At 67.4% G+C, this 45376-nt stretch carries 47 protein-coding genes, 6 tRNA genes, 1 pseudogene and 1 riboswitch (1 of these 55 running past the window's edge); of the genes and pseudogenes, 22 read left to right on the forward strand and 32 right to left on the reverse strand.

Annotation, left to right across the window (positions count from 1 at the left end; translation table 11 throughout):
- From secD to ruvC, 5 genes are all read right to left on the reverse strand, one after another.
- Positions 1-815 carry the 5' portion of a protein translocase subunit SecD gene (gene secD, locus ABLE94_RS10185; RefSeq protein ID WP_425476179.1) on the reverse strand. The gene continues 847 nt to the left of window position 1, outside the view, so 815 of the gene's 1662 nt are visible here — the first part of the coding sequence; it begins with the start codon at positions 813-815; its stop codon lies off the left edge, out of view.
- Positions 816-1185: 370 nt separating this feature from the next.
- Entirely contained in the window at positions 1186-1602 is a 417-nt protein-coding gene (yajC, locus tag ABLE94_RS10190) for a preprotein translocase subunit YajC (RefSeq protein WP_348803652.1), read from the reverse strand.
- A 184-nt stretch (positions 1603-1786) separates the two neighbouring features.
- The gene (gene ruvB, locus ABLE94_RS10195) at positions 1787-2887 is read right to left on the reverse strand and encodes a Holliday junction branch migration DNA helicase RuvB (RefSeq protein ID WP_348803651.1); all 1101 of its coding nucleotides are present in this window, start codon (positions 2885-2887) and stop codon (positions 1787-1789) included.
- Positions 2884-3483 carry a Holliday junction branch migration protein RuvA gene (gene ruvA / locus ABLE94_RS10200; RefSeq protein ID WP_348803650.1) on the reverse strand — a complete coding sequence of 200 codons (600 nt, stop codon included), beginning with the start codon at positions 3481-3483 and terminating at the stop codon, positions 2884-2886. Before ruvA ends, ruvB begins: the two co-directional genes overlap by 4 nt.
- On the reverse strand, positions 3480-4049 hold the full coding sequence (ruvC, locus tag ABLE94_RS10205) for a crossover junction endodeoxyribonuclease RuvC (RefSeq protein ID WP_348803924.1): 570 nt from the start codon (positions 4047-4049) through the stop codon (positions 3480-3482). Before ruvC ends, ruvA begins: the two co-directional genes overlap by 4 nt.
- Before the next feature lie 112 nt (positions 4050-4161).
- On the opposite strand from ruvC, the gene ABLE94_RS10210 reads away from it, so the two are divergent.
- Positions 4162-4770, forward strand: a complete 609-nt coding sequence (locus tag ABLE94_RS10210; RefSeq protein WP_348803649.1) for a nucleoside/nucleotide kinase family protein — start codon at positions 4162-4164, stop codon at positions 4768-4770.
- Between the two features lie 50 nt (positions 4771-4820).
- Here the strand turns inward: ABLE94_RS10210 and ABLE94_RS10215 are convergent, their stop codons facing one another.
- The 16 genes from ABLE94_RS10215 to ABLE94_RS10290 form a co-directional block, all read right to left on the reverse strand.
- Positions 4821-5573: a YebC/PmpR family DNA-binding transcriptional regulator gene (locus tag ABLE94_RS10215; protein ID WP_348803648.1), complete on the reverse strand. Its 753-nt coding sequence runs from the start codon at positions 5571-5573 to the stop codon at positions 4821-4823.
- A 111-nt stretch (positions 5574-5684) separates the two neighbouring features.
- Positions 5685-6287: a pyridoxal 5'-phosphate synthase glutaminase subunit PdxT gene (gene pdxT, locus ABLE94_RS10220; RefSeq protein ID WP_348803647.1), complete on the reverse strand. Its 603-nt coding sequence runs from the start codon at positions 6285-6287 to the stop codon at positions 5685-5687.
- The gene (locus ABLE94_RS10225; protein WP_348808682.1) at positions 6284-7138 is read right to left on the reverse strand and encodes an acyl-CoA thioesterase; all 855 of its coding nucleotides are present in this window, start codon (positions 7136-7138) and stop codon (positions 6284-6286) included. The genes pdxT and ABLE94_RS10225 overlap by 4 nt, the downstream gene beginning before the upstream one ends.
- A gap of 71 nt (positions 7139-7209) precedes the next feature.
- Positions 7210-7650, reverse strand: coding sequence for a response regulator transcription factor (locus tag ABLE94_RS10230; RefSeq protein ID WP_348803645.1), 441 nt, complete (start codon positions 7648-7650; stop codon positions 7210-7212).
- Positions 7651-8046: 396 nt separating this feature from the next.
- The gene (locus ABLE94_RS10235; protein ID WP_348808683.1) at positions 8047-8820 is read right to left on the reverse strand and encodes an FHA domain-containing protein; all 774 of its coding nucleotides are present in this window, start codon (positions 8818-8820) and stop codon (positions 8047-8049) included.
- A 14-nt stretch (positions 8821-8834) separates the two neighbouring features.
- On the reverse strand, positions 8835-9848 hold the full coding sequence (locus ABLE94_RS10240) for a PP2C family protein-serine/threonine phosphatase (RefSeq protein WP_425476177.1): 1014 nt from the start codon (positions 9846-9848) through the stop codon (positions 8835-8837).
- An 81-nt stretch (positions 9849-9929) separates the two neighbouring features.
- Positions 9930-10778 (reverse strand): pyridoxal 5'-phosphate synthase lyase subunit PdxS, encoded by an 849-nt coding sequence (gene pdxS, locus ABLE94_RS10245; RefSeq protein ID WP_425476180.1) that lies wholly within the window; start codon positions 10776-10778, stop codon positions 9930-9932.
- Positions 10779-10998: 220 nt separating this feature from the next.
- The gene (locus ABLE94_RS10250) at positions 10999-11520 is read right to left on the reverse strand and encodes a LemA family protein (protein ID WP_348808684.1); all 522 of its coding nucleotides are present in this window, start codon (positions 11518-11520) and stop codon (positions 10999-11001) included.
- Positions 11521-11597: 77 nt separating this feature from the next.
- A complete protein-coding gene (locus ABLE94_RS10255) occupies positions 11598-12722 on the reverse strand; it encodes a glycosyltransferase family 4 protein (RefSeq protein WP_348803640.1) in 1125 nt (374 codons plus the stop codon).
- Positions 12719-13636 (reverse strand): phosphatidylinositol mannoside acyltransferase, encoded by a 918-nt coding sequence (locus ABLE94_RS10260; RefSeq protein ID WP_348803639.1) that lies wholly within the window; start codon positions 13634-13636, stop codon positions 12719-12721. Before ABLE94_RS10260 ends, ABLE94_RS10255 begins: the two co-directional genes overlap by 4 nt.
- Entirely contained in the window at positions 13629-14342 is a 714-nt protein-coding gene (pgsA, locus tag ABLE94_RS10265) for a phosphatidylinositol phosphate synthase (protein ID WP_348803637.1), read from the reverse strand. Before pgsA ends, ABLE94_RS10260 begins: the two co-directional genes overlap by 8 nt.
- Before the next feature lie 34 nt (positions 14343-14376).
- Positions 14377-14964, reverse strand: coding sequence for an ATP adenylyltransferase (locus ABLE94_RS10270; RefSeq protein ID WP_348803636.1), 588 nt, complete (start codon positions 14962-14964; stop codon positions 14377-14379).
- The gene (gene thrS / locus ABLE94_RS10275) at positions 14957-17029 is read right to left on the reverse strand and encodes a threonine--tRNA ligase (protein ID WP_348808685.1); all 2073 of its coding nucleotides are present in this window, start codon (positions 17027-17029) and stop codon (positions 14957-14959) included. The genes ABLE94_RS10270 and thrS overlap by 8 nt, the downstream gene beginning before the upstream one ends.
- Before the next feature lie 169 nt (positions 17030-17198).
- Positions 17199-17612, reverse strand: coding sequence for a TIGR02611 family protein (locus ABLE94_RS10280; protein ID WP_348808686.1), 414 nt, complete (start codon positions 17610-17612; stop codon positions 17199-17201).
- Positions 17540-19066, reverse strand: coding sequence for a glycosyltransferase 87 family protein (locus ABLE94_RS10285; RefSeq protein WP_348808687.1), 1527 nt, complete (start codon positions 19064-19066; stop codon positions 17540-17542). Before ABLE94_RS10285 ends, ABLE94_RS10280 begins: the two co-directional genes overlap by 73 nt.
- Positions 19067-19203: 137 nt before the next feature.
- Positions 19204-20628, reverse strand: a complete 1425-nt coding sequence (locus ABLE94_RS10290) for a carboxylesterase/lipase family protein (protein WP_425476178.1) — start codon at positions 20626-20628, stop codon at positions 19204-19206.
- Between the two features lie 71 nt (positions 20629-20699).
- Here ABLE94_RS10290 and ABLE94_RS10295 point away from each other — a divergent pair, with 71 nt between their 5' ends.
- The 3 genes from ABLE94_RS10295 (at position 20700) to ABLE94_RS10305 (ending at position 22755) form a co-directional block, all read left to right on the forward strand.
- Positions 20700-21575: a D-hexose-6-phosphate mutarotase gene (locus ABLE94_RS10295; RefSeq protein ID WP_348808688.1), complete on the forward strand. Its 876-nt coding sequence runs from the start codon at positions 20700-20702 to the stop codon at positions 21573-21575.
- Between the two features lie 272 nt (positions 21576-21847).
- Positions 21848-22465, forward strand: a complete 618-nt coding sequence (locus tag ABLE94_RS10300; protein ID WP_348803630.1) for a recombinase family protein — start codon at positions 21848-21850, stop codon at positions 22463-22465.
- Positions 22462-22755: a hypothetical protein gene (locus ABLE94_RS10305; RefSeq protein ID WP_348803629.1), complete on the forward strand. Its 294-nt coding sequence runs from the start codon at positions 22462-22464 to the stop codon at positions 22753-22755. The genes ABLE94_RS10300 and ABLE94_RS10305 overlap by 4 nt, the downstream gene beginning before the upstream one ends.
- A gap of 685 nt (positions 22756-23440) precedes the next feature.
- On the opposite strand, the gene ABLE94_RS10310 is transcribed toward ABLE94_RS10305, so the two are convergent.
- Positions 23441-23512 (reverse strand) — tRNA-Val (locus ABLE94_RS10310).
- A 308-nt stretch (positions 23513-23820) separates the two neighbouring features.
- Here ABLE94_RS10310 and ABLE94_RS10315 point away from each other — a divergent pair.
- The 10 genes from ABLE94_RS10315 to ABLE94_RS10360 all read left to right on the forward strand — a co-directional run bounded on the left by ABLE94_RS10315 (position 23821) and on the right by ABLE94_RS10360 (position 27578).
- Positions 23821-23893, forward strand: a tRNA-Gly gene (locus ABLE94_RS10315).
- 22 nt (positions 23894-23915) lie between these two features.
- A tRNA-Cys gene (locus ABLE94_RS10320) sits at positions 23916-23989 on the forward strand.
- A 32-nt stretch (positions 23990-24021) separates the two neighbouring features.
- Positions 24022-24096: transfer RNA gene (locus tag ABLE94_RS10325), tRNA-Val, on the forward strand.
- A gap of 138 nt (positions 24097-24234) precedes the next feature.
- Positions 24235-24307 (forward strand) — tRNA-Gly (locus tag ABLE94_RS10330).
- 20 nt (positions 24308-24327) lie between these two features.
- Positions 24328-24399, forward strand: a tRNA-Val gene (locus ABLE94_RS10335).
- Positions 24400-24507: 108 nt separating this feature from the next.
- Positions 24508-24699 (forward strand): hypothetical protein, encoded by a 192-nt coding sequence (locus tag ABLE94_RS10340; protein WP_348808689.1) that lies wholly within the window; start codon positions 24508-24510, stop codon positions 24697-24699.
- A 101-nt stretch (positions 24700-24800) separates the two neighbouring features.
- Positions 24801-24897, forward strand: a riboswitch (TPP riboswitch).
- Complete coding sequence (locus ABLE94_RS10345; RefSeq protein ID WP_348808690.1) at positions 24891-25664, forward strand: 3-oxoacyl-ACP reductase; 774 nt, start codon at positions 24891-24893, stop codon at positions 25662-25664. (Overlaps the previous riboswitch by 7 nt.)
- Before the next feature lie 17 nt (positions 25665-25681).
- Positions 25682-26302, forward strand: a complete 621-nt coding sequence (locus ABLE94_RS10350) for a class I SAM-dependent methyltransferase (protein WP_348808691.1) — start codon at positions 25682-25684, stop codon at positions 26300-26302.
- A 43-nt stretch (positions 26303-26345) separates the two neighbouring features.
- Positions 26346-26810, forward strand: a complete 465-nt coding sequence (locus ABLE94_RS10355) for a DUF1622 domain-containing protein (protein WP_348803625.1) — start codon at positions 26346-26348, stop codon at positions 26808-26810.
- 207 nt (positions 26811-27017) lie between these two features.
- Positions 27018-27578 (forward strand): GNAT family N-acetyltransferase, encoded by a 561-nt coding sequence (locus tag ABLE94_RS10360; RefSeq protein WP_348803624.1) that lies wholly within the window; start codon positions 27018-27020, stop codon positions 27576-27578.
- Here ABLE94_RS10360 and ABLE94_RS10365 read toward each other — a convergent pair.
- Entirely contained in the window at positions 27551-28285 is a 735-nt protein-coding gene (locus tag ABLE94_RS10365) for a DUF2306 domain-containing protein (protein ID WP_348803623.1), read from the reverse strand. The two genes, ABLE94_RS10360 and ABLE94_RS10365, sit on opposite strands and share 28 nt — an antisense overlap.
- 175 nt (positions 28286-28460) lie before the next feature.
- Here ABLE94_RS10365 and ABLE94_RS10370 point away from each other — a divergent pair, with 175 nt between their 5' ends.
- The gene (locus ABLE94_RS10370; protein WP_348808692.1) at positions 28461-29465 is read left to right on the forward strand and encodes a phosphotransferase family protein; all 1005 of its coding nucleotides are present in this window, start codon (positions 28461-28463) and stop codon (positions 29463-29465) included.
- Between the two features lie 48 nt (positions 29466-29513).
- On the opposite strand, the gene ABLE94_RS10375 is transcribed toward ABLE94_RS10370, so the two are convergent.
- The 4 genes from ABLE94_RS10375 to zapE form a co-directional block, all read right to left on the reverse strand.
- Positions 29514-30704: an acyl-CoA dehydrogenase family protein gene (locus tag ABLE94_RS10375; protein WP_348808693.1), complete on the reverse strand. Its 1191-nt coding sequence runs from the start codon at positions 30702-30704 to the stop codon at positions 29514-29516.
- Positions 30705-30731: 27 nt separating this feature from the next.
- Positions 30732-31136, reverse strand: a complete 405-nt coding sequence (locus ABLE94_RS10380) for a DUF6285 domain-containing protein (RefSeq protein ID WP_348808694.1) — start codon at positions 31134-31136, stop codon at positions 30732-30734.
- Positions 31137-31241: 105 nt separating this feature from the next.
- On the reverse strand, positions 31242-32132 hold the full coding sequence (locus ABLE94_RS10385) for a hypothetical protein (protein WP_348808695.1): 891 nt from the start codon (positions 32130-32132) through the stop codon (positions 31242-31244).
- A 447-nt stretch (positions 32133-32579) separates the two neighbouring features.
- Complete coding sequence (gene zapE / locus ABLE94_RS10390) at positions 32580-33593, reverse strand: cell division protein ZapE (protein WP_348803617.1); 1014 nt, start codon at positions 33591-33593, stop codon at positions 32580-32582.
- Between the two features lie 37 nt (positions 33594-33630).
- Between zapE and ABLE94_RS10395 the strand changes: the two genes are divergently transcribed.
- The 3 genes from ABLE94_RS10395 (at position 33631) to ABLE94_RS10405 (ending at position 37440) form a co-directional block, all read left to right on the forward strand.
- Positions 33631-34398, forward strand: coding sequence for a pyrimidine reductase family protein (locus ABLE94_RS10395; RefSeq protein WP_348803616.1), 768 nt, complete (start codon positions 33631-33633; stop codon positions 34396-34398).
- A 115-nt stretch (positions 34399-34513) separates the two neighbouring features.
- Positions 34514-36079, forward strand: coding sequence for an alpha/beta hydrolase (locus ABLE94_RS10400; protein ID WP_348803922.1), 1566 nt, complete (start codon positions 34514-34516; stop codon positions 36077-36079).
- A 92-nt stretch (positions 36080-36171) separates the two neighbouring features.
- Positions 36172-37440 carry a glycosyltransferase family 87 protein gene (locus ABLE94_RS10405; protein ID WP_348803615.1) on the forward strand — a complete coding sequence of 423 codons (1269 nt, stop codon included), beginning with the start codon at positions 36172-36174 and terminating at the stop codon, positions 37438-37440.
- 8 nt (positions 37441-37448) lie between these two features.
- Here the strand turns inward: ABLE94_RS10405 and ABLE94_RS10410 are convergent, their stop codons facing one another.
- On the reverse strand, positions 37449-37988 hold the full coding sequence (locus ABLE94_RS10410) for a hypothetical protein (protein WP_348803614.1): 540 nt from the start codon (positions 37986-37988) through the stop codon (positions 37449-37451).
- Between the two features lie 136 nt (positions 37989-38124).
- Here ABLE94_RS10410 and msrB point away from each other — a divergent pair, with 136 nt between their 5' ends.
- Positions 38125-38556 carry a peptide-methionine (R)-S-oxide reductase MsrB gene (msrB, locus tag ABLE94_RS10415; RefSeq protein ID WP_348803613.1) on the forward strand — a complete coding sequence of 144 codons (432 nt, stop codon included), beginning with the start codon at positions 38125-38127 and terminating at the stop codon, positions 38554-38556.
- Between the two features lie 16 nt (positions 38557-38572).
- On the opposite strand, the gene ABLE94_RS10420 is transcribed toward msrB, so the two are convergent.
- The 4 genes from ABLE94_RS10420 to hemE are packed head-to-tail and all read right to left on the reverse strand — an operon-like array spanning position 38573 to position 42662.
- Positions 38573-39457 carry a peptidylprolyl isomerase gene (locus ABLE94_RS10420; protein ID WP_348803612.1) on the reverse strand — a complete coding sequence of 295 codons (885 nt, stop codon included), beginning with the start codon at positions 39455-39457 and terminating at the stop codon, positions 38573-38575.
- Positions 39454-40149, reverse strand: coding sequence for a hydrogen peroxide-dependent heme synthase (gene hemQ / locus ABLE94_RS10425; protein WP_348803611.1), 696 nt, complete (start codon positions 40147-40149; stop codon positions 39454-39456). The genes ABLE94_RS10420 and hemQ overlap by 4 nt, the downstream gene beginning before the upstream one ends.
- 48 nt (positions 40150-40197) lie before the next feature.
- The gene (hemG, locus tag ABLE94_RS10430) at positions 40198-41598 is read right to left on the reverse strand and encodes a protoporphyrinogen oxidase (protein ID WP_348803609.1); all 1401 of its coding nucleotides are present in this window, start codon (positions 41596-41598) and stop codon (positions 40198-40200) included.
- A gap of 2 nt (positions 41599-41600) precedes the next feature.
- The gene (gene hemE, locus ABLE94_RS10435) at positions 41601-42662 is read right to left on the reverse strand and encodes a uroporphyrinogen decarboxylase (RefSeq protein ID WP_348803608.1); all 1062 of its coding nucleotides are present in this window, start codon (positions 42660-42662) and stop codon (positions 41601-41603) included.
- Between the two features lie 128 nt (positions 42663-42790).
- On the opposite strand from hemE, the gene ABLE94_RS10440 reads away from it, so the two are divergent.
- The 3 genes and pseudogenes from ABLE94_RS10440 to ABLE94_RS10450 all read left to right on the forward strand — a co-directional run.
- Complete coding sequence (locus ABLE94_RS10440) at positions 42791-43420, forward strand: DUF3000 domain-containing protein (RefSeq protein WP_348803607.1); 630 nt, start codon at positions 42791-42793, stop codon at positions 43418-43420.
- Positions 43417-44703 carry a ribonuclease D gene (locus ABLE94_RS10445; protein ID WP_348808696.1) on the forward strand — a complete coding sequence of 429 codons (1287 nt, stop codon included), beginning with the start codon at positions 43417-43419 and terminating at the stop codon, positions 44701-44703. The genes ABLE94_RS10440 and ABLE94_RS10445 overlap by 4 nt, the downstream gene beginning before the upstream one ends.
- 376 nt (positions 44704-45079) lie before the next feature.
- Positions 45080-45376, forward strand: a pseudogene (locus tag ABLE94_RS10450) (HNH endonuclease); the annotation flags it as partial.

Here is a 45376-nt window from a genome sequence, read left to right on the forward strand (position 1 = left end):
GGGTTGCCGCTGATCTGGGTGGCCCCGGTGATCGCCTGGTTGATGACCGGCGCCGAGACGACCCGGGTGTCGAGGGTGAAGGCGGTCTGCTTGCCGACGTTCTGTGCGGTGTAGGTGGGCCAGAAACTCGCCGCGTCGCCCTTGTACTCCAGGCTCACGATCCACTCACCGGTCTGCGGTTCGGTACCGGCACTCGCCGACTTGATGTCACGGCCGTCGATGATCTCCGGTCCGAGGAGGTACACGGTGTTGCCGTCGGTGGAGCAGGCCACCAGGTACTGGGAGGGATCGTCGTTGCCGCGCAACGGATCGCTGGCGTTCGGCGAGCAGTCCATCTTGGCCATGTAGGCCGCGAGGGCCTCGGTGTTGGAGTTCGCGGGGGCCTGCCGGTTCTTCTTCGCCTCGGCGATCTGGGCGGCGACCTGATCGGCCGGCAGATCCTCGGAGTTCTCGGAATCCTGCTGCTGATCGGCGGGCTGCGGGGTGGCCGCGGTCTGCTGTTCGACCGGGCGCACGTACAGCCGCGCCGTCTGGCCCAGCGACTTGGCCTGCGCGCCGTCCTTGCCGGGCACGGTGATGATCAGGTTGTTGCCACTGACCACGACCTCCGAGCCGCTGACGCCGAGTCCGTTGACGCGCTGCTCGATGATCTGCTTGGCCTGGTTGAGCTGATCCCGGTTGGGCGCCTGACCGTTGTCGGTGCGGGCGGTCAGGGTGACGCGGGTGCCGCCCTGCAGGTCGATACCGAGTTTGGGTTCCGGCGAACCACCCCCGGTGAAGAAGATCAGCAGGTACACCAGGGCCAGCAACGCCACGAACGCGGTGAGCGGCTGCCACGGCGGGATCTCACGCGCCGACGACCGGGCCCGTTTGCGTGTGGTGGGCTTCGCCGAATCCGAGTCGGGACGTGGCCGCCGACGCGAGCCCTTCGGTCCGGTCGTCCGGGGATCGGGTCCGCTCGGTGTGGGACCGCTCGCACCGGTTCCGTCGGTGGAGGCTCCCTTCGATTCGGCCCCACGGGAAAAACTCACGTACTCGATCTCCTTTGATACGAACGTTGATCAGCGCGGTGTCGGCGGGAACGCGCGATCATCCCGGCCACTGTAGCGTCCCGCACACAGACACCCGCCCCCGGGAATCCCGGGGGCGGGGCAGGTGCGTCGCGGGTCACGCGACGCCGATGTCCTACTTCTCGGAATCGGCCGATTTGTCGTCGGAGGACTTGTTGAGGTTCGGGGTGTCCGAGGTGGTGTCGTCGGCAACCGCGTCGTCGAGGTCGTGATCATCGTCATCCTCGAGGGCGAACGGCGGGACATAGCCGGGGTAGGTGGCGGCGGCCTCGTCGGTCGGGACGACACGCATGACGGCCAGCCGGTTCCACCGTGTGACCAGGCCGGTGGCGATCTCCACGTCGACGTAGTCCGATGAGGTTGCGTCGATCACGGTGCCGAACAGTCCGCTGGAGAGCTGGATGCGGGTTCCGGTCTGCACCGAGTTCTGCATGTCCTGCATCTCGGCCGCACGCTTCTTCTGCTTGCGCATCGAGAAGACCATGAAACCGACCATCAAGACCAGCAGCAACGGGAGAAACAGAGATTCCATCAGGAAACAATCGTCCTTGTCGTATCGAGAATGTCACCCGCGACGCTGCGTGGGAACCACGGGTCGCGGGGGTGCCGACAAGTGTGTGTCGGCATGCACTCTGTCCAGTGTGCCATGGCCATCGCCGGTTTCCCTAGGGCCGCCGTGTCGAGGTGGCCGCCGTCGGGGTGCCGGATTTGCCCGATCACAGCTCGTCGAACAGTGACGCGGTTCCGCCGTCGCGGGGTCGAACGCCGAAGGTGGCGTTGAGCGCGCCGGCCGGCGGTGTCAGGCCGAGGTGATGCCAGGCGGCCGCGGTGGCCACCCGCCCGCGTGGGGTGCGGGCCACCATCCCGGCCCGGACCAGGAACGGTTCACAGACCTCCTCGACGGTTGCCGGTTCTTCGCCGACCGCGACGGCCAGCGTCGACACGCCGACGGGCCCACCGCCGAATCCCCTGATCAGGGCGTTGAGGACGGCTCGGTCGAGGCGGTCGAAGCCGAGTTCGTCGACGTCGTAGACGGCCAGGGCCGCGCGCGAGATGTCGACGGTGATGATCCCGTCGCCCCGTACCTCGGCGTAGTCGCGGACCCGGCGGAGCAGACGGTTGGCGATGCGCGGGGTGCCGCGTGACCGGCTCGCGATCTCCGACGACGCATCGGCCTGCAGGTCGAGACCGAGAATGCCGGCCGACCGCCGCAGCACCCGCACCAGCTCATCGGTCTCGTAGAACTCCATGTGCGCGGTGAACCCGAAGCGGTCACGCAGCGGCCCGGTCAGCGATCCCGATCGGGTCGTCGCGCCGACCAGTGTGAACGGTGCGACGTCGAGCGGAATCGAGGTCGCCCCCGGGCCCTTTCCGACCACGACGTCGACCCGGAAGTCCTCCATCGCCAGATACAACATCTCTTCGGCCGGCCGGGCGATGCGGTGGATCTCGTCGATGAACAGCACGTCACCCTCGACGAGGTTCGACAGCATCGCCGCGAGGTCACCGGCGCGTTCCAGCGCGGGCCCCGACGTCACCCGGATCGCCGATCCCATCTCCCCGGCGATGATCATCGCCAGCGAGGTCTTGCCGAGCCCGGGTGGCCCCGACAACAGGATGTGGTCGGGGGTGCTCCCCCGCTTCTTCGCCCCGTGCAGCACCAGTTCGAGTTGCTCGCACACCCGGGGCTGCCCGATGAAATCGGCCAGGGACCGCGGCCGCAACCCGGCGTCGAAGTCGCCGTCGGCGCGCACCGGCAGCGCGCTGACCTCGCGTTCGTCGTCGGTTCCCGCCTCCTCGGGGTACTCGCCGGTCATGCCGTCTTCCCCAGCAGGGCCAGCGATCGGCGCAGCGCCGCGGATGCGTCGGCGTCGGGTGACTCGGCCAGCACCGATGCGACGGCCTTCTCCGCGGGCGCCGCGGTGAATCCGAGCCCGATGAGTGCCTCGGTGACCTGCCCGGCGACCCCACCCGCGCCGGCCACACCCGACGCCGTCGCGGTGTCGGCGACCGGCCGGTCGACCTTGTCGCGCAGTTCCACGACGAGACGTTCGGCCACCCGCTTGCCGATTCCGGGGACCGAGGTGAGTGCCTTGGTGTCGGAGTCGGCCAACGCGCGGCGCAGCGCGTCGGGTTCGAGGACCGCGAGGGTCGCCATCGCGAGTCGGGGCCCGACCCCGGTGACGGTCTGCAGCAGCGCGAACAGGGCTCGGGCGTCGGGTTCGGTGAACCCGTACAGGGTCATCGAGTCCTCACGGACGATCATCGAGGTCAGCAGCGTCGCCTCGTCGCCTCGTCGCAGCCGTGACAACGTGTCGGGGGTGGCCAGGACGCGATAGCCGACTCCGGCGCAGTCGAGGACGACGTGATCGAGTGCCACCTCCAGCACCGGCCCGCGTACCGAGGCGATCATCGCTTCCTCCCTTGTTCGGCCGCCGCCACCCGGCGACGGTGCGTCCGGGCGATCTCGTCGGCGCGTTGTTGCGCCTGCGCCATGCGTTCGATCATCGGGCCACGCCAGCAGTGACAGATGGCGAGGGCCAGGGCATCGGCGGCATCGGCCGGACGCGGTTTGGTCTGCATCCCGAGGATGCGCGTCACCATCGAGGTGACCTGGGATTTGTCGGCGCGGCCGTTGCCGGTCACCGCGGCCTTCACCTCCGACGGCGTGTGAAATCGGACGGGCACATCACGTTGTCCGGCGGCGAGCGCGATCACCCCACCCGCCTGCGCCGTACCCATCGCGGTGGACACCTGGTTCTGCGCGAAGACCCGCTCGATCGCGACCACGTCGGGCTGATGGACGTCGAGCCAATGGCAGGCGGCGGAGTAGACCGCGAGCAGCCGTTGCGCCAGGTCCATGTCGGTGGGCGTGCGCACCACGTCGACGTCGAGGGCGGTCACCTGCCGACCACTCCCCGACTCGACCAGCGCGATGCCACACCGGGTCAAGCCCGGGTCGACGCCCATCACCCGCACGGTCACACACCTCTCTCCGCAAGACGAACAGCTGTTCGAGATGCTACCGGCGGCCACCGACAATGCAACGGATCGACACGACCCCGATTCGCGCCGGGGAGAATGTCCGGTGATGACGCATTACACCCCGATCGATCCCGATGGTCTCGTCGAGATGTGCGCGCAGACCTGCCTGGACCTCGACGGCGCGTCGATCGTCGGCGTCGACGGCGCGTCGCCGGCCCGGCCGGAATCGATCGCCGAGGCCATCGCGGCGACTCTGCGGGCGCGCGGCCGTGCCGCCGCGGTGATCCGGGTGATCGATTACCTCCGTCCCGCATCCCTCCGGCTGGAGTGGGGTGCCCACGACGTCGAGAGCTTCCGGACGTCGTGGTACGACTACCCGGCCCTGCGCCGCGAGGTGCTCGACGGTCTCCGACACCATCGACGGTGGCTGCCGCGACTCTGGGATGGCCACTCCGACAGATCTTTTCGCGATCAACGGCAGCACGCGACCGACGACCAGATACTTCTCGTCGCCGGCCCCATGGTGCTGCGCGAGGATCTCGACCTCGATCTGGGCATCGCACTGCGGATGAGCCCGCCCACGCTGCGTCGACGGTTGCCGCCGGACGAGCACTGGACGATCGCCGCGCTCATGGAGCAGCAGGAACTCGGGCCGCTGCCCGACATCGAGGTGCGCTACGACCATCCCGAACGACCGGCCATCGCCATCCGGTGACACCGGGAGTCCGGCATCGCCGGGTGCGGGTCGAGCGCGCGCCGGTCGGGTCAGGCGTCGAGTTCGGCGAGCACCTCGTCGCTCACGTCGACATTGCTGTAGACGTTCTGCACGTCGTCGGAGTCCTCGAGCGCGTCGATCAGCTTGAACACCTTGCGGGCACCCTCGGCGTCCACTGGGACCTCCACCGACGCCCGGAAATCGGCCTCGGCGGATTCGTAGTCGATGCCGGCGTCCTGCAGTGCGGTGCGTACGGCCACCAGATCGGTGGGCTCGCTGACCACCTCGAAGGTCTCACCGAGATCGTTGACCTCTTCGGCCCCGGCATCCAGGACGGCCATCAGCACGTCGTCCTCGGACTGCCCGGCCTTCTCGAGGGTGACCACACCCTTGCGGGTGAACAGGTACGCCACCGAACCCGGATCCGCCATGTTGCCGCCGTTGCGGGTCATCGCCGTGCGCACCTCGCCGGCCGCACGATTGCGGTTGTCGGTGAGGCACTCGATCAGGATCGCGACACCGTTGGGCCCGTAGCCCTCGTAGGTGATGGTCTGCCAGTCGGCGCCGCCGGCCTCCTCGCCGCCGCCGCGCTTGCGTGCGCGTTCGATGTTGTCGTTGGGTACCGAGCTCTTCTTGGCCTTCTGGATCGCGTCATAGAGCGTCGGATTACCCGCCGGATCGCCACCACCGGTCCGCGCCGCGACCTCGATGTTCTTGATCAACTTGGCGAACATCTTGCCGCGCTTGGCATCGATGACGGCCTTCTTGTGCTTGGTGGTGGCCCATTTGGAATGGCCGCTCATACGCTCTACCCGATCCTTCCGGCACTGACGTGCACAACTCTCGATCACTCAGTGCGCCACCCCACCCGTGACCCGAATCACGGTCGTGGGCGCACAACCTGACAGGTCAGTCTACCGGCGGACCATGTCGACGAAGTAGGCATGCACACGTCGGTCGCCGGTGACCTCCGGATGGAAGGACGTGGCGAGGACGTCACCTTGGCGTACCGCGACCACCCGGCCGGCCGCGGGACCGTCCGGAACACGGGCGAGGACCTCGACGCCGTCGCCGGTCGATTCGACCCAGGGTGCCCGGATGAACACCGCACGCATGGGGGTCGCGTCGGTGATCCCGGCGACCTCGAGATCGGTCTCGAAGGACTCCACCTGACGTCCGAATGCGTTGCGCCGCACCGTGATGTCGAGAGCGTCGAGGTGGCGCGCGTCGGCCCGGGTGTCCAGGATCGACGACGCCAGCATGATCATGCCGGCGCACGATCCATAGGCGGGCATGCCGTCGGCAAGACGCCGCCGGAGCGGATCGTAGAGGTCGAACACCCCGAGCAGTTTGCTCATCGTCGTCGACTCCCCGCCCGGGATGACCAGGCCGTCGACGGAGTCGAGTTCGGCGCGTCGGCGGACGGCGAGCGCGTCGGCACCTGCCTCGGTCAGCGCGGCCAGGTGCTCACGCACATCCCCCTGCAGAGCCAGAACACCGATGCGAGGCGCGCTCACCGCTCCTGCCGCGCGTGCTGGTCGGCGGGCATGGTGCGCCCGAGTCGGGTCAGCCCTTCTTGGGTGACCGCGGCGACCATCCGGCCGGCACGGTCGAAGATGCGTCCCTGCGTGAGGGCTCGCCCACCGCCGGCCGACGGCGAGGTCTGGTCGTAGAGCAGCCATTCATCGGCGCGGAAGGGGCGCAGAAACCACATGGCGTGATCGAGGGAGGCGACCTGCGGCGTCACGTCGGGATGGGGCACCCGTGACGATCCGAGCAGAGTCATGTCGCTCATGTAGGCCAGCGTGCACACGTGGATCGTCTGGTCGTCGGGCAAGGGATGGCGGTAGCGGAACCACACCCGCTGCTGCGCGGCGAAATACTCGTTGGTGATCATCTGCTCGGCCGGCACGACCCGGATGTCGAAGTTCGTCCACTCCCGCAGGACCGCCTGTTCCTCGACGCTCAGATCGTCTGCGCGATCCGGCAATTCGTCGGGATTCGGCGCCGGGGGCATCCGGTCCTGGTGTTCGATGCCGTGATCGCTGGTCACGTGGAAGGACGCGGACATGGTGAAGATGGCCTCGCCGTTCTGGATTCCGGTCACGCGCCTGGTGGCAAAGGACCGTCCGTCGCGGACGCGGTCGACGAGGAAGACCGCGGGGATGTCGGGATTGCCCGGGCGGAGGAAGTATCCGTGCAGCGAATGCACCGCGAACTCGTCGCCGACGGTGCGAGTGGCCGAGACCAACGATTGCCCGGCAACCTGTCCGCCGAAGGTCCGCTGGAGGTGGCTCTCGAACGCCCCACCCCGGTAGATGTCGGTCTCGATGCGCTCGACGCGCAGGATGTCCTCGATGTCTGCCACCGGACAAGTATCGCGCACCGTGCCCGGACCCTGCGACGCGGCGTCAACCAGGTTGCGACGCCGCGTCCCTGTCACAGCTCGTCGAGACGAACCAGTCCGTCCTGCACCGCGCGGGCCACCAGCGCCGCCTTGGTCGGCGCGGTGCGGCCGAGTTCGGCGTACTTGGCGCGGATGCGGGTCAGGTGGGTGTTCACGGTGCCCAGGGAGATGAACAGTTCCTGCGCGACCGCGGGCTTGGAGTCGACCATCAGCCAGGTGCGCAGCACCTCGACCTCACGGGTGGTCAGGTTCGGGCGCGGCAACTCCGGGACCTCGGGGGCCTGCGGCTCGCGGGCCTCGGGAACCAGGTGAATCCGGGGCTCGGCGACGGGAGCGGCCTGCTGACCGGGCAGCGGCATCCGCCGTGCGGCCAGACGGGCCAGAGCCTCGGTGCGACGCCGATCGGCCTCGGCGCGACGACGGGCGGCCTGGGCGAGGTTGCCGGCGGGGATGTGCGAAACAACTGCGGTCATCGTGTGCTCCTGTGCGTGTCGTGTGTCTTCTGGTTGGTGGGCTCGGTTACCCGATGCACAAGACGTTATGGGCGTTTCGCAAGAAGGTCGATGGGGAGAACTCCCCTGCCCATGGGTAGTTCTACCCATGGAATACGTGCAGTTCAGAGGGGGTGCACGGACGAGATTCCCGGACTCTACCCATGGTCCCCGTCGCGACTACCCACCGCACTCCCCTGTCATTCCCCCGACTCGGGGACACGGGACCGTCGCATCACTGACAGCGCTCACCAGGTCACTGACAGCGCCCACCGAGTCACTGACAGCGCTCACCCGGTCACTGACAGCGCCCAACCTCAGGAAGCCTGAGCGCTGTCAACGACGTGGCGAGCGCTGTCAGCGTGGTACAAAGCGCTGTCAACGTGGCTGAGAGCGCCGTGAGCTCGCGGCGTTGCGGGCCGCTTCCTCGTCGATCAACGGGAGATCGTCGCGGGTCACGATGCGCGAGGAGATGGCGTACTCGATCAGCCGTGCCCGACGATTGCTCGCGAGCTTTCCGCCACCGGCACGCATCCCGCTGACCCCGAGTTGATCGAGTTTGTCGCAGACGTTGTCGAGTTTGCGGTTGAACTTCGTCAGCGGCCAGCCCAGTCGGGCAGCGGCTTTCGCCGACGAGGGGATCGCGCTGGCACCGGTGCCCTCACGACGCAGGATCTCCTCGGCCAGCACCACGATGAGCAGCTTCTGACTCTCGGTGAGCATCGGCACGCCCTCGGTGGTGCGTCCGACGGCGAAGGACTGCTCGGTGACCGGACGCACCTGCGGCGCCGTCGCGTAGACGATCAGCTCGTAGGTGGTGGGCCCGGCGGTGAACACGACGGTGGTCTCCCCGAACACGAGCGGCATCCGCGCCCCCGGCCCGAGGGTCGCGGAGAATCCGACGTCGCCGGCGGACACACTCGCCGACAGGTGACTCCCGAGATTGGTGAGCCACCACAGCCCGTTTTCGTTGTGCAGCAACAGAAATCGACGATGGAGATACGGATTGTCGTCGACGGAGAGATCGGCCTCACGACCGATGGTGAATCGACGGTCCCCGGGCAGCGGAAACCGCTCGCCGCAGTAGTCGACGTACGTCATCCCCGGCGGTACCGATGTGCCGCTCCCGGTGGGTTCGTACTCAGGAACCATTCAACTCGACCCGATCATTTCTCCGTTGTCGGCGCGGTGTCCGGTGCGTCGTCGTCGGAATCATCCGTCCCGTCGGCAGCCGCCTCGGAATCCGGGGTGGCCGAATCGGTTTCGCCCGGCCCGGTGTCGTCCTGCTCGGTGTCGCCCGACCCGGCGTCGTCTGTGGTGGTCGGCGTGTCGGACGCATCCGACGCACCGGCCTCCGATTCCTCCCCGTCGACGATCGGTATCTGCAGCGTGGCCACCGACTCGTGGACCTCGACGACGATGACGGTCACGTTGTCGTGGGCGCCGAGTTCGAGGGCGGCCTCGACGAGGTCGTCGGCGGCACGTTCGGCCGTGTCGGCGTCACCGAGGATCCGCGCGATCTCGTCGTCGGGCAGTTCCCCGGTCAGCCCGTCCGAGCACATCAGCAGGATGTCACCGGGCAGGGCGACGGTGCTGAAGTAGTCGGCCACCGGATCGATCATCCCGGCACCGAGAGCACGGGTGATCACGTTGCGGCGCGGATCGGTCCGCGCCGCCTCGGGCGTCAGGAAACCCGCGTCGATGAAGTCCTGGACCTGCGAGTGATCGCGGGTGAGCTGTTGCAGGGTGCCGTGCTGATACCGGTAGGTCCGGGAATCCCCGATGTTGAGGATCAGCCAGTGTGGTTCACCCTCGACGGTCACCAGCAACGCCCCGGTGGTGGTGGTCCCGGCCCGGCGTTCCGACGAGGTCTCGATCTCCGAGATACGCGTCTGCGCCTCGTCGAGCAGATCGATCAGTGATTTCTGCGTCTCGATCAGTTCCCCGGCACCGTCGGCCGCCGACAAGGTGAGCAGGGCGGCCTCGCTGGCCAATTCACCGCTGTCGTGGCCCCCCATACCGTCGGCGAGCAGGTACTTGCCCGGCATCACCAGCGCAGCGTCCTCGTTGGTTTCCCGCACCCGACCGACACTGCAGCGCACCGCCCACTCCAGCCGCAAATTCTGGACGAAATGGGTGCCCGCCGTCGCCGCATCACGGACGATGCTCACCGAATCCATGGTCAGCAGATCCTACCGGCGCCGACACCGAAACAGTCAGCAGGCCACACCGAGTTGACGCTGTTCATCCGACCGGCGCCGCTACCAGCCACGCTCGGCGAGACGATGCGGAGCCGGGATGTCGTCGACGTTGATGCCGACCATCGCCTCCCCCAGGCCCCGGGAGACCTTGGCGAGCACATCCGGGTCGTCGTGAAAGGTCGTCGCAGCCACGATGGCCGCCGCGCGCTGCGCGGGATTGCCGGACTTGAAGATGCCCGAACCGACGAACACGCCCTCGGCACCGAGTTGCATCATCATCGCGGCGTCGGCCGGGGTGGCGATACCGCCGGCGGTGAACAACGTCACGGGCAGCTTGCCGGCTCGCGCGACCTCGACGACCAGCTCATACGGCGCCTGCAGTTCCTTCGCCGCGACGTAGAGCTCGTCGGCGGGCAGGGAGGTCAGGCGACGGATCTCGTCGCGGATCTTGCGCATGTGGGTCGTCGCGTTGGACACGTCGCCGGTGCCGGCCTCGCCCTTCGAGCGGATCATCGCCGCGCCCTCGGTGATACGTCGAAGTGCCTCACCGAGATTGGTCGCACCGCAGACGAACGGAACCGTGAAGGCGAACTTGTCGATGTGATTGGCGTAGTCGGCCGGGGTGAGCACCTCGGACTCGTCGATGTAGTCCACGCCGAGGCTCTGCAGGATCTGTGCCTCGACGAAGTGCCCGATGCGCGCCTTGGCCATCACCGGGATGGACACCGCGCTGATGATTCCGTCGATCATGTCCGGATCACTCATCCGCGACACCCCACCCTGGGCGCGGATGTCGGCGGGCACACGCTCGAGGGCCATGACCGCCACCGCACCGGCATCCTCGGCGATCTTGGCCTGGTCGGGGGTGACCACGTCCATGATGACGCCGCCCTTGAGCATCTCGGCCATTCCCCGCTTGACCCGGGCAGTCCCCAGACCGGATTCCGTGATGGGGGTGTTCGGTTGGCTCACTGATGCTCTCCTGCTTCTCGTTCTCGCATGTCCGCGCGCCGCGAACGTCTCCGATCCAGGATAGGCGAGGGTCATCGGATGATGATCGCCGGTCCGGACGCCGGACGACGGTGCCGACGCAATCGGGGAAACAGCGCAGAGGTTCAGCTCGGGGGGTTCAGCTCGGGGGGACCCGCTCGACGATCTCGAAGTACTCGGGTCGTTTGGCCGTGCCCCCGAGTCGCAGGAGACGCACGAGCCGACGGTCGGCGAGGCTGCGGGTGTCACGGACGGCGTCGTTGTAGAAGCGTCGCGCCATCATCACTCGGGTTTCGGCGTCGGCGAGTTCGGCCACCAGCGCCGGTGGGCGCGCGCCGGGATCGAGGTGTCCCAGGGCCACCGACAGTTCGTTCTCGGCGTCCTCGCGCTGATCCCGCGCGGCGTGTTCGGCGGCGTCGGCCCGCGCGACCAGCGTTCGTGCCGCGGCATGGATGTCGGCGTCATCGGAATCGTCCATCCACGCGGCGATCGCCCGCACGACGACGGTCCGTCGTTCCAGCGCCGCCTCCAATGCCTGCCAGGCCAGGTCGACGCGGACATTGAGCCGGTCGAGTCGATTGGCCCGCCCGTACGCCCAGCCACCGACGATCACCACCACGATGGCCGCCACGACGAGGAGCACGGTCACAGCCGTCGACATGATCGCCCTCCCTGCATCCGGGTCGCGCCGCGATGAGCCGCCGCGACATCATCACCGCACATCATCATCACCGCACATCAGTCCGACACCACCACGGACCCGGCGCCCACGGTGACCGTCTCGTAGACGCGCATGATCTGATCGGCGACCCGCGACCAGTCGTACCGATCCGCTCGCGCGCGACCGGCCGCCACCTGCGCGGCGCGGGCGTCGTCGTCGGAGAGCAGGCCCACGATGGCCTCGGCCAGTTCGTCGGCGGCGCCGACACCGACCAGGGTGCCTGCCCGCCCGTCGTCGAGCACCCGCCGGAACGCATCGAGCTTGCTCGCGACGACCGCCGCGCCCGCGGCCATGGCCTCCACCAGCACGATGCCGAAACTCTCACCGCCGAGATTCGGGGCGCAGTACACGTCGGTCGATGCCAACGCCCGGGCCTTCGTGTCGTCGTCGACCTGCCCGAGGAACACGAGGTGATCGGCCAGGTCGCCGGCGCGCCGGCGCAACGCCTTCTGGTTGCCGCCGCCGACCACCAGCACCCGCAGGTCGGGGAAGGCAGCCACGACCGTCGGCAGCGCCCGCATCAGGATGTCGATGCCCTTGCGGGGTTCGTCGAAGCGTCCCAGGAACAGGACTGAGCGCCCCGGCCACGGGTAACCGTCGAGCGGTTGGGCAGTCGCGAACGACGCCACGTCGACGCCGTTGGGGATCTCCACCGCATCGGAGCCGAGGGATTCCATCTGCCAACGACGGGCGAGTTCACTGACCGCGATCTTGCCCGCGATCCGTTCGTGGTACGGGCGCAGGGCACCCTGAAAAGTGCTGAGCCACAACGATCGTGACGTCGAGGTGTGGAATGTCACGACGATCGGACCGGATGCCACCATCAGCGCCATCATCGACAGGCTGGGTGAATTCGGTTCGTGCACATGCAGAACGTCGAAGTGGTTGTCGGCGATCCAGCGGCGCAGGCGCCGATATCCGTTGGGGCTGAAGTTCACTCGCGAGACCGACCCGTTGTACGGGATCGCCAGCGCCCGCCCGCCCGGGACCACGTAGTCGGGTAGCTCGTCGGCATGATCGGTCGGCGCGATCACACTCACGAAGTGGCCACGCTCGATGAACACCTGGGCCAGTTCGACGACGTGGGCCTGGACACCGCCGGGGACGTCGAAGGAGTACGGGCACACCATCCCGATTCTCATGTGGCCCCCTGCACCCGGGCCCGCTGGCGGTCGGTCCAGTCGGCCTCCCACAGGGGCTGCAGCATGTGCCAGTCGGTCGGGTGCGCGGCGATGTTGGCGGCGAAGGCGTCGGCCAGCGCCTGGGTGGCGGCCTCGACGCCGACCGACACGTCGATCTCCTGACCGCAGCTGATCTGTGAATACGGCGCCTCGGTGAACCAATGATGCACCGGCAGCAGGCCGGCGCCGGTCTCGATCGCCAACCGTGCCGACCCGGCGGGCATCCGGGTGCGCTCACCGAAGAAGGTGACCGGCACACCATGGCGGGCGATGTCACGCTCACCGAGCAGACAGACGACGCCGCCGGCCCGCAGACGCTCGGCGAGCAACCCGAACGGGGGTTGCTCACCGCCGGAGAGCGGAAAGATCTCGAAACCCAGCGACTCGCGGTACTCGACGAACCGCCGGAACAGCGACTCCGGTTCCAGGCGTTCGGCGACGGTGGCGAAGCTGCCCCGATTCTGGACCAGCCAGACCCCGGCCATGTCCCAGTTCCCGGTGTGCGGCAACGCCAGGATCGCGCCCTTTCCGCGATCGAGAATGGCGTCGAGACGAACCTGGTCGTCGGCGGGTACGTCGACCGTGGCGGCGGTGGCGGCGAAATCCTGGGCCGGTAGCCGGAAGGCCTCGTACCAGTACCGCGCATAGGACCGCATGGCGTCCTCGACGAGGTCGTCGGGCACCTGCTCGGGGGGCGTCCCGATCACGCGGGCCAGGTTGCGCCGCAACTGTTCCGGGCCGCCGTCGCGGCGCCCGGCGAATGCCCCGCCCCGGTCGAACAACGCACGCGCGAGACCGTCGGGTGCGTGGCGCACGCCCGCCCAGCCGGCCCGATACCCCAGGTCGGTCAGTTCCGCCCGGACACGCTCAAGCATCGGCGCCGGTGGAGTCGGTGCCCGCGGTACCGGTGGTGCCGGTGCCGCCGGAGTCCCCGGCATCGCTGTCCGGATCGGCCGGCGCGGCCAGCGGAATCAACTCCCGCGCCCCCGGCGAGGCGGCGATCGAGAACATCCGCTGACCCACCGTGATCACGCTGCCCACGGCGAGCAGCCACATCGCCACGTGGATCGCCCACCACAGACCCAGACCGGTGAATCCCGCACCGACCAACACGATGATGAGGCGATCGGGCCGTTCGATGAGACCACCGTCGCCGTACAGTCCCGCCGCCTCGGCGCGGGCCTTCGCATAGGAGATCACCTGCGAGGTGACCAGGCAGATCAGCGTGGCGATGAACAGCAACTGATGCGGCTCGGTCCACACGCACCACCAGGCCAGGCCGGCGAAGATCGCGCCGTCGGCGATGCGGTCGCAGGTGGCGTCGAGCACCGAACCGAATCGGGTGCCACCACCGCGGGCACGGGCCATCGCACCGTCGAGCATGTCGAACATCACGAACAGCCAGATGACCAAGGTGCCGATGAACAGATGCCCCATCGGGAACAGGGTCACCGCCGCGGCGATCGTGGCGACGGTGCCGATCACCGTCATCATGTCGGGGGTGAGCCCGGTACGCAGCAGGGCGCGACCGATCGGCAGGGTCACCTTCGACACCGAAGCGCGGCCCAGGATGCTCAGCACCGATCCGCTCCCTGCGCCCTGGGACGCGAGCGTCTCATCGCTGTTCTCCCGCGTCCGCGGTGTAGCCGTGCGCGATCCAGGCGTCGGCGAGCAGGGCGCGGGTGTCACGCAGCAACTGCGGCATCACCTTGGCCCCACCGACGACGGTGATGAAGTTCGCATCACCCACCCACCGCGGCACGATGTGCTGATGCAGATGCTCGGCCAGCGACCCGCCGGCCGCGTACCCGAGGTTGAGTCCGACGTTGAAGGCGTTCGGGTTCGACACCGACTTGATCGTGCGGATCATCCGCTGCGTGAACGCCATCAACTCCGCCGACTCCCCCGGGGTCAGTGCCTCCAGATCGGCGACCTGCCGATACGGGACGATCATGGTGTGTCCCGGGTTGTACGGATACAGATTGAGCACCGCGTACACGTGCTCACCGCGGGCGACGATCAACCCGTCCTCGTCGCTCATGGTCGGGATGTCGAGGAACGGATGCCCGGTCGAGGTCGTCGACGGCGGATCGGCGGTGATGTAGGTCATCCGATGCGGACTCCACAACCGCTGCAGCCGATCCGGATCGCCGGTGCCGCAGTCCCGAATGGTCGACCCGGGCTCCCCCGCGTCGTCAGCCATCGGTGCTCTCACCCGCCTCGCCGGCGGAGATCAGATCCTTCGTCGGTGACTCGTTGCGCCGCGATGCCACCCAGTCGGCGATGACGTCGACGGCCTGCGCCGTCGGCACCCCGTTGATCTGGGTACCGTCACGGAATCGGAAGCTCACCGCGCCGGCGGCGACGTCGCGTTCGCCCGCGAGCAGCATGAACGGCACCTTTCCGGTGGTGTGGGTGCGGATCTTCTTCTGCATGCGGTCGTCAGAGTAATCGACTTCGGCGCGGATGCCGCGCTTCTTCAGATCGGCGATCACCGCTTGCAGGTGATCGACGAACGCCTCGGCGACCGGGATACCCACCACCTGCACCGGTGCGAGCCAGGCCGGGAATGCGCCGGCATAGTGCTCGGTGAGCACGCCGAAGAATCGTTCGATCGAGCCGAACAGGGCGCGGTGGATCATCACCGGGCGGTGCTTCGCGCCGTCGGCACCCGTGTATTCGAGACCGAATCGCTCGGGGAGATTGAAGTCGAGCTGGATGGTCGACATCTGCCAGGTGCGCCCGAGGGCATCCTTCACCTGCACCGAGATCTTCGGTCCGTAGAACGCCGCACCACCCGGATCGGGCACCAGATCCAACCCCGATTCCCGGGCGACCTCGGCGAGGGTGTTGGTCGCCTCATCCCAGGTGGCGTCGTCACCGACGGATTTATCCGGATTCTTCGTCGACAACTCCAGATAGAAATCGTCGAGCCCGTAATCCTTGAGGAGATCGAGCACGAAGGTCAGCAGCGAACGCAATTCGTCGCGCATCTGCTCGCGGGTGCAGTAGATGTGCGCGTCATCCTGGGTAAAACCGCGAGCCCGCGTCAATCCGTGGATCACGCCGGACTTCTCGTAGCGGTACACGGTGCCGAACTCGAAGAGCCGGAGCGGGAGCTCACGATAGGACCGTCCGCGCGAGCGGAAGATCAGATTGTGCATCGGGCAGTTCATCGGCTTGAGGTAGTAGTCCTGCGCCGGTTTGCGGACCGAGCCGTCCTCGTTGTATTCGGCGTCGAGCTGCATCGGAGGGAACATGCCCTCGGAGTACCAGTCGAGGTGCCCGGACACCTCGTACAGGTGGCCCTTGGTGATGTGCGGGGTATTGACGAATTCGTAGTCCGCCTCGATGTGCCGCTTCCGCGAGTAGTCCTCCATCTCGGTGCGGATGATCCCGCCCTTGGGATGGAAGACCGGCAGCCCCGATCCGAGTTCGTCGGGGAAGCTGAACAGGTCGAGTTCGGCACCGAGCTTGCGGTGATCGCGCCGTTCGGCCTCGGCGAGCAACTCGAGGTAGGTGTCCTGCGCCTCCGACGATTCCCACGCGGTGCCGTAGATGCGCTGCAGGTCGGCGTTGGCCTGATCACCGCGCCAGTACGCCGCCGAACTGCGGGTCAGCCGGAACGCCGCGATGTACTTGGTGGTGGGAACGTGCGGGCCACGGCACAGGTCGCACCAGATGCGTTCTCCGGTCCGGGGATTCAGGTTGTCGTAGGCGGTGAGTTCGGCCCCGCCGACCTCCATGACCTCACTGTCGGCGGCGGCACCCTTGTCGTCGATGAGCTCGAGTTTGAACGGCTCCTTGGCCAACTCCATCCGCGCCTCGTCCTTGGAGGAGTAGACGCGGCGGGAGAACCGCTGGCCCGACTTGATGATCTGTTTCATCTTCTTCTCGAGCGCGGCGAGATCGTCGGGGGTGAAGGGTTCGGCGACCTCGAAGTCGTAGTAGAAGCCGTCCTTGATCGGCGGCCCGATTCCCAGCTTGGCCTCCGGGAACAGTTCCTGCACGGCCTGCGCGAGGACGTGGGCGGTCGAGTGACGGATGACGCTGCGCCCGGCCTCGGTGTTGGCGGCGACCGGCTCGACGTCGGTGTCGAGTTCCGGCGTCCACGACAGATCCCGCAGGTCGCCGGCGGCGTCGCGCACCACGACGATGGCCTCGGGCCCCTTGTTGGGCAGATCGTGCTCACGCAGCGCGGTGCCCGCGGTGGTCCCGGCAGGCACACGCACGGTGGCTGGGTGACTCACGGTGACATCGTCGGGCACGGCGGACGCTCCTCGATACAGGCCGGTACGTTCACTCACGCACCGACGGGCTTTGCGGGTTCGACGTTGATCGTATCCGCGTGAGGTACCCCGGTTTGCCACCGGATGGGCGGAATTCACCAGCCGCGGTACCCGACACCGACCCGACCCACTCGCCCACGGGCCGGGTTCACAGGATGGGGCTCTCCGCCCACCCGGCATTGACGTCGAACAATCCGGCGAGCGTCCCGAACACGCCGAGCATCCACAGTGAGCCGACCACGACGGCGCAGGTTCCCAGCCCGACGAGACCCTGAACCGACCAGTGCCGTCGCTTCATCCACTCGATCCAGGCGTCGTACTTCGCGCGCGCGAAGGTCAGGAGGCGGTGCGCCCACTCGAATTCCGATGCGAGAATGCCGAGACCGATGAACACGATCACCCAACCGGGACCGGGATACGGGATCGCGAGAATGCCGACGGCCAGAACCAGGGCACCGACCACCCCGACGGAGATCCGATAGGTGAGATTCAGCCGAGGATCGCGCCGGACGATGTAGCGGCGTTTGCGCGCCCAGATCCTGAGTCGTTGCCAGGCCCGCACTGTCGGCTGTCCTCCTGTGTCGCGGTGGGGTCTCCAGGATAGCGACCGGGATCGTCGGTGGCGTCGGGCTTCGGGGCCTCACCGGACTCGGCGCCCACACGACCGGAAGCGCCGCGGTGTGCGACGACGAGCGTGACGATGATCGTGCCCAGCAGCACTGCCGGATAGGCACCCGAATACACCACCACTGCAAGGGAGTCGTACCAGTGCACATCGGCCCACCGCGGCATCATGAACACACCGATAGCGATGGCGTGATCCGAGGCGCGGTAGGGCCCACTGTTCCACCAGTTGTAGGACCACGCGAAGGAGCACACGACGATGCCGACGGGGCCGAGCCACCACCACCAGCGACCTCGATGGGCGCGCGTCCCCCGGTAGGCGGCCTCGACGGCGACGACGAGCAGCGGAACGAACCACACCCAGTGATGTCCCCACGAGAACGGCGACACCGCCGCACCGGTCATCGCCGCAATCGTCACCGACAGCAGACGCCACTGCCGTCGGTACGCGACGACCGCCGCCCAGAGTCCGAGCACCGCGGCGATCACCGCGATCGGCATCCACAACCACGCCGGTGCCTCGTACACGGTGCCGCCATCGGGGTACGGCTGGCGGAAGCGACTGATGTCGAAGTACGCCAGGAGCTGCGAAATGAACCCGTTGATCGACTGATTCGCCGGCGAATCCACCCGCCCGACCCGTGAGGCCCCGCCGACGTAGTCGCCCCAATAGTCGCGGGAGTCGCCGGGAATCACGATGAACCCGACGACGACGGTCGCCACGAACGCGACCACCGCCACCGCCGCGGCACGGAACCGGCGCACCGCGAGCAGGTAGACCACCATGAATGCCGGGGTCAGTTTGAGCCCGGCCGCGATGCCCACACCGGCGCCCCGCAACCACGACCGAGGTCGGCGCAGATCGCAGAAGACCAGGTCGGCGAGCACGATCAGCATCAGGAAGATGTTGATCTGCCCCAGCCAGATGGTGGTGCGCACCGGCTCGAGAGCCGTCACCGCGACACCCGCGCACAGCGCGAACAACCAGAGACGACGGTCCGCGCGGTAGCCGAGCGACCGGAATCCCAGTATCACGACGGCCACGAGGGCGAGGTAGATCCCCACCCACCACACCACCTTGGCCGCCGACAGGGGCATCACCGCGAACGGTACGAACACCACCGCCGCGAACGGCGGATAGGTGAACTCCAGGTGGGCCCACACGGCATGTTGGTACAGCGAACTCTCGTGCAGCACGGTGCCTGCGCCGGCGCGATACACCTTGAGGTCGGTCATGTTGTGGAACAGGCCGTAGAACGGATTCCCGTGGGGAATGACGGTGATCTGCCAAATCACGACGGCGACCGCGACGACCGCGGCACCGACCACCAATCCCCACCCGACGGATCGGCGATCCGCCGGGATGGTCGCTGTGGTGCGATCGACCGACATGCCATCACCGTACGACGGTTCCGACGCAGCTCAGAGCACATACCGTCGTGGCGCCCCGGATGTCGGGAATTTCGGGGTGGAAATAGTCGGAAATGCTGGAATTGTCGCGGCATCCGGGACCGCTTCCCCGGCGAATGTCAGTCGAAGTGTTTGATATCACTCGAATTCTGATACGCCGCCCACCCCGGATCTCCGGTGGCCGCGAAATCGACCCACGCCCGGTGCATCGCGTCCGCGAGTCGCTGATCCGGTTCGGGTCCGACCAGCGGATGCGCATCGGCGAGGTGATCGAAAACGAAGGGGATCTCCACCGCGTGTCCGGCGCGGATGTCGGCTTGCGGGCTCTGATGGCCGAACTCGTACAGGTGTGTCGACCCGGCCGGGCGGGACCCCGCGATGGCGGTCGTGGGAAGCGAGAATCCGCGCATGGTGAGTGCCTCGCTCACTGCATCCCCCGGGCTCGCCCCGTCGGCGAGGCGCGCCCGCAGGAACTCCGATCCGCCGGGTCCGCGACTCAGGATCACCGCGGCGGCGTCCTCGGTGACGGCCGCCGCGCCGCCGGTGGCGACCATGAAGAAGCGGAACTCGTCGGTATTCCAGCCGGCCACCAGTGGAACCCCGGCGCCGGCGCCGGCCGCGATCGCCTCGTGCGGGACGGCGGTGAGCACCTCGCCGTCGACCACCGGGAACTGCGACATGATGCCCATCCCGACGGAGATGACGGATTCGCCCCACAGCGCGGGATCCGGATTGACCATGAGTTCCAGGGCCACCTGCGACTGGGCGGACAGCAGATCGTCGGCACCGATCGCGCCGAATGCGTCGGCCGTCGCGTCGACGCCGAGGATCGCCGCCATCCGGGCGGTGATCGTGCGGGCATCGCCCGGATCGGCGGCCGCGGATCCGTTGCCGCTCTGCATGATCGCCCGCGCGAACAGTCCGGTCGCCCGGGGCGACGACAGCAGCGACGCGACGCTCATCGCGCCGGCCGACTCGCCGAAGACCGTGATGGCGTCGGGATCGCCTCCGAAGGCCGCGATGTTCTCGCGTACCCAATGCAGCGCGGCGAGCTGGTCGAGCAGCCCACGGTTCTCCGGCGCCCCGTCGATGGAGGCGAACCCGGCCGTACCGAGGCGATAGTTGACGCCGACGCAGACGACGCCGTCACGCGCGAACGTGTCACCGGCATACATCTCGATACGGTTGGAGCCGCGGGTGAATGCCCCGCCGTGGATCCACACCATCACCGGCAGTCCACCCGCACCGGGGTCCGGTGTCCAGATATTCAGGTTCAGGTAGTCGTCGCCGGGCACGATGACGTTGTCGAGGAGCGCCGCGATCGGTGCGGGGTATCCGACCTGCGGGGCCGTCGGGCCGTACGCGGTGGCCGGTCGCACTCCCTCCCACGCCGCGGCCGGCGCCGGTGCCGCGAACGCGGCGGGACCGATCGGTGGTGCGGCGTAAGGGATTCCGAGGTAGGACGAGATGCCCCCCTCGATGAGGCCGGAAACCCGGCCGGTGGAGGTGGTCACCACGGGAGCTTGGACGTCGGCTTGGGTCACGTCGACCGACGCTACGCGAACTTTTCGGTCGGCAGGCGCCGATCGCGGAGAGCCTGTGCCACGCTGGGTCGGTGAGCGAATCGGTGGACATCAACGGTGTGCGACGCGCAACGGTGCACGGCCTCGACGCCGTCATCATCGAGAGCGGCCACTCCACGGCGGCGATCTCGGTATTCGGCGGTCAGGTGATCTCGTTCGTCCCGGCAGGATCGGACACCGACGTGCTGTGGGTCTCACCGCAACTCGCCGCTGTGCCCACCCCGATTCGAGGCGGCGTCCCGGTGTGTTGGCCGTACTTCGCCCGCGAAGGCCAGAGCGGAGATGTCCCGTCGCACGGTTATGCGCGGACGGCGGAGTGGACACTCACCGGCGGCGCCCGCACCGACGCGGGCGTCGACCTGGAGCTCGAACCCCTCGGACTCGACCATCTCGCGGTCGGCCTACGGATGACCGTCCACGTCGGCACGCACCTCGAGATGGGTCTGCACACCCACAACCCCGGCGACGAGCCGGCGACCATCACCGAGGCCTTCCACAACTACTTCCGCGTCTCCGATGCCACCGATGTTCACGTGGAGGGCCTGGCCGGATTGCCCTATCTGGACAAGTTCGATGACATGAGAACCCATGAGCAGCAGGGTGATTGGGCACTCCCCCACGACCTCCCGCGCAGCGACCGGGTGTATTCCGGCTCCGGCGGGCGATACCGGCTCATCGATCCTGATCTGCGCCGGACCATCACGGTGGCGGCGCGGTCAGCGCGCAGCGCGGTGGTCTGGAACCCGGGTGAGGCGGGCGCGGCGACCATGGGCGATGTGGGTGCGCACTGGCGTGAGTTCGTCTGCGTGGAAGCGGCGAACGTCGGTCCGGACGCCGTGTCGGTACCGGCGGGCGCCACACATTCGATGTGGCAGACGATCGCGGTATCCGATCAACCGGCGGACTGAACTCAGCTCGGCAATCTCATAAAGTCTCGTAACTCCGCGAGGATTTATGCGACGCGCACGCGCCGGCACCAGGCGGCCGCGGCACCCACTCCCGATCGTGCGGTCAACACTGTTGCCCATCTTGGTCTACATGCATGATTTGATGCGCCACAACGCTCCACAACCCGTCGCAGTGACGTGCCAAGGCAAAGGCGACGATAACCCTCCATCTGTCTCATAATTTCGTCGTGTCGCGATACCTCTTCCACCCTTTTCGAGATAGTGTTCCCGTCATGACCTCGATCGGCCCGTCGACGCCTGCCGGGATGATGCTCGGCTATGCGCGCGCGGGTGGAGACACGTCCTCGGATGACCCGACTCTCGAATCCCAGATCGATGCACTCATCGAGAGCGGCGTGCCACCCGCCCGCGTCTACACCGACCAGACGCGCACGGATGCCCCCGACGCACCGAGGACAGGCCTCGACGCGCTGCTCGACTACGCACGAACCGGCGACACCGTCGTCGTCGTCGGAATCGACCGCCTCGGCCGTACCACGCCGGAGGTGTTGTCGACGCTGCGCACGCTCGCCGACCGCGAACTCGGGGTCCGCGCCCTGCGGGAGAGACTGACCACCACCGACGACGCGGGCGCCATGATCGTCGGCGTCCTGGCGTCGTTGGCCGTCGTCAACGAGGAGGCCGACGCCGGACGCCGGCGCACCCGGATCCGCGGGCCGGGTCATGGCAACGCCTCGCTCGGTCGTCCGCGCGTTCTCACCGATGACCAGGTGGAACTCGCAAAACGTATGCGCGCCAACGGAGATCCCGTACCGACAATCGCGGCCACCCTCGGGGTCAGCCGCGCCACGCTCTACCGAACACTCGCCGAGAAGAGGACCACACGATGACCATCAGCGGGCCCCGCGTCCTGCGCTTCCCGACCGCAGTCCCCGCCGAGTCGGTCATCCCCGATCGGACCCTGCCCGATCCCACGCTGGCCGATCCCACCGTCGATCCGGTGGAGTTCCAGCGCGGATATGACGACGCATCGACCTACCTCGCGTCGATGCCGCGTACCTGGGCGGTGCATCACGCGTCGACAGCCTTGGCCGACGGTTGCATTCCCGACATCAAGCAGAGCTACGAACGCGGCTATCGGGCCGCCCTGTACGGATTCCGGCGGCAGTCGAGGCACTGACCGATATCCCGTCGAGTGGGCGCCACATCCCGTCGAGTGGGCGTTGCTGCGCCCCTGCCGACGCCCGGGAGCTACCCTCGCGGACTCGTGAGGGGCTCAGTGCCCAGACCGCGGCGTCGAAGACCGCGCACAGCCACGCGAAGACGTCGGGTTGTGCATCATTGATCTGTGAGTTCGCCAGCACCACAGCCGATCTCGTCTCGTCATCGGTGCCGGCGAGGAACGCCGTGTAGCCCGGAACGTTGCCGGTGTGACCGTAGACGTATTCGGATCGGAGGCGGTGGGCAGCATGCCTCCCGACGCCGACGCACCGGTGGGACTGAGAGTACTTGGTGACGTCGTCGGGCTCGCCGGCGTCGGTGTATCCGCGAATGTAGGTTTCCGGCAAGGTGATCGAGGTCGGGCCCAGACCGACTGGGCGGTAGACCTCGTCCGCGAGCGCGGCGTCATGGATTCCGCCGGTGATCTGCTCGACGATGAGCCCGATGACGATGTTGTCGGTGTCGGAGTACTGAATACCGGGTCCCCGGGACGAGTATCGAGCGGCTCATCGGCCCACGAGTCCGGTGCCCGCCTATGGCTCTGCGACGTATGCCCGGTACCGCGGAGAGAGTCACAGCGCTCAGAAGACGAGCGATCTGCGGTTTTCGGTGGCGCCTGGCGAATGCCGACCACCCGATTGCGGTGGTCCCGGCTGGGATCGAACCAGCGACCTCCCCGGTGTGAACGGGACGCTCTTCCACTGAGCCACGGGACCGTGTTCCGACCCTCAACGGCGTCGGTGCACGAGCAGGAACAGTACACGCACACTCCCGGGTTACCCAAATCGCCTCGAGAGGCAGACGCCCACGACTGTTGCATGGACACCGGCATGACCGGCTCTCCTGATCGCGCCGCACCTGAGGTCCCCCGAGCCCCATCAACCACTCCGACAACGCTGCCCCCGCTCCACGGACATACTCCCCTCGACTGTTTGACCAGGCGATTTGGCATCTCCGTAACGTTCGGATAATGTTCTGTCCCGCATCGCGAGCACAACGGTCCACAAGATCGCTCGCGGGGCATGCGGATGTAGCGCAGCTGGTAGCGCATCACCTTGCCAAGGTGAGGGTCGCGGGTTCGAATCCCGTCATCCGCTCGGTGCGAGCAAGCTCGCCTCTGGTGGTGTGGCCGAGTGGTGAGGCAACGGCCTGCAAAGCCGTGCACACGGGTTCGATTCCCGTCGCCACCTCCAAGAGGGTCATTTCCACGCCAATTTCATAGCCCGCGCGATTAGCTCAGTGGGAGAGCGCTTCCCTGACACGGAAGAGGTCACAAGTTCAATCCTTGTATCGCGCACCACGAGAACCCGCCTGAATCGGCGGGTTTTTTCATTGCCGCGAGTCCGACCGTGATGCCGGTGCCTGCGCATTTGGATTATCACCACGGCATCGAATATGGTTGCGCAGCACGTCGTGAGCGTTTCACGCGTGCCGTCATGCGGATGTAGCGCAGCTGGTAGCGCATCACCTTGCCAAGGTGAGGGTCGCGGGTTCGAATCCCGTCATCCGCTCGGTCACAATTTCATAGCCCGCGCGATTAGCTCAGTGGGAGAGCGCTTCCCTGACACGGAAGAGGTCACAAGTTCAATCCTTGTATCGCGCACGAGAGAAACCCACTCATCGCAGTGGGTTTCTTGCTGGGTCGCACGTGCCACATCCGGGCACGCACGACCCGAGAAGATCCCAGCCCACCCGCTACCCGAGATCAGTGATGACCATGGACCGCGCCGCCTTGCAGTACACCCTCGAATGGGTGACCACCCACGATGTTGCCGTCAGTGGAGCCGAGGTGATCACCGACCTGCTTCCCATCACCCGCCGCGTCGACGACCTCGACATCCGCGACGAGGAACTCCGTGCCGCCGTCGCACGGATCGAATCGCGTCGCCTCGTCGGCGTCTGAGGTTCTCCTCCTCCTACTCGCCGCGCTGTCCCCCGATCGCACGGCGAACTGAGTCGACCGCCGCGGCGTGCTTGCATCCGGCGCGGCAATACGATTCGATGACCATCGACACGGGGTGCCGGCGACCGGCCGGCTGAGAGCACACCCGTCGAACCTGCTCCAGTTAGTACTGGCGAAGGGATGGTCTGAGAATGCCTGTGGCATCGCCGTTTTCCGAACACGTCGTCCTCGTCACCGGCGGTGGCCGAGGCCTCGGCACACACATCGTCCGAGCGGTCGCCGCGCAGGGCGCGCGGGTGGTCATCAACTACCGACGCAGCGCCGACGCTGCCACCGAACTCGCGGCCGCACTCGGTGACAACGCCGTCGCCCTTCCCGCCGACGTCACCGACCGTGCAGCCGTCGATTCGATGATCGAGCGCGCCGCAACGTATTTCGGGCATCCCGTCACCGCGGTCATCAACAATGCCCTGCCCGACTACTCCTTCAACGGCGATGCCCGGTCCCATGCCGACGAATTGACCGTCGACGAACTCGACGCGCAGTTCCGCGGCATCGTCGGCGGAGCCCTGAACACCACCCAGGCCGCGCTGCCGGGAATGCGCGCCGTCGGCGGTGGCCGCATCGTCACCATCGGCACCAACCTGGTACAGAATCCCGTTGTCCCCTACCACGATTACACCGCCGCCAAGGCCGCGCTGCTGGCGCTCACCCGCACCCTGTCGGCCGACCTCGGGGCCGACGGCATCACGGTGAACATGGTCTCCGGCGGGCTGCTGCGCACCACGGACGCCAGTTCGGCCACGCCGGCGGAGGTGTTCGACGCGATTGCGGCGACGACGCCGCTGGGGTCGGTGACCACACCCGCCGAGTTCGCCGACGCCGTCCTGTTCTTCCTCTCACACTGGTCACGGGCGGTCACCGGACAGAACCTGGTGGTCGACGGCGGACTTGTGAAGGACTGACGACACCCCGATCAGACATGACCACCTCCGAAGACCGGGCCCAACCGGGATACGACGCGCTCGCCGACGTCTACGCGCAACGCTTCCCCACCGCCTACACCTCGCCGCTCGAACAACACGCCATCGCGATATTCGCCGACGAGTTGCCCGGCCCCGGCGCGCGGATCGTCGACGTGGGTTGTGGGACAGGGCATGTCGCCGCCGACCTGCGGGGTCGCGGATTCGAGGTCCGCGGAGTCGATCCGAGCGAGCAGATGCTGACACACGCCCGCCGGGCCTACCCGGGCATTTCGTTCGACGTCGGTGACGCGTGGTTGCGCGACGTCGATCTCGCCGACGTCACCGGCCTCATCGCACGCTTCAGCCTGATTCATCTGCCGCCGGACGACGTTCGCGCGGTGCTGTGCAGCTGGCATCGGCGGCTGCCATCCGGAGCCACCGTGCTGCTCGCTCTGCAGAGCAGTGACGACCCCGGTGTGCACGAGTTCGACCACGCCGTCGCCCGGGCGTGGCGCTGGCATCCGGATGCGTTGGCCGAGGACGCCACCACCGCCGGCTTCACCGAGGCATGGCGCCTCATCAGCCGCCCCGACAACGATAATCGCTTTCCCCACATCCACCTGCTGCTCCGCCGGTGACCGAGTCAGCACCAGGCGAGCCTGGTCTGGGTAAGGTGCCCGCATGACCATCGAGGAGACGTTCTCCGACATCGCGGTGGCGTTCGAGGCCATCGGGGCCGCAGCAATGATCGTCGGATTCGCCACGGCCGCCGTGCTGAGCGCACGGTCGCTGGTCCGCAAGGAAGGCGGCGCGGCCGCCTTCGCCGTGCTGCGCACCACCCTCGGCGGCGCCATCCTGCTCGGGCTGGAGATCCTGGTGGCCGCCGACCTCATCCGGACCATCACCTCCAAGCCGTCCATCACCGACGCCGCCATCCTGGGAATGATCGTCCTGATCCGGACGATCCTGTCGATGTCGATCCAGATCGAGATCGAGGGGGTTCTCCCCTGGCGACGTGCCCTGCTCACCAGTGGTGGTCAGGTCATCGGCAACGCCGTCGCACGCGACGCGCGGGCCACCCGGGCTCGCCGGGAGGCGGGCGATCCCTCGGAATCGGCGGTGGTCACGCCAACTCGGGACCAATGACGGTGTCCTTTCGATCACCGTCGTCGTAACGTTGTATGCATGATCAGCAATGTGAACGCCCCGGCCTGCGACAACCCCGACTGCACCTGCGGCCCCGACTGCAAATGCGGCGAGAACTGCACCTGCGGCAAGAAGTAGTCCCCATCCCCGATCCCCTCGCGTCGTTCGTCACGCGAGGGGTTATCTGCGCGAAGCGAGGCCCCTGGCATGACGGCGCCGTCCATCACCGTCGACGTGATCACCGATCCTGCGTCGGCCCCGGCACTCGCCGACGTCGCGGCGGCCACGTTCCCGCTCGCATGTCCGCCCCACGCCCGACCGGACGACATCGTCGGCTTCATCGATGCGAACCTGTCCGCTGCCGCCTTCGCCGGCCACGTCACCTCTCCGGACTCCGATGTCCTCGCCGCGCGCACCACGGACGGCGGTCTCCTCGGCTATGCGCTCGTCCATCATCGAGCTCCGACGGATCCGGACGTCGGGGCGGTGGTCACCGAGCGCCCCTGCTCGGAGATCTCGAAGATGTACGTGCTCCCCGACCACCATGGCCGATCGCGTACCGATCCCCCGTCGCACCTGCTGATGCGGGCGTCGATCGATCGGGCACGAGCACGCGGCAGCGCCGTCGTCTGGCTCGGCGTCAACCAGGAAAACGTTCGGGCGCAACGCTTCTACGGCAAGTTCGGGTTCGCTCGCGCGGGTGTGAAGACCTTCGACCTCGGCGGCAGCGTCGAACACGACTACGTGATGACGCTGCCACTCGTCTGAGACACCGGCGACGCGACGGCCGCAGCCGTCGGGCGCGGCACCACATACCGCAATCCCGGGAGCCCCCGCCGTGAGATCAGGTACTCGGCGACAATCAGATTCGGAATCCAGCACAGGAACGGCACCGGGGCGTACGCGCGTGCGAACACGTCGCCGGAGCCGCCGGACGCCTCGATCACGCCCATCAGCACCATCTGCCAGGCCCGCAACGTGACAGCGGCATATGTCATCGCGAACCCCCGGATCATCCAGGCCTGATGGCGCGCGATGTCGCCGCGGAATGCCCACAGCGTGCCACGCGCCGTGAATGTCAGCCACAGCAACGCCAACGTGCCGAAACCGAAGAGACCCGCCAGACCCGCGGCGCTGAAGGCGGACACGATGAGACCGGAGACCCCGGCCGGGAGGACCGCGAGGACGTAGACCCGCCCGACGACGCGATGTCCCCTCAGCCACCGCGACCGGATGTAGGTGGAGAACTGCAGCGGACCGATCCCTAATGCGACACCGGCAGTGACCATGTGGATGTAGAGGACGGTGATCACCCATTGTGGCTGCGTCGCGTAATGCGCGGCCAGGCCGGTGTCGCTCGCCGCCAACTCGCTCATCCGGGAGCCGACATACGGCGCGGGCGCCATCACGGCGACCGCGACGCAGGTCAGCGCGATCACCGTGTACCGCCCGGTGACGAACTTCGTGGCGGACATGAGTATCCTTCCGTATCAGGAGAACTCGAGATGACGAGTTCGCGGTGACACCGAGACTACGAATGTCGGGTCGGAGCCGGCACCGGGTAAACCCCCGTATCCACCCGGGTTTTCGGGTACCCCTGCGGGGGTGAATCCGCCACGATATGCGCCGACGGCCCCGTAGACTGCACCCATGACGCCGACCGACTCCCGTCAATCCGAACCGGCCGAACGCATTTCGTCGGGACTCGTCGACGTCCTGACAGATGTCCACGGCGCGGGCGACGTCACCGTCACCGACCTCACGCGCGTTCCCGCCGGCGCCTCCCGGCAGACGTGGGCGTTCACCGCCACAATTGACGATCGGGCGCACCCGCTCATCCTGCGGCTCGATCTCCCTGGTGCGCGCGAGGATTCGTCACTCCTCCGTGAGGCTGCGCTGATGCGCGCCGCGGGCGCCGCCGGCGTGGCGTCGCCGACCGTCCTCGCCGCAGGAGAGGATCACCCCGACATCGGCGGCGACTTCGTCGTCATGAATCGCGTCGACGGCGAGACCATCCCCCGAAAGATACTGCGCGACGAGCGATTCGCATCGGCGCGGACGCGGCTGGGTGCGCAACTGGGGCACAGCCTGGCCCGCCTGCACCGCATCGACCCCGATACGATTCCGGGTCTGCCCGACGAGGATCCGCTCGAGTCCTGGCAGCGGGAACTGGATTCCATCGACCGCCCGCTACCCACGTTCGAATTCGCTCTCGCCTGGCTGGCCAACCGACGCCCGCAAGAGTCGGGACGCGCACTGGTGCACGGTGATTACCGGGTCGGCAACATCATCGTCGACGACGACGGACTGGCCGCGGTACTCGATTGGGAACTCGCGCACGTCGGTGATCCGCTGGAGGATCTGGGCTGGATGTGTGTGAAGGCGTGGCGATTCGGCGGCGCCGGAGTGGTCGGCGGATTATGTGATCTCGACGAATTCGTCGGTGCCTACGAGGCCGGGAGCGGAGCGACCGTCGACCGTGACGCGGTGTTCTGGTGGCAGGTGTACGGCACGCTGCGATGGGGCCTGATCTGCGTGCACCAGGCACAGCGCCACCTGTCCGGAGCCACCAGGTCGGTGGAACTGGCCGCCATCGGTCGCCGCGTCAGCGAGAACGAGTGGGAGTTGCTGAACCTGCTCGGCGCGCACGTGTGAACGCGGCGTCGAGTCGGTCCAATCACCCCGACCGATCTCGAGACCTGTTCAGCGCGTACCGAATTCCCAGTTGCCGCCGTTGCGGTATTCCTTCAGAATCCGACGGCCGACGGTCGAGATGTGCACCTCGTCGGGGCCGTCGTAGATGCGGGCCGAACGCGCGTTGCGATACATCTTGCCGAGCGGGGTGTCGTCGGTGAGGCCGGCGGCACCGTGGACCTGCACGGCCCGGTCGATCACGTTGTGCAGCATCCGTGCCCCGTACACCTTGATCGCGCCGATCTCCACCCGCGCCTGATCTCCGGCGTCGATGCGTTCGGCCGCCTTGAGCGTCAGGAGTCGGGCGGCCTGGATCTCGTTGTAGGACTCGAAGACATGTTGCTGCATCAGCTGCTTGTCGGCGAGGGGTTCGCCGAAGGCGGTGCGCCCGATCAGCCGGTTGCACATCAGGTCGAAGGCCCGCTGCGCCTGCCCGAGCCACCGCATGGCGTGGAAGATCCGTCCCGGACCCAAACGTTCCTGTGCGATGACGAAGCCATTGCCTCGTTGCCCCAGAAGGTTTTCCGCGGGCACCCGCACGTCGTCGTAGGCCACCTCGAAATGGTGTCCGCCGAAGCCGAGGACCGGCGTGTCGCGGACGATCCGGTACCCGGGGTTGTCGGTGGGCACGATGATCATCGAGAACGCGCGGTGGGGCGGGGCGTCGGATTCGGTCCGGCACATCACCGTGGTGTAGGCGGCTTGTGCGGCACCGGTGGTGAACCACTTGCGGCCGGTGATCACCCACTCGTCGCCGTCGAGTACCGCCGCGGTCTGCATGCCGGTCGGATCCGAGCCGGCCACGTCCGGTTCGGTCATCCCGAAGCTCGGCGAGATCTCGCCCCGCACAAGCGGTTCCAGATACGCATTACGCCAGCGAGGGGAGGCGTGGCGGTTCAGCATGATCGAGTCCTGCAGCGTCCAGGTGCCCAGGGCGAGCTGACCGTACTCACTGCGACCCTGTACCTCGTTGACGTACACGTAGTCCAGGAACGGCAATCCCCCACCGCCGATCTCGGTGGGATGTCCCAACGCCCAGAGGTCGCGGCGTTTGGCCTCGGCGCGCAACTCCGCGATGATCTTCTCGGCGTCGGGTCCGCCGGCATCGAGTTCCGGTTCGGCCGGTTCCACCAACTCGACCATGAACTCGTACACGCGATCGCGCAGCGGCCGGACGTGTTCGGGTACCTCGAAGGTCATCTGTCGTCCCCGTTCATTTCTTCTCGATCAGCTCTTCTCGATCAGCGTCGGATTGTCCACGCGGAGTTTGGCTTCCACCGACGCGGTCAGCAACGCATGGACACGGGCGTCGTCGGCCAGGGTGCCGTCGCGGATGCCGTCGACCAGCCCGGCGGCGTCGGTGACACCGAGTTCGGACAGTGCGGCGTGGAAGTCGTCGATGGCCTCGGGGTCGGCGGCGAGTTGTCGCTCGACGATGGCCAACACGTTGGCGGCGACCCGCGCGTGAAAGCGGGTGGAACCGGAGGTCTCGGCCATCACCGGACCGGTCAGGAACTCACGCACAGCGCCCAGCAGTTCGATGACGGTGGGTCGGTCGTAGAAGTCGTCGGCCGCTGCGAGATCACCACCCGAGGAGCCAACGCCATTGTCCGCCAACGTCTTCGACTCCATCCCCGCTCGTCACACACGACCTGTGATCAATGCTAGTCAGGTCCGGGGCCTGTGGTCAATGACACATGGAACAAGAAGGGAAATCTGTGCCTACCGCGCGCCGAACTACTTGGACGCGTGCTCGGCTCCCGGCTCACCGAAACGCCGGTACTCGAGAGTGACGCGAATCCGGTACATACCGTCATCCACCACGTTCTGCACTCGGGTCAGGGTGTTGTCGGGACCGAGGATGAGTTCTTCGACGATGTCGGGATACATATTCCGTCCGACCGACCCCCAATCGCAGCCCTCATCGGGAGAACGCAGGTAGTCGCGTCCGTCATGGACGAACACGTAGCCGTGGAAGACACTTCCCAGGCAATAGTCTTCACCCGAGTACGCGAGGGCCTCTGCATCCACCCGGCCGTCGGTGAGTTCGTAGAACGACCCGTCCGGGCGTATCGTCAGCTCAATTCGAAGATCGACGTCTGTCGGTCCTGCCGAGTACCGAGGCAGCAGAGTTGCAGACGGGTCCGCACGACCGTCAAGCCATGCAGAAATGTCGGCATCTTCGTCGTACTCCAACTCGATGTGACCGACACGCACGAGCCGCCAGGTTCCTGCGACCGGCTGGCGGAACGCTCCGACGCGAACTTCCGGCGGCGATTGACGCACGCGAAGCTGGTCGATGCGCACCCGCACCGCGGTTGGTGAATCGACACCTTCGGGAACAATCGCCAGATCTCCGGTGACCAATGGAGCACGTTCGACGGCGATGTATCGGTCAGGCCCCAGGCCGCCGTGGCTCGGCGGTAGCGCGACCGGTGTTCCCTTTCCGTCACACGGTGTACCTTCCACACGGATCACGCGACCGTACAAGATCTCGTCTTCGGGGAGCACAGTTCGCCAGTCATCATTGAGGTCGACCAGCTCTCCGAACAGCATCGCAAGCCGCTCACGACGTTCTGGTTCCCCGTGCGTGGTCCAGAAGCACGCGCCTTGGCCGATGCTCGTCATCGCTCGGATGGTTCGCGGCCCGAGTGGGATCTCCGGATGCTTCTCGGCGATGACGACAACCACCACTGGGTCGACGGCCATCAGTGATGAGTGGATCGAAGCCGCGATTTCCCACACTCTGTCCGGCACTCGTCGCCGACTGAGCTGCCACCCGATGCGGCCTCGACCAGTGCGGAGATCAAGACCCCTGCTGACCCGATCCTCGTCGAACACCGCAGTGAAGACCGCCCTATCCCACTCGGGTTCCGGACCCAACTTGTCCAACGCCTTCGCCAGTGATCCGTACTGGCTGATATCCATCTCGTCGACGGTCCATGGCGAGAAGATCGCATTGGCCAAGGCCGCCGAATCCGCTTCGGACAGTTCGTATTCGTTGACGGCGACGCCCCCTCGTCAGATCACCCTCGGCCTGACAACACTAGCCCTGCGACCGAAAATCAGGGTCGGTCAGACAGACGACTCCGCGAACCGCGACAACGCGAGCAGGCGCGAGGTGGCACGCAGGTACTTCTTGCGGTAGCCGCCGTGCAGCATCTCCTCGGTGAAGATCTCGTCGAGTTTGCTGCCGGACACGGTGACCGGGATGTTGGCGTCGTAGAGACGGTCGGCAAGAACGACGATGCGCAGCGCCACCGACTGATCCGACGCCGGATGCACGTCGGAGATGCAGACCAGCGAGACGCCCTCGACAAGATCCTTGTACTTCGACGGATGCAGCTTGGCCAGGTGCGCGCAGAGGTCGTCGAAGTTGTCGAGCGTCGCATTCGGCGTCGACTCGGCGAGCTCGGTCAGCTCGGCGTCGGTCTTGGGGTCCGGGGCCGGCGGCAGGTCGCGGTGCCGGTAGTCGGGACCGTCGACGCGGATGGTCTCGAAGATGGCGGAGAGCTTCTTGATCTCCCGCAGGAAGTCCTGCGCGGCGAAGCGGCCCTCGCCGAGCTGTCCGGGCAGGGTGTTCGAGGTGGCGGCGATGGACACGCCCTTGGCGGTGAGCTCGGTGAGCAGCCGCGACACGATCATGGTGTCGCCCGGATCGTCGAGTTCGAACTCGTCGATGCACAGCACGTTCTGCTCGGACAGTCGCTCGACGGCGTTCATGAAGCCCAACGCGCCGACGAGGTGGGTCAGTTCGACGAAGGTGGCGAACGATTTCGGTGCGGGCATCGCGTGGTAGATCGACGCGAGCAGGTGAGTCTTGCCGACACCGAAGCCACCGTCGAGGTACAGGCCGATCCCCTGCGGCTCCTTCTTCCGCGAGAAGAGTCCCTTCTTGCCGCCGCGTGCCGAGCGGGCCCGTTCGACGAAGGCGCGGGCCTTGGCGACGGCCTGCGCCTGGGACGGCTCGTTGGGATCGGGGATGTAGCTGTCGAAGCTCACGTCGTCGAATGTGGACGGCGGGACCATCTCCTCGATCAACTGCTCGGGAGGGACCACCGGGTTCCGGTCGGACAGACGTGCCACCATGGACCGCAAGCCTAGTCAGTGCCGACCACGAGGAATAATGCTCTATCAGCATAAAGCGACCCAGGTCACATCCGATGAACTCGACGACGCAGCCCGATTGCGCGTCCTGAGCAACCACTACCCCTACCCCGACGACCTCACCCGCCCGGTGGTCCGCGCGAATATGGTCGCCTCGATCGACGGGGCGTCGTCGGTCGACGGCAAGTCCGGCGGGTTGGGGTCCGACATCGACCGCGCGATCTTCCGGACCCTGCGGGGCCTGGCGGATGTCGTGGTGGTCGGGGCCGGTACCGCGACCGCCGAGAACTATCACCAGCCCGAACCCGACGAGGCCTTCGCGGCGGCACGCAGCGACCTCGGCCAATCGCCGGCACCGGAATTGGTCCTGATCAGCAACTCCCTGTCGATCCGGCCCGACTACCCGCCGCTGTCCCACGCGGCGACCACCGTCCTGACCTGCGCGGACTCACCGGCCGACCGCCGCCGGGCCTTGATGGACGCCGGCGCGACCCTCGTCGACTGCGGAACCGAGAAGGTCGAGTTCGGCCGCGTCCTCGCCCATCTCGCCGAGCGGGGGCTGTTGCGGGTCCTCTGCGAAGGCGGTCCGAGCCTGCTCGGGTCGATCATCGCCGACGACCTCCTCGACGAACTGTGCCTCACCATCAGCCCGACCCTCGCCGCCGGCGACGCCGCACGCATCGCGCACGGACCCGCGCCCGTCGACACGCCGCCGACGATGCGTCCACACCACATCCTCGGCGACGACGACGGCTTCCTCTACACCCGCTGGACGCGCGCGAACTGATCGGTGACCAAGCAGGTGTGCGGAGATGACTAGGCTCGCCGTCATGGGTTCAGGTGGCGACGCACATTCACGACCGGCCTCGTCACCCCGGCGAGCCGAGATGGGCCGGCGCGGGATGTGGCGTCGAGCGCGTTGGCAGCTGATGGCGGCGACGGTCGTCGTTCTCGGCGTCGCCGGTTGCGCCGTCGGCCCCAACCCGGGACCGGATCTCGTTCCGGGTGGCGGAGAAGGTGGCGCGGCGCCGGCCACCTCGAGTGCACCTCCGCCCGTCCCCACCCTGCAGAAGCCGGCGAAGGAACTCTCGTGGTCGGCGTGCGGACCCGCGATCGCCGACGCCTATGCGGTGACCGTGCCGTCGGGTGTGACGGTCGACTGCGCGAAGTACACCTCGCCCATCGATCCCGACCAGTCCAATTCGGGACTCACCGTCGCCGCCACCCGCATCACCACCGGCGCCACCCCCGCCGATGCCGCACCGCTCGTCCTGACCTCCGGCGTCGACATGCCGTCGTCGCGGGCGTTGATGCTGCTCGCATCCGGTCCGGGACGTTCGCTCGTCGACAAGCATCCGATCGTTGCCATCGATCGCCGCGGGATCCCCCGCAGCACCGCGTTGGACTGCCTGACCCGCACCGAACGCGACACCATGGCCGACAACGGTCTCACCCCGGGCGCCACCACCGACCGCCGCATCGCCACGCTGGCCACCGCCGCCTCGTCGGCGTCCGACGGCTGCACCGAGACCCTGTCCCCCGACCAATTGGCCTTCGGCGTCGCCGGCGCCGCCTCCGACCTCGAGACCCTGCGCAAGGCCTGGGATGTCCCCCAGCTCGGTCTCATCGGGCTCGGCGAGGGGTCCGACGTGGTGATCGCCTACACCTCCCTGTACGGCGGCCGTACCGGCCGGATGATCCTCGACACCCCCGTTCCGTTCGGCGCCAACGCCCGCGACACCGGCGCCGCGCAGGCCACCGGTGTCCAGGCCGCCCTCACCACGTTCGCACAACGGTGCGCGGCGCTCGGGTCGGCCTGCGCGCTCGGCTCCGACGGCGCGGACACCATCGCCTCGGTCCTGGCGAAGGGCCGCACCGGCGACCTCGGCGGGCTGTCCGATGCCCAGGCGCTCGCCGCGATCACCACCGGGATCGCGCTGGCACCCGGCACCGCCGACGGGATCGGCGGCGTCGCCACCGCCATCGCCGCAGCCAACCGTGGTGACGTCGGCGCACTCCGTGATCTGGCCACGCGGTCGGAGGCACTGCGTCTGACCGATGGACAGATCGTCGCCGAATGCAACGACGTCAGCGGCCCCGTCAGCCAGAACGAGATCAACGGCCTCATCACGACCTGGACCAAACAGAATCCGCTGACCGGCACCGACACCGCGCTGTCGTTGATGCGGTGCAACGGCTGGGCACCGGCCGAGGCGGTCAACCCGCCCAACAGCTTCCCGGTGGTGCCGCTGATCCTCGACAACCCCGGAGACCCGATCAACGGCGGCACCGGCGCCGCGGCACTCGACCCCATCTTCGCCCGAGCCCAGGCCCAGCCGGTGACCGTCAGCTGGGCCGGATTGGGGTATTCGGCGGTGTCGCGCAGCACCTGCGTCGCCGACCTCGTCGCCGAGTACGTCGAGAAGTACCCGCTCACCGGTCCCGCCGACCGTGGGTGCCCCAGCTGACGGCCGTCAACGAGATCCACCCCGGTCACCGCGGCGGGGTGCCCGCGCGGGGCTGATCGTATTCCGGGTGCGGTACGTAGTACGGTTCGCGGGTGGCAATTCTCGACAGGTATCTCTACCCGCAGATGCCCGCGCAACGCATCGTGCCGCTGGTGCTCTGGCCGCTGAGCGTGCTGATGATCTTCCAGCGCTCGGTGATCCTGGGCGTCAACGGCGACCGGACCGACGATTTCAAACCGGTCTACAACGCCGCGTTGGCCTTTCTCAACCATCGGCCGGTGTACGCGGAGAACCTCGACACCGTCGACCCGCACTATCTGTATCCGCCGTCGGGCACGCTGCTGATGTCGCCGATCGCGGTCATCGATCCCGAGCGCTCCCGTTGGCTGTTCATCGCCGTCAGCGTGATCGCGCTGATCGCGTGCGCCTACCTGATCACGCGCCTGTTCGGGTATGGCGTGAACACCTGGGTGATGCCGACGGTGCTGTTCTTCTTCTTCAGCACCGAGACCGTCGCGCACACGCTGATCTTCACCAACTTCAACGGCTTCGTCCTGCTCGGCATGCTCGCGTTCATGATCTTGATGCTGCGTAACCATGACTGGTGGGCCGGTGTGCCCATCGGCCTGACGCTGGCGGTCAAACCGGTCCTCGCGCCGCTGTTGCTGCTTCCCCTGCTGACTCGTCAGTGGCGGATATTCGTGGGTGCCATCGGCATTCCCGTGCTGCTCACGATTCTGGCGTGGCCGGTGTCGGCCGACCCCAAGTCGTTCCTCTCCCACACGGTCCCGTATCTGGGTTCGACCCGCGACTACTACAACAGCTCGATTTCCGGCAACGGCGCGTACTTCGGTGTGGCCGACTGGCTGATCATCGTCCTGCGCATCGCGTTCACGCTGATGGCGATCTTCTCGCTGTGGTTCCTCTACCGCTACTACCGGCACACCAACGAACTGCTGTGGATGACCACGTCGTCGGGAGTGCTGTTGTGCACGACGTTCCTGGTCGGGTCCCTCGGCCAGGGTTACTACTCGATGCTGCTGTTCCCGCTGCTGATGACGGTGCTGATCCCCGGTTCCGCGATGCGTAACTGGCCCGCCTGGCTCGGCGTGTACGGCTGCTTCACCCTCGACAGTTTCCTGTCGACCCGATGGGACGGCTTCGGCCGGCAACTCGAGTACAACAAGGTCACCTGGGGCTGGTCGCTGCTGATGATCGCGGTGTTCTGCGCGTTGCTGTTCCGCTATCTGGACATGCGCCGCGACGGTGTTGCGGGACGGTGGAACCAGTGGTCACCGTCGGCTGAGGGCGACGTGAGGGCGGTGTCCCCCACGACATCACCCGAGTCGGCCTCGGCGTAATCCCCGGGTCACGAGCCCTGGGCATGCTGCGGCTCGGCGACCGCGGTCGTGCGGAAGCACTCGTCGGTGAGTGATCGTGCGATGTCGCTCATCCGCGCCGAGGACGCGGCACGGCCACGCACGAACTGTTTGTCGACGAGAGTGCCGTCGATCCACACATCGATCCGCCAGGGGGCCAGTCCCGTCCAGCGGGCGAGCAGCACAAACGGTGTGCACAGCACACTGAGCACACCGGAGATGACGTAGAACGCACCGTGGACGAGGACGGTGACGATCGCCTCGAGCACCAGGTACGGCCAGAACACCACAAGCAGGAGAATCCATCCGACGCGGCCGCCGCCACCCGACGACGTGTCACGCACGTCGCGCCGACGTTCATCGATTCGCTCGGATGTCGGACGGTTGACGGGCGACGGCACCGGTTGACGCCGCGCCTGATCGGTCCAGACGACCGGGATGGTGTCGGAGTCGGTCGACATCCGCGGTTTCCACGCCATGACTCGTCGGGTGACGGACCAGTCCTGTCCCATCGAGGTCGTTCCCTGCACCGGACGACCGTAAGCCCTCCCGAGGGGTGATCCGCGCACGCCTCGGACACTTGAACGACTCGTGTCCTGGTCTGGGGGCGCTGTTCGGACCACGCCGTCGTGGCGGCACCGGCAGTCGCCTCGTACCGTGGACGACATGACCGACACGCCCGCCCAGAGTCCTGCCGATCTCGCCGACCTGTCTGACGCGCAGTGGCGCGAACGCCTGTCCCCCGCCGAGTACCGCGTCCTTCGCCAGGCCGGCACCGAGGCCCCCTTCACCGGTGAGTACACCGACAGCAAGACCATCGGCGTCTACCGCTGCCGCGCCTGCGGCTCCGAATTGTTCCGCAGCGAGCAGAAGTTCGACTCGCACTGCGGGTGGCCGTCGTTCTTCTCCCCGCTCGCCGGGGACGCCATCATCGAACGATCCGACGATTCGCTGGGCATGCGCCGCACCGAGGTGTTGTGCGCCAACTGTGGCAGCCACCTCGGTCACGTCTTCGCCGGCGAGGGCTACGACACCCCCACCGACCTGCGCTACTGCATCAACTCGATCAGCCTCACGATGGAGCCGGACGAGGGCTGATCAGTCCGACCCCGTCTCAGTCCGACACCGTCACCGACTCGATCGTCAGCGGACTCTTCGGTGAACCGTCCTGCGGATCGAGACGGTGGCGGCCGGTCACCGGATCGACTCCCACCCCGGGGACGATGCCACCCGCAAACACCTTGTCGACGACCGACATCCCGGCGGAATCGACGGTGCCGACCACCGCGTAGCTCGCAGGCAGCGTCCCATCGGACTGCAGGATGAAGAACTGGGCGCCGCCACCGGAGTTCTGCGCGTCGGGCCGCGGACCGCGATTGGCGATGGCCACGGTGCCCCGGGGGTAGATCACGGTCTGTGCACCGGATGTCGGGTCGACCGGGCCGCTGGGCCGCAGACCGGTCGGCGGTTCGTCAGGGCTGGTCCATCCGGGATTCCCGATACCGGTACCCGTAGGGTCGCCGCACTGGATCACCTTCAGGTCCGCGGTGTCGGTCATCCGATGACACGGCGTGTCGTCGTAATACCCGTGCTCGGCGAGACTCACCACGGCAGCGACATTGCAGGGGGCGTCGGCTCGGTCCACCACGATGGGGATCGATCCCTGATCGGTGGTGAGGGTGACTTTCAGAATCCCCGACTTCGGTTGCTGCGCTGCAGGTTCCGGCGACGAGCGTTGCTTCGACCGGCCGGCCAGGACACGATCGATCTGCTGCTGATACAGCGTCCGCTGGCCGGGGTCGGTCATCTGCGGCGGCGGCGTGGTCGGCACACTGTCGAAACCGCCGGGCTCCGTCGGGTACTCACATGTCGTGACTTCGGCCCGGTCGACGGACTCGGCGGCAACCGGGGTTCCGTCGACTCCCACGGCGCACCCGGACGAGACCAGACCGGCGCCGGTGACCACCGCCAACGCCAACCACGACCGCCGCCGTCTCACGGAAGTGCGTCGACAAGCGCCGTCGGCTCGATCCGCGGACCCGTGAAGAACGGGGTCTCCTCACGCACATGCATGCGGGCCTCGGTGGCACGCAGATCGCGCATGAGATCGACGATCCGGTGCAGCTCTGGCGCCTCGAAGGCCAGGAGCCACTCGTAGTCGCCGAGCGCGAAGGATGCGACGGTGTTGGCCCGGACGTCCTTGTAGCCGCGGGCGGCCTTGCCGTGATCGGCGAGCATCGTGCGCCGCTCCTCGTCGGGCAGCAGGTACCACTCATACGACCGCACGAACGGGTAGACGCAGATGTAGTTGCCGGGCTCCTCCCCCGCCAGGAAGGCCGGGATGTGGCTCTTGTTGAACTCCGCAGGACGATGCAGCGCGACATTGCTCCACACCGCGTTGCTCGCGCGTCCCAGCAGGGTCTCGCGACGGAACCGGTTGTAGGCGGCCTGCAGATCCTCGAGCTTCTCGGCGTGCCACCAGATCATGTAGTCGGCGTCGGCCCGAAGACCTGAGACGTCATAGACGCCGCGGACCACCACGTCGGTGTCCTCGAGAGACTTGAAGAAGTCGGTGACGTCGGACTTCACGGCGTCCCGGTCGTCGCCGAGTTCTCCGGGCCGGACCGAGAAGACCGAGAACATCAGGTAACGGATGGTGGAGTTCAGTGCGGCGTAATCCAGGCGGCTCATGCCGTCAATCGTGCCACCGTCGCCGATGTGCCCGGCAGCCAGGGATGCTCAGCCGAGGTCGTCGAGCAGTGCGGCGGCCGCACGCCCGGCGTGTCCGATACAGGCCGGCACCCCGACACCGGAATACGACGACCCGGCCAGCACCAGCCCGCGCGGACATTCCTCGACCAGTTGCGTCATCCGGGCGAGATGGCCCGGGGCGTAGCGCGGCAGACCGCCCGTCCACCGTTGCAGATACGTCGCCACGACCCGCGACGACGGTGCCGGGACGCCGGCCGCGGAGCACACGCGGTCGAGATCCTCGAGCGCCCACACCCGCAACAGGTCGTCGATGCCCGGCTCGGTGTCCTCGCCGGGGATCGGCGCACCGTAGCGACCGAAGGACGCTCGCACCGACACCGGACGGTCGGGTGAATCCAAGTGCGCCCACTTGCGTGAGCTCAGCGTGAATGCCTTGGCCCGCAGGTCTTCTCCGGTGGCCACCAGCACCCCGGAGTTGTCGGGCAGCTCGGTTCCCGGCCGCAGGGCGATCGACACCACCACCGACGATGCGGGTTCGACGGCGCGCAGTCCGGGTGCGACGGCGGGTACCGAATCGCGCAGAAGGTGCGCGGCGATCCAGGCCGGGACCGCCACGACGACTCCGTCGTAGACCGGTCCGGGGTCGGTGCCCGCGGCGGTGCGAACCGACCAGGAGCCGTCAACGGGGGTGACGTCGGCGAGCGCACATCCGGTGATGAGTCGCGGGCGTGCTGCGTCGATCACGGCGTCGACGAGCACCTGATACCCGCCCAGGAGTGTGCCGAAGACGGGTCCGGTGCCGCGACTCTCGTCGAGCAGGCCACCGACGGCCTCGGTGAGGCTCCCGGCTCCCGCGTCCAGGCGCGCCGCCAGAGCCGGAATCGCCTCGCGCACACCGATATCACGAGCAAGACTGGAGTACACCCCGCCGAGCATCGGGTCGACGCTGCGATCCACCACCGACAGACCGAACCGCCCCGCGACCAATTCGCCGACACTCATATCGGTCCCCGGATGCCAGAGCAGGGGTCGGGTGGGTTCGCTCTCGATGAGCCTCAGGTCGACCGGATCGACAAGACCCTCGACCGCCGTCGCCGACCGCGGTATCCCCATCAGTGCGGGCGCCGGCAGCGGATGCAACGTGCCGGCGGACCAGATCGCCGGTCGGCGGGTGGTCGGCGAGACGACGCGGTCGGCCAGTCCGAGTTCGGTGACCAGATCGAGTGCCTCGGGTCGCCGGACGATGAAGGCCTCGGCGCCGACATCCACCGGTGATCCGCCGACGTCCACGGTGCGTAGGATGCCGCCCGGGCGGTCATCGTCGCAGTACACGTCGATCTGTGCGTCGGCACCGAATCCCTGCCGCAGGCGCAGCGCCGCAACCAGGCCGGAGATCCCGGCGCCGACGATCGCGATGCGTACCGCCATCGTCAGAGCGTGTGGATCAGTTCGACGGCGCGGGTGAGCGCGTCCGGATCGGTGTCGGGCAGAACCCCGTGACCGAGGTTGACGATGTGGCCGGTCGCGCCGGCGGCCAGTGCACGTGTGCCGTCGTCGATGACGCGCTTGATCTCTGTTTCGACGACGGTCGGGCCGGCGAACAGGACCGTCGGATCGAGATTCCCCTGCACCGCCTTACCGGGTCCGACGCGGCGTACGGCCTCGTCGAGGGGTACCCGCCAGTCGACGCCGATGACGTCGGCGGGCGCCGCCATCGAGGCGAGGAGTTCGCCGGTGCCCACCCCGAAGTGGATGCGCGGCACATCGTAGGGTGCCACCTCGGCGAATACCCGGGCGGTGTGCGGCGCGACGTAGGCCTGATAGTCGGAGGCGCTGAGCGCTCCCGCCCACGAGTCGAAGACCTGGATGGCGTCGACCCCGGCGTCGAGCTGCACCTGCAGGAAGGTGATGGTGATGTCGGCGAGACGCCCCATCAGCGCGTGCCAGGTCGCAGGCTCGGACCGCATCAACGCCTTGGTGTGGACGTAGTTCCGGCTCGGTCCGCCCTCGATCAGGTACGACGCGAGGGTGAACGGCGCACCGGCGAATCCGATCAGCGCGGTGGTCTCGGAGAGCTGGTCGAGGATGAGGCGCACGGCCCGCGCCACCGCACCCACCGAGGCCGGTTCCAGTCGCGGGAGTGCCTCGACGTCGGCCGATGTCCGCACCGGCGCGGCGATGACGGGTCCGGTGCCGGCCACGATGTCGAGGTCGATGCCAGCAGCCTTAAGTGGAACCACGATGTCGGAGAACAGGATCGCCGCGTCGACGTCGTGGCGCCGGACCGGTTGCATGGTGATCTCGCAGACCAGCTCGGGGTCGAAGCAGGACTCGAGCATCCCGTGATCGGCGCGGATCGCGCGATACTCGGGCAGCGAACGGCCGGCCTGCCGCATGAACCACACCGGTCGGCGCGTCGGTGTCTGGCCGCGTGCGGCCGCGACCAGCGGCATTCGGGTGTGGGTACGGCGCGTTGCTTGTGTGTGCGACATCGGTACTCACTCTGCCATGTCCGCAGGACAAACCGGTCGGCGGAGCCCGATCGATCGGACCCTGCGGTCGGGTCATCACCCGGCGCGCCTCCACCGCCGGGCGTGGTCCTCGTCATACCGTCGGGAGCGTGACCTCCTCCGGAGCTCCGACGGAGCCTGCCGACTTCCGCATCGCGGTCGAGTCGCTGCATTCCGCCCGCATCCGCCGCGACATCGAGGTCGGACCCATCCGCCCACCCCAGCGTCTCGCGCCCTTCAGTTATGCCGTCGGTGCCGAGGTCAGCCCACCCGATTCCGACGACGTCGACACCGACTCGCAGGGCAGCGCCTTCGGCCGTTTGATCCTGCTCTACGACCCCGACGGTCAGGACGCGTGGAACGGCACGATGCGCCTGGTCGCCTACATCCAGGCAGAGATGGAGGCGGCTCTCGCGATGGACCCGCTGCTGCCCGAGGTCGCGTGGAGTTGGTTGTCCGATGCGCTCGGCGTGCCGGTCGGCCACACCACGTCCGACGACGGGCATCCGGGTGATTCGGCCGTGCGCGTGACCGCGTTGGGTGGCACCGTGACGTCGACCAGCTCGGTCCGCTACGGCGACATCGCCGGTCCACCGCGCGCCCACCAACTGGAGTTGCGGGCGTCATGGACGGCACCGACGGCCGACGGTCTCGGCGGTCATCTCGAGGCCTTCTGCGATGTGTTGGCCTCGGCCGCGGGCCTTCCACCGGTCGGGGTCACCGAACTCGGGTCCGCGTGAACGATCCGGCCCCACCTGATACCCCCGACGGCCCCGACGATGACCGGCCGGCCACGACGCCGCTGCTCGTACCGCGCGACGGAGTGCCGGCGGTACTGACTAGTCCGGCGGAATTCGCCCGCGCCGCTGAGCAACTCGCGGCCGGCGACGGTCCGGTCGCATTGGACACCGAACGCGCGTCGGGATACCGGTACTCCCAGCGGGCCTACCTCATCCAGATCCGTCGTCACGGTTCCGGCAGTTTTCTCATCGATCCCATCGAACATCCCGACGCACTCACCCCGCTCATCGACGTTCTCGAGGGACCGGAATGGGTTCTGCATGCCGCCGATCAAGACCTCCCCTGCCTGCGTGAGGTCGGATTCCGGGGCCGGGAACTGTTCGACACCGAACTCGCGGGCCGACTTCTCGGACTCACACGAGTGAACCTCGCCGCGATGGTCGAGCAGTTCCTCGGCCTCGGCCTGCAGAAGGGGCATGGCGCCGCCGACTGGTCACGTCGGCCCCTACCCGACGAGTGGCTCAACTACGCCGCACTCGACGTCGAGGTGTTGGTGGAATTGCGGGACGCCATGGATGCGGCCTTGGCGGAGGCCGGAAAGCAGGAGTGGGCCCGCGAGGAGTTCGCGTACGTCCTGGCGCGACCTGCACCGCCGCCACGGACGGATCGTTGGCGCAAGACGGCGAACATCCACACGATCAAGACCGCGCGCGGCCTCGCCGCCGTCCGCGAATTGTGGACGGCGCGTGAGGAGATCGCGCAACGACGCGATGTTGCGCCGGGACGCGTGTTGCCCGATTCGGCGATCGTGACCGCCGCAGCGGCCGGACCGCAGTCCACGGCCGAACTGACGCGTCTACCCGTGTTCGGTGGGCCACGCCAACGCAAGCAGTCGGGAACGTGGTTGTCTGCCCTGCTGCGCGCACGCGACATGCCAGAAGCCGAACTCCCCCCGCGAAAGACCCCCACGACGGGTCTGCCTCCGGTGAGCCGATGGGAGCAGCGCAATCCCGAGGCCGCCGCGCGCGCCGCACGAGTGCGTCCGCTGGTGAAGGAGATCGCCGAGGCCAACGATCTCCCCGCCGAGAACCTGCTCCACCCGGAACTCGTTCGGCAGCTGTGCTGGGAAGGACTGCCCGTGCCGGTCACCGCGGAAGCGGTAAACGAGCGCTTGGCCGCCGGGGATGCCCGGGGCTGGCAACGCACGCTGACCGCACACCCAATCGCCGGCGCACTCAACAGCATCGACGACTCCGCCTCCGACTCGAGCGGCACCGACTGACCGTCGGTCGCCACCCGTGGTCCGCCAGACGATCCCAAATCCATTGGGCGAGAACCATCCCGCCGGTCGAGACCCCATCCCGCTCGAGCCCCCAGTCTGTTGACCGAGCCCCTCATCCCGCCGGTCGAGCCGCTATCCCGTCGGTAAAGCCCCATAATTCGTTGGTCGAGCCGGGCGGAGCGCTAGCCGCCGCGTTGAGCTCCGTCGAAACGAAGCCCGAGTCGAGACCTCGCAAGCCGACGCCGAAAACTCAACCACCCCAATCCCATTGGGACATACATAACCTGTGGATAGAAAATACTTGCGAGTTTCGATATGATCGGCTATAATCGAACGCATACGCCACAACGGCCTTCTCGGGGGAGGTGACATCAGCATGACAGACACCACCGACACTCCCATGTCACGGCCACTGGCACTGATGCACCAGATCAACGCGTTGCTCGACGAGTTGGCCCAGACTCCGATGACCGCCTGCTCCGACCTCGAGGTGGTGGAGGCGGCGAAACTGTCCGAACAGATCGCCACCCGTACCCACTTCCAAGGCGACCGCGCGATCCTGGAAATCTCTGATCGTGGTGTGCACCGCAAGGTCGGCAAAGTCAGCCTGTCGAATTTTCTGAACTACGATCTGCGGATCGCGCAACCCACCATGCGCATCGCTCATATGAAG

Origin of the sequence: Gordonia sp. VNK1 (genome assembly GCF_040049135.1) — a bacterium.
Taxonomy (GTDB): domain Bacteria; phylum Actinomycetota; class Actinomycetes; order Mycobacteriales; family Mycobacteriaceae; genus Gordonia; species Gordonia oleivorans.

Coding starts and splice junctions, on each gene's coding strand:
- yajC (WP_348803652.1), bottom strand. CDS start 1,602: ATGGAATCTCTGTTTCTCCCGTTGCTGCTGGTCTTGATGGTCGGTTTC.
- ruvB (WP_348803651.1), bottom strand. CDS start 2,887: ATGACCGGCGAGTACCCCGAGGAGGCGGGAACCGACGACGAACGCGAG.
- ruvA (WP_348803650.1), bottom strand. CDS start 3,483: ATGATCGCCTCGGTACGCGGGCCGGTGCTGGAGGTGGCACTCGATCAC.
- ABLE94_RS10210 (WP_348803649.1), top strand. CDS start 4,162: ATGACGCATTACACCCCGATCGATCCCGATGGTCTCGTCGAGATGTGC.
- ABLE94_RS10215 (WP_348803648.1), bottom strand. CDS start 5,573: ATGAGCGGCCATTCCAAATGGGCCACCACCAAGCACAAGAAGGCCGTC.
- ABLE94_RS10230 (WP_348803645.1), bottom strand. CDS start 7,650: ATGACCGCAGTTGTTTCGCACATCCCCGCCGGCAACCTCGCCCAGGCC.
- ABLE94_RS10235 (WP_348808683.1), bottom strand. CDS start 8,820: ATGGTTCCTGAGTACGAACCCACCGGGAGCGGCACATCGGTACCGCCG.
- ABLE94_RS10240 (WP_425476177.1), bottom strand. CDS start 9,848: ATGGATTCGGTGAGCATCGTCCGTGATGCGGCGACGGCGGGCACCCAT.
- pdxS (WP_425476180.1), bottom strand. CDS start 10,778: ATGGCCGAGATGCTCAAGGGCGGCGTCATCATGGACGTGGTCACCCCC.
- ABLE94_RS10250 (WP_348808684.1), bottom strand. CDS start 11,520: ATGTCGACGGCTGTGACCGTGCTCCTCGTCGTGGCGGCCATCGTGGTG.
- ABLE94_RS10255 (WP_348803640.1), bottom strand. CDS start 12,722: ATGAGAATCGGGATGGTGTGCCCGTACTCCTTCGACGTCCCCGGCGGT.
- ABLE94_RS10260 (WP_348803639.1), bottom strand. CDS start 13,636: ATGCTTGAGCGTGTCCGGGCGGAACTGACCGACCTGGGGTATCGGGCC.
- ABLE94_RS10270 (WP_348803636.1), bottom strand. CDS start 14,964: ATGGCTGACGACGCGGGGGAGCCCGGGTCGACCATTCGGGACTGCGGC.
- ABLE94_RS10285 (WP_348808687.1), bottom strand. CDS start 19,066: ATGTCGGTCGATCGCACCACAGCGACCATCCCGGCGGATCGCCGATCC.
- ABLE94_RS10300 (WP_348803630.1), top strand. CDS start 21,848: ATGACCTCGATCGGCCCGTCGACGCCTGCCGGGATGATGCTCGGCTAT.
- ABLE94_RS10305 (WP_348803629.1), top strand. CDS start 22,462: ATGACCATCAGCGGGCCCCGCGTCCTGCGCTTCCCGACCGCAGTCCCC.
- ABLE94_RS10340 (WP_348808689.1), top strand. CDS start 24,508: ATGACCATGGACCGCGCCGCCTTGCAGTACACCCTCGAATGGGTGACC.
- ABLE94_RS10345 (WP_348808690.1), top strand. CDS start 24,891: ATGCCTGTGGCATCGCCGTTTTCCGAACACGTCGTCCTCGTCACCGGC.
- ABLE94_RS10350 (WP_348808691.1), top strand. CDS start 25,682: ATGACCACCTCCGAAGACCGGGCCCAACCGGGATACGACGCGCTCGCC.
- ABLE94_RS10355 (WP_348803625.1), top strand. CDS start 26,346: ATGACCATCGAGGAGACGTTCTCCGACATCGCGGTGGCGTTCGAGGCC.
- ABLE94_RS10360 (WP_348803624.1), top strand. CDS start 27,018: ATGACGGCGCCGTCCATCACCGTCGACGTGATCACCGATCCTGCGTCG.
- ABLE94_RS10365 (WP_348803623.1), bottom strand. CDS start 28,285: ATGTCCGCCACGAAGTTCGTCACCGGGCGGTACACGGTGATCGCGCTG.
- ABLE94_RS10370 (WP_348808692.1), top strand. CDS start 28,461: ATGACGCCGACCGACTCCCGTCAATCCGAACCGGCCGAACGCATTTCG.
- ABLE94_RS10375 (WP_348808693.1), bottom strand. CDS start 30,704: ATGACCTTCGAGGTACCCGAACACGTCCGGCCGCTGCGCGATCGCGTG.
- ABLE94_RS10380 (WP_348808694.1), bottom strand. CDS start 31,136: ATGGAGTCGAAGACGTTGGCGGACAATGGCGTTGGCTCCTCGGGTGGT.
- ABLE94_RS10385 (WP_348808695.1), bottom strand. CDS start 32,132: ATGACGAGCATCGGCCAAGGCGCGTGCTTCTGGACCACGCACGGGGAA.
- zapE (WP_348803617.1), bottom strand. CDS start 33,593: ATGGTGGCACGTCTGTCCGACCGGAACCCGGTGGTCCCTCCCGAGCAG.
- ABLE94_RS10395 (WP_348803616.1), top strand. CDS start 33,631: ATGCTCTATCAGCATAAAGCGACCCAGGTCACATCCGATGAACTCGAC.
- ABLE94_RS10400 (WP_348803922.1), top strand. CDS start 34,514: ATGTGGCGTCGAGCGCGTTGGCAGCTGATGGCGGCGACGGTCGTCGTT.
- msrB (WP_348803613.1), top strand. CDS start 38,125: ATGACCGACACGCCCGCCCAGAGTCCTGCCGATCTCGCCGACCTGTCT.
- hemQ (WP_348803611.1), bottom strand. CDS start 40,149: ATGAGCCGCCTGGATTACGCCGCACTGAACTCCACCATCCGTTACCTG.
- hemG (WP_348803609.1), bottom strand. CDS start 41,598: ATGGCGGTACGCATCGCGATCGTCGGCGCCGGGATCTCCGGCCTGGTT.
- hemE (WP_348803608.1), bottom strand. CDS start 42,662: ATGTCGCACACACAAGCAACGCGCCGTACCCACACCCGAATGCCGCTG.